Raw genomic sequence first — 54,968 nt, forward strand, 5'->3', positions numbered from 1 at the left:
CCTGTTGATCACTTGATGGGTGCGCCATTATTAGCTGATTACTTCTTGCGTAACCACTACAACGGCGAAGACACTGTTGTCGTATCACCTGACCATGGTGGTGTGACTCGTGCCCGCAAGCTCGCTGAATTCTTGAAGGCGCCGATCGCCATCATCGACAAGCGTCGCCCTCGTCCAAACGTGGCTGAAGTCATGAACATCGTCGGTAAAGTTGAAGGCAAGCGTTGCATCATCATCGATGATATGATCGATACTGCCGGCACCATTACTTTAGCTGCTGCCGCTTTGAAGAATGCAGGTGCCACTGAAGTCTTAGTTGCCGCAACCCACGCCATCTTCTCCGGCCCAGCCGTTGAACGTTTGGAAAACTCTGTGATCGAACAAGTTGTCGTCACTGACTCCATTCAATTAGCCGAAGACAAGAAGCTTTCCAAGCTGGTCACTGTTTCCGTCGGCCCACTTATCGGCCGTGCCATCACCCGCATCCAAGAAAACAAGCCAGTTTACCCATTATTTGAAAACCGGTTTAAAAAATAGAGAGGATGTCGAAAAAAATGAAAATAAAAGAACAAATTAAGCAGTTGGTTCCTGCATCCTTGCTCCATCATGTGCAGATGTTTAAAGCATCCCAAAAGTTTGATCGTGCAAGCAAGATAGATAAGGATCGATATCTAAAAAATGCAGCCGTAATATTTCCTGAGGACGACGAAGAAACAATTAAGGCGGCGCTGCTTTTTCATACGCATGCCATTGAGAAAGGATTAAGTCATCCCAATTTCCGTCCAAATTTTGGACATACGGCACTCGCAAGCCTTGCAAGTTTGTCTTCAAAATATGTTGCTTCAGGATATTCGGTTGATGCTTTTGAATTTCAAAATTATTTATCAGTTTTGAAAGCATATAAGGAACGGCATGAACATTTGAATATTTCAACTCCATATTTTGACAAGCTTTTTCGACATGTGGGTTATCGGAATGCTACTGATATGGCAGGAGTTTCAACTATTTCTCGTGATTCTAGTGAATGTAGAAAGATAAATTATCTCGATCTTATGCAATGCAGGCACAGTGTCCGAGAGTACTCTGATGAAAAGGTTTTAAAATCACAGATTGAGAGTGCAGCATCCTGTCTACCGCTGACTCCGTCTGTTTGCAATCGCCAACCCTGGAAAGTAACAACAATGATGGATTCAGAGAAAATAAGTACCATACTGAAATTGCAGGGAGGGTTTAAAGGTTATAATTTGCCACCCGCATTGAGTATTATATCCACATCTGATGCTTCCTTCAGGGGAATTGATGAGAGAAATGAACCATACGTAGAGGGGGGCTTAGTATTAATGTCATACTTACTTGGCCTAACTGCTGAGAACTTAGCAAGCTGCACGTTGAACATGATGTTAGATCAGGAGCGGATGAACGAAATCCGAAAGGTTTACCAATTACCGGAAAGTGAAACGATGATTGCCTTAGTAGCAATCGGCCATTTTAAAGAATCCTATTATATTGCAAAGTCGAAGCGCCGGGATCCAGCTGACGTATGCAATTTCTTAGAATAGTAAATCGGAAATATTATGAAAAAATATAAAAAGTTACTAGGAAATTCCGTAATATTTGCAATCGGAAATCTTGGAAGTAAGTTTATTTCGTTCTTATTATTACCTCTTTACACATATACAATGTCAACTTCTTCGTTTGGGACAGCTGACTTGGTTCAAACAACTATTAGTTTAGCGCTACCGATAATTTCCCTCAATGTATTTGATGGTGTACTTCGCTTCGCAATGGATAAAGATGAATCGAAATCCGAGGTGTTTACGACTGGCCTGCAATTAACACTTGTAGGTTCCGCTGTTACATTAATTGCAGGCGTGATAGTTCAATTTGTCTGGAACTCGCTAGGATTAATATTTTCTTTGATTTTGATTGCTCAAGCAATACAGTCTCTCTTTTCACAGTATATCAAAGCTATCGGTGAGGTCAGATTATTTGCAATCAATGGCATCTTTCTAACGTTTTGTACGGCCATCTTTGATATTTTATTCTTAGTTGTGTTTCATCAAGGACTTTCGGGATATTTAATTGCGTTATTATTTGCTAATATTTTGTCAGATATATTTCTTTGGCATTTAGCAAATCTCAGGAAAGCTTCGAATATTCGCTTGCATTCTACTACAATGCTGAAACGTCTCATCGCGTATTCAACACCTTTAATTCCCAACTCAATAGCCTGGTGGACGACGAGTGCAATTAGCCGATACTTTATCCTTGCCTTCATTGGAACTGCAGGCAACGGTTTGTTCGCCGTTGCAAATCGAATACCTTCGCTTTTGAATGTTGTAAATACAGTTTTCTTTCAATCATGGCAATTGTCTGCAATCGAAGAATTTGAATCTAAAGACAGTGCCGATTTTTATGCAACAGTGTTCCGCTACTACAGTCAGATAATGTTTTTTGGAACGGCTTGTATTCTTTTTATACTTAAACCGTTGATGACAATCATTGTGAACCATAATTATTTTTCGGCGTGGAAATATATTCCCATCCTACTGATCTCCGTAGTCTTTTCTAGCTTTTCCAGTTTTTTTGGTCAGTTTTATATAGCTGCCAGGCGAACGGGTGGAGTGCTCATTACTACAATATTTGGAGCTCTAATCAATATCGCTCTAAATATTATTCTTGTTCCAAGTTTCGGACTTATGGGCGCGGCAATTAGCTCGGCGGTTAGTTATCTAGTTTTATGGATTATTCGAGTATATGATACTAGGAAAATTCTAAAAATACGCTTGCAATCTAGCGAGATGCTTGCAAATCTGATAGTCATATCCATACAGATTACCGGTCTGTTGATTCAGCATGGAAATGGTCTCTCGTTGATTGTTGGAGCAGCCTTGATGATATCTATTTTGATAAATGCACAATCAGTTATTAAGCTCTATCAGCAACGTCGTACTTAGGTTGAAAGGGAATCAATCATATGTTTAAAATTGAAGTACTTACGTTCACAAATGCGGATAATTATGGTGCTGTGTTGCAAAACATGGGCTTGATCCAGACACTGAAACAAATTCCAGACGTTGAAGTGGAGACGCTGGACTATCATACACAGAACATTGAGAGCCCATACCTATTTCATCCATTCCAAGTGGGAACTAAAAATCCTATAAAGTTTAGTATACGCGTAGCAAAGAATTTCATCTTTGCTCGTAGATTTCGTTCGCGCTCTGAGTCATTTAAAGCTTTTCGTACAGAAAAATTGCAATTAAGCGTGCCATATACAGATTCTAAGTTGAAAAAAGTTCCACCACGCGCTGACCTATTTGTGGTTGGAAGTGATCAAGTGTGGAATTCAGCAATCGTAGGGCACAATTCACAACGAATCTACTCGTTAGGATTTGTAACTAACGCAAAAAAGATTTCGTATGCAGCAAGCTCAGGTGATAGTCGATTTATTTCGCAAGAAACAATCAACGAACTAAGAAAATATGATTTTGTTTCAGTTCGCGAACGAGAGCTTGAACATTATTTAGAACAGAATAATGTAGAAAATATTCGTCGAGATGTGGATCCGGTATTCTTGGTTGATGAGCAAGAATGGAGAAAATTTTCTGACGTTCAAGTAAATATTCCTAATCATTATATATTTGTTTATTCAGTTGGGCCCATGATGAAGAAGATTGCTTCAATAGCTGATGAATTGTCTTTAAGAACCGGCTTTCCAATTATTTATGTAGATTTTCATGAAAAACATCGGGCCCGAGCATTCAATCGCTTCGGTGCATCGCCAGCAGAATTTGTGAATTATATTAGAAATGCAGATTATGTGTTAGCTTCATCTTTTCATGCTGTTGCGTTTTCTGTTATTTTCAGAAAAAAATTTCTTGCAATTCCTCACGTGACTACGGGCGCTCGAATTATTGACATACTAGAAAGTTTGAATCTCAGCAGTCGAATTTACTCTGGAAAAATTGAGCAAATCTTTGAGCCCTTACCAAAACAACTCGATCAAATTCGTAAAGAGTACACCGTTAGATCAAAATCAGCACTAGAATGCTATATTCGCACACTTATAAACGGTAACCCCAAATAGGCTTCATTTGTTCTTTTGAGTAGCTTATTTGGGTTCAACCGAAGATTATTGCGCTAGAACTTACTATTGTGAGTCGCTTGCTGTCGCTCAGTCTTTTTAATTGGAGAGCATTATGAAAATATTAGTCGTTGGATCCGGTTTATTTGGTGCAGTTAGTGCACGTGAACTTGCTTTGAGTGGACATGAAATCAAGGTTATCGATAAGCGTGACCACGTTTCGGGAAATATCTACACGAAACAGGTTGAAGGAATTCAGGTTCACCAATACGGTGCCCACATCTTCCATACCGTTAACAAACGCGTCTGGGATTATGTCCAACAGTTTGCTGAATTTAATCGCTATACTAACGAAGTCGTTGCGAACTATAAGGGTGAGCTTTACAACTTACCGTTCAATATGAATACCTTTAACAAGATGTGGGGTGTGATTACTCCTGACGAAGCTCAGGCTAAAATTTAAGAACAACGCGCTGTTCTTAAAGGTAAGAAGCCTGAAAATCTCGAAGAACAGGCCATTTCTCTAATTGGTACGGATATCTACAATAAATTGGTCAAAGATTATACTGCTAAACAATGGGGACGTGATCCCAAGGAATTGCCTGCATTCATCATTCGTCGGCTTCCAGTTCGGCTTACCTTTGATAACAATTACTTCAACGATCCATACCAAGGCATCCCGATTGGCGGGTACACTCAAATTGTTGAGAAGATGCTGGATCAACCAAATATTTCCGTCCAGTTAAACACAGACTTCTTCGACAACCGCGAAAAGTATCTTCAAGATTACGATAGGGTGATTTTCACGGGCATGATTGACCAATTCTTTGACTACAAGTTCGGCGAACTTGAATACCGTTCGCTTCGTTTTGAAACCGAAATACTGGACAAGGATAACTATCAAGGTAATGCCGTAATCAATTACACGGATGCTGATACCAAATTCACTCGTATTATCGAGCACAAGTTCTTTGAATTTGGTGCGGGTAACAAAGGAAAGACTGTTATCACTCATGAATATCCACAAGACTGGTCCCGTGGAGTAGAGCCTTATTATCCAGTGAATAACCAAGAAAACGACCACTTGTTTAAGAAGTATCGTGAATATGCTAATGCAGAATTTCCAAATGTTGCATTCGGCGGTCGCTTGGGCATGTATCGTTACTACAATATGGATCAAGTTATTGCTGCAGCTCTGCAGTTCGTTGAAACCAATAATATGTTCAAGCAGTGATAAGTTGAGCGGGGAATGCCACTCAGCTTTTTGAAAAAGGAAGAATGTGTAATACATTTTGCGTTGTTTACGTCATATTATGTCCACCCGTTACGTATAATTGTTGCTGAGAGATGGTTTTGACGATTCAATGTTGCATAAAGGCAAAGAAAACGTATTCATTTATTAATAACCTGAACTTCATTGCAACATACTTAAGAATAGCTTAAACTGTATAAGTAACGATTATTGTGGGGGAACAATATTTGGAGAGCATACATACACATAGAGCACGCGCTCGGTCGGCGAACCTGCCCGTCGGCTATCTGATGATTAAGCGTGCCTTCGATTTCGTAATGGCGGCGGCAGGATTGATTGTTTTAGCAATTCCTTTTCTGATCATTGGTTTGATCATCAAATTCGATGATCCAGCTGGTGGAGTTTTTTATTCACAGACACGCGTCGGGCTTAACGGTAAGACGTTTCGGATGTGGAAGTTTCGTTCAATGGTTGCCAACGCTGACAAGATGGTCGATAAGTTAGCGGCACAGAACGAAATTACTGGCGCAATGTTTAAGATCAAAGATGATCCACGCATCACTAAGATCGGTAGTTTCATTCGCAAGTATTCCATCGATGAATTACCACAACTCTATAATGTATTGCGCGGGGATATGTCGATGGTAGGTCCGCGTCCACCGTTGCCACGAGAGGTTGCTGAATACACCGCGTATGATAAGCAACGCCTTACGGTAACACCTGGTGCGACTGGCTTATGGCAAGTTAGTGGTCGTTCTGATGTGAGCTTTGACGATATGGTCCAACTTGATATCAAGTACATCAACGAAGCTTCCGTCAAGACTGATCTGATGATCATCGTGAAGACCTTTGGGGTAATGATCAAGCCGAATGGCGCTTATTGATCACAATGCATCTGAGCAGCACCACATTTTCAGCGTATTTGTACGAATTGCTATCTTTTATGAGAAAATTTTGGTAAAATCTTAATATATTATAGCCTCGCTGACACGGGGGGATTGGGGAACTACATATGGCAGATCAACAACATCATTCAAATCCAAAGAAACCACAACATACGACCCGTAACTGGATCATCGGCATTATCGTTGTGTTGATCGTCGCTTTGGGCGGCTACGGTTATCACTTATACGCGTCCGCACATGACACTGTCAACAAGACGCAAGCACCACTCAAGACTAAGAAGAACAAGGCCGCAACCAAGAAGGCTGATAAAGCCACAAAGTTTGCTAAGCCGATCAGCTTGTTGGTCATGAACTCCGGTACCAAGGATCTTTCCGCCTCTGATATCCACACCGATACCATGATGGTCATGACCTTGAACCCAGAAATGAAGAAGACCACATTGACCACGGTGCCTTACAACACCATGGCAGAATTAGTTGGTTCCTCCGACAAGACGGTTGCTCCTATCAACACTGCCTACACTAAAGGCGGCGCTGACATGTCCGTTTCCTCAGTATCCAGCCTGATCAACGCACCGATCGACTACTACGCTTTAGTTAACGTTAATGGTTTGACGAAGTTAGTTGATACTTTCGGCGGCGTTGACATCACGCCAACTGAAACTTTCTCTCGTGATGGTCACGACTTCAAAGCTGGCGAAAAGATGCACATGGACAGCAAGACAGTTCTCTCATACGCTCGTAAGGACAGCATCACTTCCGCAGCTGACTTGAACACCACTGAACACCAAGATCGTCAACAACAAGTTATCATGGCGATCTTCAAAGAGGCAGCTTCCTTCAAGTCCTTGACTAACTTCAAAGAATTGATGAAGTCCGTTCAAGACAACATGCGTACCAACATGTCCTTCGACCAAATGGTTACTGTCTTCTCCAAGTACCGTGGTGCTATGGATACCCTCAAGAAAGATACCCTTGCCGGTACTCAAACCAAGGTTGGCGACACCACTTACACCGTTGACACAACCGACGAATTACAACGTGTCTCCGATTCCGTTCGTACCAGCCTCGGCTTGAACAAGAAGACCCTCAAGAACGAAGAAACCAAGTTGAACAAAGCCAACAAAGACTTCAACTTCGGTACTGACAACGCCACTGGCTACAAGATCTCCGTTAACTAGTTAGTAGGTATTGCGAAGCGCCTCGATCGTAATGATCGAGGCGCTTCTTTTGGGTCTTCAGGAAAGGGGACGCAAGTTCCTTAGCTACAGCGGACTCAACCGAACGCATGAAGATAAATCAATCTCGAATAGTGCCGTGTTTTTCATAAGTACGCGCAACTAGTATCATATTCGGTACCTGGTGGAAACTTCGTAGGGTAGAAGGTAGTAGTATCCATTTAGCTACCATCTCTGCCCATCATCCATACGAAAGCGACAATCTTGAATGAGTTCTGGATTGTTACATTTTTTGGGTGCAAGTTCCGTACGCATCTATCGAACGTATGAGCGTAAATGAACGAAGCGATGGTATACTTATCTACAGGGCTAGGAAAAACATGAATAGCCATTTTGTTGAGTTCATCAACTTCGATTGTCTGAGTTGTAAGAAAATCTGGGGGGTTACAGGCTTGGTACAAAAGAAATATTTTGACGGTGTTACCTATCGGTCACTTGGACCGTCAACTCTAACTGAAGATGCAGAAATGGAGCACTTGAAGCCGTATTGCGATAATCTGAGGGCCGCATTAGCGGATTCGACAGTATCAAACATTGCTGTATTTGGTAAATTTGGTGCCGGGAAGACGACTGTGATCAACAGTTTTTTACACAAAGAGAAGAACAACCCCGAAATCCGGCCTTTGTCGCTTTCATTGGCAACATTCACTCGCGAAGCGGATGAAAGAAATACCGAGGACAAGGATCAACCTCGAGAAGGTGAATGGATTGCGATCGAACGTAATCTTGTACAGCAGATGCTGTATGGGCCTAGCAACAAAGATTTGCCTCACTCTAAATTTAAGAAGATTGAATCAGAGAATAAAACAGATCACTGGGAAATTTTTAGTCTTCTCTCCGGATTTTTCTTGAGTGCATTTGCCTTGATGGATCCGTGGCACATAGTGAGTTTGATTCCGAGTACAAATTGGCTAATCACGTTTAAGCTCCTCATGACCTCCGTGTTTATACTTACTGCGGCGATTTTACTTAACTCTTTAATTACACATTATCCCCGTTGGTTTGGGTCTGCAAAATTGGGCTTTGGTCAATCTGAGTTATCTATCAACGATAAGCAGTCTGCATTTAATGAGTACTTGGATGAAATTATATATTTCTTTTCTCAGAAGAAGTACAACTTGGTTATTTTAGAAGATATCGATCGGTTTAATAACATAAATATCTTTGAGCATCTCCGCGAATTGAATCAGATTTTAAATAAAAATGAGGTGCTGAGGAAAGCTTATGATGTCCAGGGACAGCAACCGGCAATCAAGTTTCTTTATGCCGTCAAAGAAGATTTATTTGATAATATGAAACTGAAAACAGCATCTGAGGGTGACGCTACAAAGGAAAGAAGAGCCACAGAACATGAAATTGCAGAAGCAACAACAAAGTTCTTTGATTGGACGATGACAGTTCTACCAAAGGTTTCTGCTGGCAATTCAGCTGACTTCTTGATGGAAATGTTCGAAAATCCAACAGATGAATTTCGAGATTATTTGCGTACAGTTTCGATATATTTTAGTGACATTCGAGTTCTAGAAAATACGCTTAATGACTTTAAGCTTCATTCCGAACTTCAAGAAGGTTCTAACTTAGACGGAATTAAGATGTTTACGGTATTACTGTTTAAGAATGGATTTCCAAGACAGTATCAACGATTTGTCAGACAAGAAGGTTCTCTGAGTCAGTTACTACGGACTAGGCATTTTGCGACGCTGGCAATACATCAACAACAGAACAAACTTGAACACCTAAAAGCTGAGCGGCATAAACTTGTCACTTTTACACAGGATCAAGTTATAAACAAATATAAGGCAATGTTGATGGATTTGGATGCCAACGGCGAAACGAAGATGGTCAGCGCAGATGGTAAAGTGGAAATCAACCCCATCAAGCATATGACTATCGAACAACTTGCCGCATTTTACAATCATGTCACCAAGCAGAACACCAAAGTTAGCGTGACTACTCCGGTTCCCGGACAATACTATAATCATACTTCTGAATTTCTCGGCAACAAATTAGTAATTGAGAACAGAGATTTTAGTTCTTCCAAGTATTTTCTCGATGTGAATAAGAATGATGCCGTGGTTGAACTTGATCAGCAGATTGATCAGATTAATAATCAAATCAAGAAGATTTCTGCTCTTTCATTAACCGAACTTGTTTCGCAGAATCTTGTAAGTCTTTCTGATTCACTAGTTGATTTAGGTGATGCACGTGAATTTGTTAGTTATTCAGTTGTAAACGGCTACATGGATGAAAATGTTGATGATTACCTGTCGTATTTCAGTGGTACCAGAATTTCAAAACATGATCGCCAATTGATCAGGAAGTTACGTGCTGGCGAATCACTTTCGTTTATGGAACAAATCGATAACGCTGGAGATTTTTCTGGTGATTTAGTTCAAGGCGACCTTAATAAACCGTCAGTTCAGTTAGGCGAAATAATTACTTATGTTATTCCGCAACTGAAGATTGTTGCTGGCAATACAAAATTGATGAAGGCATATGACGCTGCGCTAAGTGGACTATCAACAGAAGACTCGAAGATATTTTCAGAGCGGCTTGATTGGCTGTTGGATAAAATTGATCCCGCATATTACGTCACTCTCTTTACCGAGTTGTCAGTTAAATTAAAGAATGATTGGTCAAAATACAAGGGTGATAAAATCTCGGTATTTGCAAAATTACTAATCGAGGGCCTGCGCTTGAATCTCCTCGATGACAGTATCTCCACTATGTTATCGTTGAATAATTTCATCAATGAAAACAATTGGCAACTGACAAGCAACTTCGTCCACGCACACCAAGATCGTGCTAACAAGATTGTAAGCAATAAGCAGACGATGTTAAATAAGCTTGATGCAACTTCTCAGGCAGATCTGTCTTTGATTGAATATTTGATTAAGCACCAGGCGCTGACTTGTAACGCTGAGACCATTCCAGTTGTTTTTGAAGCTATCGAAAGTGGCAGTGCTGCGAAGTACTCCTACCAAGCGTTGCAGAACAGTGAGAACGATACGGTCCTTTCGTGGGTTAAACAATGGTTCGTTCAATTTATAAATGCAGAACTTGACTTGGGTTATATTCAAAATGAGACCTCTCCTTCAATTGGAAGTATGCTAACGACTGCAAACATTTCGAATGAATTGGTCACCAAGGTACTCAAGCAATATCCGAAAGATGATCTTGAATTGTCGGATATCCAACTATCCGACACAGCTACTGAACATGAAACATTCGTTGTTTCTCACATCATTGACTCCGGTCATGTAGCAATAACTTGGTCGAATGTACGTTGGCTAATGCAATTTGATTCTAGCGAGTGGCGGCAAAAATTAATTCAATTGTTTATCAAAACCTCGAATCATCTAGCTTTATTAGCAGATTCTCAGGATAAAGTTGATTCTGGAGCATTAAGAAAATTAGTAGATAGCACTCAGATCCAATTGAATGGTGACAATCAATCTGTTCTTAAGTTGGCTAATAACTACGAAGGTTTCAATCAACCGGACAATGTACTTGTCTTCTTCATTGAACAGGATCTTGTAACGCTTAGCCAAAAACTGATTGAACGAGTGGCATCACAATCTGAGCTGCTAGAATTGACGAAGCATTTTATTGGTGGAGCTCAAGAACGATGGGATGAAACGCGATCAAACCTATTGAAGAAACTTGACTCCGCCAGTTTACTTGCCATCGCAAATGGCGAGGTTTCTGATGAAACATCTCTGATAAAATTTGCCATTGATTCGCTAGTAAAGAATGAAATCGAAACAAAGACATTCAGTGATCATCAACGTAATGTTTTATTAGAGTCAATTCTGACGTTCAGCGGATATCCGGAGCCTGAACAAAAGCAAATCTTTGTGAACATCATTGAAAGCTTTCTATCAGCTGATTATCAACTTCAAGTGCTTAATCGTTTGATTGTGAATGAACGTCTAGATGTTGAATTAATTAAAGCTGTGCTCCCATCCGTTAAAGATTCAGAACTTGCTAGGATTTCAAAGACTAGCAAGGGGCTCACAATCCATCTAGAAAACACTGACTCCAGAATGATTTTTGCGCAGTTGCTGGAACAGAGGGCTCTGATTGCAAAGGTACGGACATTGAAGTCAAATGAGATTTCCATTCGAATTTGATTTTCTTACTGAGGCAATATTTTATTGTTTTTCTCAAACCTTTTAGATCCTAATTAAAAAAATGGCCAGTGCATAAAGCGAGAGTGTTGAACGTATGAGTACAATATGTAGGACGTTTTTGAAATATTAGTTCTACATTTTATGCTGACATTGACTGTTGGTACCATCAAAGGATAATGAGTGGATCAAGACTGGGAATTTTCGTGATTTCCGTGTCTTGGTCCATTTTTATTAGGAACTTATTTTAACTCATGTTGTGTTGACACCACGGGTGTAATGACTGATAATCAAATTCTGACGATTTTAAGAAATCGAACGAGTTAAGGAGGCGACGCTGCATGGTGGGGGTAATTTTCATCGAAAGTTGTCATTTGAGAAGGCTGAAACTTTTGCATCCGCTGAAGCATTAGTAAGTGCAGGTTCAGAACATGCCGTTAATAAGCATAAGAGTCAACAAATAAATCATCCAATTACGCAAGCTGGTGCGTTTGAATACATCTGTGATTCGATGCGTTACTGTGTATCGAGTGTCGATTTACGCTTGATAGCAAGAGAATGATGACGGTGAAGGATTTGTTGACCTTTCATTCTGATCGCGGAGTCGACATCTATCGTTTCTACGTTACAGGCCTTCGCGCAGTGCGTGAACTTTTCGGGAAGTCACGTTACCAAGTCGCAGAAGAACTTGACGTGACGGAAGAGGAAGTCCGACAACTTGAAAATGGAACGATGTCACCAGATATTAAGTTCTTGCATCAGATCAGTACAAGCTTCATGATGACCCCACGATTCCTGTTCGCGTCGTTACCAGTGGAGACAGTCGTCGAAGAATCAAAAATCTCATGTCATGAATGCGCTCAAAGTCATTGCAGTTCAGTTTGCTTGGAAGCTCGCTACCTGGACTTTGCAGATGGCTTGATAACTTATTTGAGCGATTCGTGACGAAGCCCGAGACGACGTTTGCGCAACTTCAACACGATTGCTTATTGATGCAAATTAAACCGTTAGATGAAGAACAAATGGAACGAGTCGCAGGCTACGTGCAGCAACGAAACAATCTTCTACACAATCGTAACTTCATGACCACACTTGAGTTGGCAGGCATCTATATCACGGAAAAATCGTTAGGCGCTGACGTTGATGCGTACTCAACGCAAACCACTGATGGTCGGCCATGGATCGTGATGAGTACGGAATAGAAGTCGGTAGTGCGGCACAACTTTGATTTGGCGCATGAGTTGGGGCACTTAGTCTTACACACGCAAGTTGACTTTGAAGCGTTAAGTGCGCCTGATTACAAAATGATCGAGAAACAGGCCCATCAATTTGCCTCAGCATTCTTATTGCCTGAACGAGAATTTCGTGATGATTATGCACTTATCCGTCGACACTCAAATCCAGATAGTTATGTGGCTTTGAAGCAAAAATATCAAGTCTCTATTGTCGCCATGGCGATGCGTGCGTATGCGCTTGGCTTGATGTCCTATCAAGAATATCGCTATTTCTTTGGTCGTTTGAATAAGCTAGGCTACAAAAATCAAGAACCGCTTGACGATGAGTTAGTGCCAGTACGGCCTGGTCGCATCAGATCTTTGATCAAGCTCTTATTTGATCATCACGTGTTGACAGTCGATGATTTAACGCAGCGATTAAATATCTTGCCAGCGTTTGTGGTGAAGTTGTTTGCTTTGGATGAGGATTTCTTTGAACCGTATATGAATACAAAACTTGTCTTCTATCACGCAGATAATGTGATTCCGTTGCATCCGAAATCTTGAATCGTTCTATGTAAGCCTGCCGCCACGCGGTAGGCTTTTTGTCACTTCGCCGACTTCATCTTTTCTTCCCACAACCTCCATTTCGCCTCAAGTGACGCACCGTCTAGCCGGATCACTTGCAGCGGACCATCATCGGCTTCTGCGTCGTCCAGTGTATCGCGCATCTCCACATCTTCAGCTTGCGTGAACCACAACACATGCGGCGCCGAACCGCCTAAGTTGTAGCGCGCCACCAGTAGGAGATGCAGTGTGTGTTGTAACTTATCAAGCGCTGGCGTTTTGCCGGTGGTCGCGCCGTAAACCAAGGTTTTGATTTGTTCGTAGAAGTCTTTGACCGTTATGGTTTCGTTTAACACTTGCGATAACATGGCATTGATCCGCGCCGCATTTTCCCCGAGCTTGTTGCGTTTGAGCCATTGTGCCAGTGCCGTTTTCAAGCGAGTGTTCGCATTTTTAACTTGGATCTGGAGCTGGGCTTGCGCTTCAGGCGGCAAGGCTTGGCGCACTTCCACGGGACCAGAAATGGTGACGCGGGTGCCTAGTTCTAGCGGCAAGTAGAAAATTTCGCTGAAGGCGATCATCGCCACGTCGGGATTGGGTTCTGGCGCTTGGTCCCAGTCGATGTCTTCTGCGTCGATGTGGATCTTCATCACTCGCACCACGGCGGACTTGCTGCCGCGCAAGGTGGTGATGGTGTCAGTGCCTATGATTGGACCATTGATTTCTCCTTGCATATCCTCACTCCTTTAAATGATAGGCGTCGAGTTGTTGCGGGTCCCAAATCGGTTGATCGCGCGCATGTTGCGTCGCCAGCCACTCTGGTTGGTAGAAGGGAATGCCGTCGCGTTTGAATTGCGCCTTTTGCTGGTTGACGCGGGTGAACATCACAGACAATAAGTCGCCAGTTTTGCGTAGGTCTGCGTCAACTTTTTCGGTGTTGAACAACAAGTCGCGGTCGTCGCTATAATTGTAGTGTTCGACGTTTTGGATATTGATGAGCAAAATGGCAACTGGCAACCGTGCGTTAAGGGCTTTGACATAGCGATCATGAATCTCTCGCGCGTATTGAACGCGTTTGTGCAGACGAACTTGCTGGCGGGCGCTGCCTTGATCAAAGCGGCTAATGAATGCTTGCAGCACGTCATCATAAGTCATTTTGTGATTGCTGAAGGCGTTTAGGAGTTGTTCTAATTGACGCACTTGTTGCGGCCAGTCTGCACGTTGCGGGTGGTCGCGAGTCTTGAGCCACCGTCGAAATGAGTTGATCTCTTCGCCGATGAATCGTTGAAGCAAACGTTCGGCAGCGAGGTGATCTTCAGGGGTGTTGATCAAGTTGGCCGACATGATGTGACCTTTGAAACTGACAGGTTTGGCATAACCTAAGCTGCCAGAATGCTTCGTGAAGGCCGGACCATACTCGGCAAAAATCAATCCTGGTGGCCACCCAAGTTGTTCATGGTGGCCGGCGCGAGCAAAGCGATTAGCACCGGCAAATATCGCATCCATCGTAAAAAAATGGCCATCAAGCGTCAAGAAGGTCAACCGCGCAGTGCCTGCAGTGACGGCACGGATCTGAAATTTTCGACTGCTGTGAGTTAACATAGTGTCACCTCCTGACTTAATTGTGGTGGCATTTCCTCAAATTGACAAATTTCAAGCATGAAACACCCTTCAAAATCGTCGTTGCTGTTCAAAATTAAAAGCGTCAAAAATACACAAAAAGTACTCGTCAAAAATACTTGACATCCCGAAATGAAGGCGTTATCATATTTGCGAATTCTATGAGGAGTGGGTGGCTGAGCGCAGGTCACTCGTACGACTTCGCGACGGGTGGAAGTGCCCGCTAAACTTTCGGAGACTATCCCGTAGCATCTGGGCTTAACTGTCGAGCGCTGCTAGATCTCCAGTTTCAACGTGCCGGCAAAGCAGGGTCTCCCTATGGTGGACTCAAATCAGTTACAGCCGGGAGTAATGTCCTCACGGTGACGTGGGAAGCAAGGCGACGTCTGTTTGCGAAAGGCAGTGCAAAGCCGATTAGCGACTAACGTGGTTGAGGCCTAAGAAGCCAAGGCCCGCAGCAACGTCCTTGGTATTGTTTTGAACCGCAAACACGTAATTGAATCGTTATTGAAGCCGCAGATCCACGAAATAGAATACTGTTTCGTGGATTTGGTGTGCCCAGAGGTGATTCGCCTAGGTGAATCACTTTTTTGTCGTCTTTTGAAACCGGTTGCCAAAAATCTAGCCTTTTACAAATAATTGGCTAACACTTTGGTTTACAATAACCGAACGTTCGTGTAAACTGATAATATATTTAATAAATAGTGAAAACGAGTTTTTCTCGCTTGGGAGCGCACTATGACGTTTAGTATGACGCAGTCAGGGCAATATTTGATTCACACCGTGTTGGCGACTTTCTTTGCGGTGGGGTATATGTTCTTCTTTCATCGGCTGCACGCGCAAATGGTCGCGCGCGGTGGGTTTTGGTTGCACTTGCGCATCAATGCGTTAAGCGTGGTGGTGGGACTGGGCATCCACTATCTTGCCAGCATGTATATGTTGAGCCAGACGAGTTAGTTTTATCACAACGTCGCCTTATTTGTGTTGTTGACGCCATTTTTCTTTGATGGCTTCTCAAAGTGGGAGTCAGGCTTTCAATTGGCGTGTTTGGCATTAATGTGGGGCGGACATCATGCTGGCGCTTTGACTACACCGACTGTGTTATTGGCGGCAGCAGTGACGTTGATCATTTTGATCGGCGTGTGCGCCTATCCCAAAAAAATGTTGGCAAATCTTGGTATGGGGGAAGTGTTCTCGATCATCTTGGCAGCGGCGTTTTGGTTCACGATCCCGACGCGTGCGTCCATGTTGACGGTGATGGCCCAAGACCGCTTGTGGGCCACGGTGATGTATGCGGCAATGGCGGCGGTGACGTTAGGGTCATGGTCGCGCGTTTTGCGTGATGACGCTGAACATGCCGAACTTGATCGCATCGCCAATTACAATGGTAAATTGTCGTCTGATGCGGCGCTTCATCAACAAGCCCAAGTCGCTGATTTATTTGCAGCGGCGCAATCGCAACATTCACAATTGACGTTGGCGAGTTTAGATCTGGATCATTTTAAACAAATCAATGCGCGCTATGGCCACTTAGCCGGCAACGCAGTGTTGTTGGCGGTGTCAGATACGATTCAAGCGGCGTTGAAACAAGCGGCAGTCAACGCGCTGACTTTCCGGACCAATGGCGAAGAGTTGAACATTGTCTTTCCAGACGCCGATGTCCATGCGGCGACTGGGGCATTGCGACATGTCGCCCAGGCAGTGCGGACGCATGAATATGTTTATAACCATCGCGCGATGAATGTCACCATGTCCATTGGGGTCACGGCGATGCGATCAACCGATCACACCATCGATGATGTCTATCGTCGCGCCGATGATGCGGTGTATAAATCAAAGCGCAACGGCCGGGACTTGATCACCATCGATTCAGAAGTGATCACCCCGGTGGTGGCGATGCCAAAAGATTATTCCCAATATCGCTACTTTGCCCAAGGGGTCTATTCGCTTGCCGGCGATCATACACGAGTGTTGCATGAGCTGTTGTTGCGGCGTTTTGACACGGGACTTGGTCGCTATGTGTTGCCAGATGAATTTGAATTGCCGCCGGTGGAAATCGCACGATTGTTGCGGCAAGCGATGGCGCAAACTGATTTTCACCGCTTCAATGTGAATTTGACTGCGGCACAGTTCAAAGATGAAGAAATGGCAGCAGCTCTTGGTGCCATCGCGGAAGCCCCTGACGGCCCAGTGGAGTTGAATGTGGAAGTCACTGATGTGGTGTCAGCGCCATTGATGCGGCATATTTCGGCGTTATATCGCGATCGCGGGATCAAAATTTATCTCGATGATGTCGGGTCAGACAACTCTTATGAGCTGGTGCGTACGCGCTTGGCATATGTCGATGGCGTGAAGTTTGCGATCCAAAACTTGCGGCGCAACAATGACGACGGGGAGTTGCTTGAACGCATCAGCTTTTGGCGGCAAGTCGCAGCAGACAATCATTTGCAATTTGTTTTGGAAGGCGTGGAAACTGAGGCTGATGTGGCCATGGCCCAAGAATTTGGGGTGCGGTTTGTCCAAGGGTATTACTTTGGGAAACCAGAGCCGTTGTCGCGGAATGCGCAAGGGGCTGAAAGTTAACGAAGACGGCTGAGAGATCAGGCGTCTTTTTTGCGGTGGCGTCAAAAATGCCCGGCGACCGTTATCGGTTGTCGGGCATTTGCGTCAGCTTTGTTGTTCGCGGTACTTCGCCATTTTCTCATGGAAGGTTTTTTCCGTCATGCCATACGCGGTGTAGGTGATGGCATTCGCGCCTGCGTGGATCGTGTCTAAGATCTGTTCGTCAGTTTTCCCGCCGGAAGCAATGATCGGGAAGTTCGGGTGAGTGTCGTTGAGTTGTTCCCGTGCCCAAGCGACAAGTTTGGCGGTGTCGCGGCCGCCAGCGATGTTCAACGCGTTGACGCCGGCGTCGATGTAAGCTTCTAAGTCCGTCGTTTCATTCACCACCGTGTAAAAAATCGGAATATCCACCATCCGCCGCACAGAATGCAAAGTTTCTAAACTGGTCGGCGCATTCAACACCACGGCAGATCCGCCGTTTTCTTCAGCGAACCGTGCGACAGTCGCCGCGCGTAAGCCTTTGGTCAAGCCGCCGCCGACACCTGCTAAAATCGGGACATTGGCGACTTTGCTGATGGCATCGAGGATGCGGGTGCTGGGCGTCCAAGGATACACTGCTAGGATCGCATCGGCATCGCAGTTGGCGATCACCGCAACGTCAGTGGAATAGACAATGGTTTTGATCCGCTTGCCAAATAGCCGGATGCCGCTAGCTTTGCGAATGACGTCAGGGGATTCAACAATGTTGGACCGCAGCGCTGACGTCAAGTTGGGAATTACTGGTTTATCTGTCATTTCTGGTACCTCCAAAGGAAACTACCTTGACGATACCACGACAATTAAAATTGTGAAAGCGTTTTGTTTAAGCAATTAATTGTACCCTTGTGATAAAATAATTTTGTTTATATCACGAAGGAGACCGCATGTCACAAGACCCAGAATATGATCGCATGTTAGCGGGGCCAATTATATATCACCGAAAAAATTAACGCCGATCACCGCGAGTGGCCAGGGAAATTATTAGTCCAGCAAATCAATGCGCTGCATGCAGATCAGTTGTCTGAGATCACGCGACTGGAAGCCCAAATTTTTGGGGCAAGGGATGTGTATGTGCAACCACCGTTTCAAGTGGATTACGGCACCCACATCAAAGTCGGGCGCAACTTCTATTGTAATGTTGACGCCGTGTTCCTCGACACCAACTGGATCACCATTGGTAACAATGTCAAAATCGGTCCTCGGGTAAACTTGTTGACGGCAGGTCATCCTATCGATGCGGCAGTGCGGGTGTCGATGTTAGAATTTGCGCGACCGATAGTGATCGGTGACAACACTTGGCTCGGCGGCAACGTCACGGTGTTACCTGGGGTGACGATCGGGTCGAACACGGTGGTCGGCGCCGGGTCTGTGGTGACTCATGACTTACCAGACAACGTCGTCGCTGTTGGCAATCCTGCCAGAGTGTTGCGGGTGATTTCTGAAGCTGACCGGCGGTTGTGGACGGAACAAGCAGACGCATACAAAAAGGAGCGTTCAGGCGATGAACCGGAAATTTAAAATTGGGCTGTTTTGGTTATTGATGATCGGCGCCGTCGCTGGTGCGGCTTATGGCTACCACGAAACATACGGGGTGAAAGATACTGCCAGCAAACAGTTGACGCCAGTGATAATTGGTTACCAAAAAGCCGATCCTGTCGATATCTCTCGGCAACATGGCGTTTTGGCCAAAACCTTGAAAAAAGCCGGCTATAAAGTGACCTTCAAAGAATTTCAAAGCGGCGCCGCATTGAATACCGCGTTGAATGCAGGCAACATCGATTACGCCCGCGCCGGGGATGTGCCGCCAGTTGCCGCGCAAGCTAACGGCATGGACTTCGTGTATGTGGCAGCTGGTGCAGATAAAGTTCATGGCTCGGGCATCGAAGTGAAAAAGTCTGGGTCGATCAACAGTTTGGCAGATTTGAAAGGCAAACGCATCGCCTACACCAAAGGCACCAGCTCTCAGTACATGGTGTTAATGGCGTTGCAAAAAGCAGGTTTGTCGACTAAAGACGTGACGCTGGTGGACATGGACCAAAACGCCGCGGCAGTGGCCTTTGCTAAAGGCACCATCGATGCTTGGGCAACTTGGGATCCGTATTCTGCCACTGCAGAAGTCACCGGCGGCGCAAAGTTGCTAGTCGATGACACCGGACTGGCGAAAAATCGCGACTACTTGTTAAGCACCCGCAAGTTTGCGACGAAACACAAAGCGTTGTCGAAGACGTTGACCAAAGCCTTGTCTACGGATATGGATTGGGCGAACACCCATCAAGCAGCCTTGTCGAAAATGTTGGTGACGACGTTAAAGCTTAAAGCCTCAGTCGTCAACAAAATGCTCGACCGCCGCAGCTTTTCCATGGGTGCGGTGACGTCCGCCAACGTCAAAGAACAACAAGCCATCGCCGATGAGTTTTATTCCCAGAAGCTGGTGACGAAACACGTGAATATTTCCGATTATGTGATCGACTAATCAACAGTAAAAGTGAAACAATATTTTGGAGGAATCAACTTTGAAAGTGAAAAAAGCTACCTCTGCATTGCTAAGTTTGCTCAGCTTGAGCGTCATCTTCCTATTAATTGGCTGTACCTCAATTCAGAAACAAACCGACACTGATTCTTCAAGTTCGACGTCGACATCGTCAACCAAAAAAAGTTCGACGAAGCAAACCTCATCGAAAAAAATTTCACCAAAGCAGCAACTGTCAAAACAACTATCTGAAAAGTATACTTTTGCGTATCAGTTTCATACAGTCTACGACGATGACTTCACTTTCAAAGATGCAGTGATGTTGATCAATCCAGAGACACATCAGTTGGGGCTGCTCTTTAAAGCAAAACATCAACTTATCGAAACCAATTATCAAATTAACCAGACACCAACTGATACGCCAGAGCATGATTGGAATCAATTTACCTACAACGGGCTGTTATTCGATTGGAAGAATCAATTTGACGATGATGACAACTCTATTTTTATTGCTCGTGATGCTAATTCCTCAAGTGACTTCGAAACCGCCCGGAAAACTGATATCCAATCTGCAGTTGATTACATTTACTCAGACTAAGACCACTTGAGCATTCAAAGTTCACGCTGCACAGCATTCAGCATACGCAAAAAGGCTCAGCTCTCCAATTCGAGAACTGAGCCTTTCGCCTATCTAATCAAAGAAATGATGCAAGTAATGTGCCACGCCGTCATGGTGAATATCAGTGGTGAAGTGGTGCACCGCCGCTTTGACGCGTTCGTTGGCATTGCCCATTGCCACGCCGTAATGCACCGTCGTCAACATTTGCAAGTCGTTGTCGCCGTCGCCAAAGGCCATGGTGTGCGTCATGGGGATGCCGAGTTTTTCACAAACATGTTTGATCGCCCAAGCTTTGTTGATGCCTTTGGCGGTGATTTCAATATTATCAAAACCGCTGGACGACACATCGATGTCAGCAAGCTTTGCCATTTCCGCTTTGGCTTGCAGGCGGCGTGGTTCGTCAGCAGAAATACTGATGCCGTTAGTGATCTCAGGGGCTAGCGCAACGAGTTCTTCTACCGAATGGACCCGGCGATTTTTGCTTGGGTCTTCGCCGGCGATGCGGTTTTTGGCGTCACGAGAAATCGGTTCACTGGCTTGATCGAGGAAAATCACCGATTCTTTGGTGAAAAAATGGGTCCGGATCTCGTATTTCATTGCGATGTCGTAGATCCCACGCAACGCAGCCGAGGTCAAATGAATGTTGTCGACTTGTTGATCAACTGCGGTGACAGAACCATTCGAGCAGATCACATTGAGGTTGGGGCCGATGCGGTCGGCCATCACCCGTGCTGAAAACAACGGGCGACCAGAAGCAATGAAAAATAAATTCCCAGCTTTGCGGAATTTGGCGATCGCGTCAACAGTGGCTTGAGTCGGAATTTGGGAGTGATCGACTAAAGTGCCGTCGATGTCCATAAAAATAGCATAAGGCGTCATGAGGGTCTTCTTTCTAAACGTGAATACCTTTAGTGTAAACGCAATCATCGCCTTAGACAAGTGTCCAAATTACTCAAATTTTGGATTTTTGAAACCATTTTTTTGAACATATGTTATGCTGGAGGTGAATTTGCGAAAGGAGGGGTGCTGATGGTCGCTTGGGGATTGCGAATCACCACATTTTTGACTAATTTGTTGGTGTTAGTCGGCTTTGCGATTTTATATGAATGGCTGATGCAAGTGAAATTGCAATCCAAACAACATCGGCGCTTCCGCCAAGCCTATTTGGTGACGATGACCATCGCCTTTTTGCTGCTGTTTCACTTCGCGTCGATTTTTGCGATGGCAGCCGCCCATAATGCCATCGGCGTCGGCTGGACTTATTTGAATTTCCAAATCGCCACAGTGATGTATGCGTTGTTGACGGATAAACATCGCTCAGTACTGTTCAGTATGGCCGCCGTTTTGTTGGTATGGTATTGGTGGTTGCCGCACACGGCGCAGTGGCCTTGGTATTACGCGGTGACGTTAGTGCTGATGTATCTGGCGCAACGCTTTGCCACGCCAATCGGTCGGCTTAAAAGGCGCTACTTACCGTTTTCGTTAGTGTTTGCGGCACCTTTTATCATCATGAATTACGTGTCGTTGCGCGGCATCGATGTGGGTTGGGTGTGGGAGATCGCCTCGTGCTTAGTGATCGATTGGCTGCTGTGGCAAGTTCACTATGGCATTAAACGCACCCGGGCGAAAACGAAATTACTTCAAGCTGAAGCCCATATCGATGAATTGACCCAACTCAACAACTTCCGGGTGTTCAACGAAGACTTGTTGACGACTTATCATCAAAGCCAACTCAGCGGCAAACCGTTTGCCTTGTTCACTTTTGATATCGATCACTTCAAGTCGATCAATGACCGCTATGGCCATTTAATGGGCAACCAAGTCCTAGAAGCCGTCGCCACTCGCATGGAAGTGGTCGCCAATCACTTGCCATTTAAACATGCGCGTTGTTATCGCACTGGCGGGGAAGAATTCACCATGATCATTCCTGAAGTGGTCCCGAGTTTCAGCTTGGCGCAAACCATCGCTTGGCGCATCCATGATGAACTTGGGGACTTGCAGTTCACCTCAGATGCGGGGCAACAATTTCAAATCAGCGTCAGTTTAGGCGAAGACCGCTCCCATTCAGATGATCAGAATTATTTGGATGTTTACAACCGTGCCGATCAATATTTATACAATTCCAAACGCGCTGGCCGCAATACCATCACGATCAACGGTCAAACCATGCCGCAACGGTGACTACTATGAGTAGTCGCCGTTTTTTTCTGAGAGGGGTATAATAGGTTTCATGAGATTTTAAAAAATGGGAGGATTCCTAATGGCAAAACTAGTTCACTTATACGAAACATTCCAACCTTCGCATTACAATGTTTATTTAGACATCAACCGTGCCGCTAAAACCATTAACGGCCACACTGAGATCACTGGCCACGCTGCGGCCCAACGCATCGCCATTCACCAGAAATTCTTAGACATTGAAGCCGTTGAAGCTGATGGCAAAGCTGTAGGGTTCACCGTTGACGATGACGCCGAATGCATCCACATCGACTTGCCACAAGCAGGTGATACCACGCTTGCGATCACCTATGCCGCAAAGCTCACAGACACGATGATGGGGATCTATCCTTCCTATTACAATGTTGACGGCGTCCGCAAAGAATTGATCGGCACCCAGTTTGAAACCACCGCGGCTCGCCAAGCGTTCCCTTCGATCGACGAACCAGAAGCCAAAGCCACTTTTGATGTGGCGGTGAAGTTCGACGAACAACCAGGCGAAACCATCATTGCCAACATGCCAGAAGTCAAAGTCGAAAACGGCGTGCATTATTTTGACACCACGGTGAAAATGTCCACCTATTTAGTCGCCTTTGCCTTTGGTGACATGCAAAAGAAGCTCACCCACACCAAGTCTGGCGTTGAGATCGGTGTTTTTGCCACCAAAGCCCATGCCGCTAACGAATTGGATTTTGCCTTGGACATTGCCAAGCGCAGTATCGAATTTTATGAAGACTTTTATCAAACCCCATATCCGCTCCCACATTCTTATCAATTGGCGTTGCCAGACTTCTCCGCTGGCGCCATGGAAAACTGGGGCTTGGTGACGTATCGTGAAGCTTATTTGACCGTTGACCCAGCCAACACTTCTTTGGAAATGAAGCAACGGGTTGCCACTGTCGTTGCGCATGAACTCGCCCATCAATGGTTCGGCGATTTGGTGACAATGAAGTGGTGGGATGATCTGTGGTTAAACGAATCATTTGCCAACATGATGGAATATGTGGCGGTTGACGCTCTTGAGCCAGATTGGCACATTTGGGAAGTCTTCCAAACTGACGAAGCCACTGCCGCCTTGCAACGCGATGCCACTGACGGCGTGCAATCTGTTCACGTTGACGTCAACGACCCAGCTGAGATCATCAGCTTGTTTGACGGTGCGATCGTTTACGCCAAAGGCTCTCGGATGTTAGTCATGGTGCGCGCCTTGATTGGCGACGACGCCTTACGTAAAGGCTTGAAAGCATACTTTGCCGCGCATCAATATGGCAATGCCACTGGCGCTGACTTATGGGCCGCGTTAGGGGAAGCTTCTGGCATCGATGTCGGTGCGGTGATGAATGGTTGGCTGCAACAACCAGGCTATCCTGTGGTTGACGCCTCAGTCGTTGACGGTCACTTGCAACTCAAGCAACAACAATTCTTCATCGGTGAAAATACCCCTCAAGGCCGCGAATGGCAAATTCCATTGAAAGCAAACTTTGATGCCCCTAAGTTAATGACCACCACGACCTTAGATCTTGGGGATTACGCTGCCTTACGCGCCAAAGCTGGGCATGCCTTGCGGTTGAACGACGGCAACGAATCGCATTTTATCGTGAAATATGATAACACCTTGATGGCGGACTTGCTCAAAGACGTCGCAAGCCTTGATCCGATCACTCAAATGCAAACCTTGCAAGACTTACGTTTGTTATCAGAAGGGCAACAATTGACCTATGCTGCTGTCGTGCCATTGCTCAAACAATTTGCCAACAGCCGCTCAAACCTGGTCAACATGGCGCTTTACAGCTTGGCTGGCAACTTAAAGAAGTTCACCACGCCAGATTCTGATTCAGAAAAAGCGTTGCAAACCTTGTATGGTCAATTGTCTGCAGCTAACTTGTCGGCGTTAGGTTGGCTGCCTCGCGACACTGACTCTAACGACGACACGTTAGCTCGTCCATATGTATTGAGTGCGGCATTGTACAGTCAAGATCCTAAGGCCCAACTGGCTGCGCATGAACAATATGAAGCCCATGTTGGTGACTTGATCAACTTACCTGCTGATGTTCGAGTGTTCATTTTAAGTAATGAAATGCAAAACTTCGGGACTGCTACAGTCTTTAACCAATTGCTCAACGACTATCGCACCACTGCTGATGCCTCATATCGCCGCGACTTAGCCCAAGCGTTGACCAAGACGAAGGATGCTGGGCAAATTACGACGATCGTTAAAGCCTTCCAAGATGCTGATACGGTTAAGCCGCAAGACTTGCGCGCTTGGTTTGCAGGCGTCTTAGCCAATCCTGCCGGTCAACAAGCAGCTTGGGATTGGTTCCGCAACAGCTGGGACTGGTTGAATGACACAGTTGGTGGTGATATGGAATTCCCAACTTACATCACCGTGATCTCGCGGGTCTTCCACACCCAAGCGCGGTTAGATGAATTCACTGAATTCTTTGCTCCGAAACGCGCCGACGCCAGCTTAACCCGTGAAATCGACATGGATACTTCAGTGATTGCTGGTCGCGTCGCGTTGATCAACGCTGAAGCTGACAGCGTCAATGCGGCAGTGGCTGAAGCCATTAAATAATTGATGAGACAAGTCGTCTGGTGACGGCTTGTTTTTTTGTGCTGTGTTTCTGTTGTGGGACTGTCGAGTTGGCTGGTGACGATTGTAAAATGTGGTGACGCATGCGATACTAATTAAAAATAAGGAGGCACGCAGATGAAAATTACCTTAACTGATGCATTCGTGCAATTGATCCAAGATAAAGGGTTAGCCGACAAAGATTTGATTTTGATCGCCGATGATGGTGGTGGCAAATATTCGCTGCAAGGTGGCGCTTGTACCATCGGGTCGAAATTCACCTTGATCGAAGTCGACCGACCTGATGCCGATTACCCTGTGGCGTTAGAAAATGCGGCTGGTTTGAAGTTGTGGAGTTCTGATTACGACTTGTTGTTCTTAGAAGATGGCTTGCAATTAGACTTTGTCGACCATCTGATCCGCTTAAAAGACAATGCCCATCGCTTCGATGACGGTTTGCGGATTGCCAATGGCTCAGAGGTATTGGCAGCCTTTCATCAAGGGTTGACGGTGGCGGGCGTTAGCTGCTAAATATCTTGATCAAAACGAATAGCGATATTCGTTTTTTTGTTTGGGCGGGGGATGGGGAGCCAACGCTCGCAAGTCTGTTGTTTCGGCGTATAATGACCTTAATCTAAGAAAGTTGGTCCTGTTCATGCAAATTTTAAATCCTGACGAGTCGGTTACCCAAGGCCCAGATCGCATGTTATCCCAGCGACATTTAAGTATTGTCCGCTTGGTGATCCCTAAAGGCACAGAAATTAAACGCCATCGCTCACTCATGACCGTCACTGTCGTCGCCATTAAAGGCAAGATCACCTTCCACACTGATGACGAGGAAACCACGTTGGTCCCAGGTCAAGCCATTGTCATGAAACCCGCAGAATTTCATTGGCTAGAAGCCCCAGATGAAGATGGGGAAGTGATGGTGGTGCATGGGGTGCTTGCGCAATAGGTACTGTTTTTAATGGCGAAAAAAACTTGCGCCAAACGCTTGACATTTGTGATAGCGCTTGCTAAAATGTCGATGCCATGTTAAGGGTACGGCTTCAAGACATGGTATGGGTCAACCTGGCAAAGTTTCAGACTCATGGTTTCAAAGTGACGTGTGGCGGCTGGAACGCACGCACTGCTCCCCGCGGGCTAGTCTATCGGTATGCCAAAGTTCTGCCGATCAATTTTCTATTGCGGCCAAAGTGAGTCACCGCTGACTCGATCAATTGAAACAATTTCGTTGTGTTGCTCCCCAAATGGATGGTCTTCAACTTTGCAAAGCTCTGTTGGCCTCAGGTTGTGGATGTGCGCTTCGACGTTCGTTTGATCGATCAGATCATGTGCAACGCGGATCCAAAGTGCTACCATTACCCACAGTGAACTTGGTGCTGTGGCGCAGCCCCCGAAGTGCCCGTGGTGACGTTAGTTTTACCCTAGTTTTTTGGGACTAGGCCTTACTTAATGATGACCTTTCACGCCTATCGATGAATCGGTAGGCGTTTTTTAATCTCCCCGACACACAAAAACGCCTCAGAATGCGGATTCTGAGGCGTGTATCGATTTATTTAGGCGCGAGCCGCTTTGATTTCTTCAAAGCGTTCAGGGGAGAGCTTACCCAGTTCGACCAACTTGGATTCGATGGCATCAAGCACCGCATTGCGATCGGCTTTGTCGTTGACGAAATCTAAGTCGTCGCGGTTGATGGTCATCATCGTTGAGCGGGTGTAGCCTTTGGACCAGTCGCGGTAAGCGTGGTTAACGCGGTGGTAGTAGTCGACAAGTTCTGGTTTTTGGCGAATGTCTTCCATTTCACGACCGCGAGATTGGATCTCGTCGATTTCGTGTTCTGGGTCGATTTTTAAGTAAACCGCTAAATCTGGCAAACCGTTGAATGGTGAGCCATTGACGTTGGCTTGCATTTCTTGAGACAAGGTGACGTAAACATTGTAGTCAATGTCATCGATTTCGCCGTTGTCGTGAAGTTGCTTAGCCATGACAAAGTCAGATTCCAAACTCGAATCCATCACAGCGTTGTCTTGAACGAGGGCTTTTTTGAGTTGTTGGTAACGGAACGTCAAAAAGGCGATTTGCAAAATCGTGGCAGTGGTTTTACGACTGTCTGCGCCAGCTGCGTAGAATTTGTTGAGCATGTTGGCGATCATCCCGTTGCCTTCGACGTCTTCATAATAAGCAGGCGCTTGCAGGTCTTTGGACAAGATACGAGTCAGCGAGGTTTTACCAGCGCCGATGGAGCCGAGAATATAAATCATGGATTATACTTCTTTCATCTGTTTGTCTTTTTACAACACAAAAGACGAGCAAAGCTGCTCGCCAAATGTGACGCCAATTTTATATGGTACTATCTTAGCGGATTTCCTTCAACCCTAACTTGCGGCGGCCGGTGTTAAACCAAGGGCTGACCGTGAAGGCTAAAATGTCGTTGATGACATAAATGGAGGAGTTGATCGCCATGGCCAACGATGCATCGCCTTGGGCAAAGGTGATGGCCCATAAAACCAATTGCGCGATCCCAGAGAATAACCACCAGAAGTATTGGTTGTTGTAACGCAAGAAGCACACGATCCCACCAGTTAAGGAAATCGCAAACGCCATCCCATCAAAAATTGGGCGAGGGTCGTTGGTGAACTTGCCGATGAGTACGGCAGATACCGCCCAAACGACTAAGGTGAAGGCAATGGAGATGACCCATTGTTTAGCCGCAAAGCGCTTGAGGTTGTTGGCGGTGTCGTCGTTCCAAGTGCGCACAGAAATTAACACTGGCAGATCCAAAGTGATGACATAGGCAATTTGTTCGAAAATGGATAAGTAGTTCTTAGCCGTAAAGCCCACAAAAATAAAGCAAGCAGCAGAGATCAAGCCTAACCAGCCGTTAACGGCTTTGGTGGCGTTGATCGCTAAGACACATAATACCCCGATCATCGTCCCAAAGAAGGTGATCACAGCCACAGGCGTGATCGGCGCGTTGACTAAGGTCATCAATTGCGCGCCTAAAGCGAAGTAGAACAAGTAATAATTTTGTTGTGGCCAGCCTTTTAATTGGTTGAAAAGCCATGTGAAGTAGTTTTGTGAATCGTTCATCAATGTTGCCCCCTAAATGATAATTGCAAAAACCATTATGCCACAAAATCTTGTAGATGTTAGTCTTGCATCCACAATATTTTGGTGGTATGGATTCGGGGTTGCACAATTAATTAGATAGATGCAAACGATTTACAGAAAAAATAGCAGGTACCTTGGCAAGTGACCTACTATATTTGAGGTTTTAAGCTTTCACGACTGGGATCTGGACGGTAAACATGGCGTCACTTAAAGTTTCCAAGTTGTAGTTACCAGCTGGTCGATACCCAGCAGCGGCAATTTTCCCATAACTTTGGCCGATGAATTGATCTAACGCCAAGCGATTCGCGCGAGTCATTTCAAACGTCGCGTAATCACCTGCTGGTAAGGTGTAAGTAGCATGATCATCGCCAGTTTCCACAAAATAGTGTTGTTGGCCGTCGACGTTGGCATTGATGGCATGATAAGTGAATTCAGCGTTGCGGGCAGCCACGAGTTTGGCCTTGGATAAGGTAGCAAGCGCTTCTGGAAGTGGTAAGCCGACTAAATTGTCGGTGACGGCGAGGGTGACAGTACCAAAATGTTGAATTTGCATGAATTGTTGCCTCCATTTAGATGATATAGCGAGTATACTGATGAAAAGGTGACAACTAGCTGTCATCATTCCAAAAGAAAGTCGAAAAAATATGCAAACTTATCGCCTGATCACCATCGTCATGATGTTACTGGCGCAAGATACCATTTCCGCGCAAACTTTTGCGGAATTATTTCATGTCACCAAACGCACAATCATGCGGGACATGGATCATTTATCCAGTGCCCATATTCCAGTCGTCGCCACCCGTGGCGTCAACGGCGGCTTTCGCTTGCTGGATACATACAAATTCGATAAACGGTTGTTAACGGTTGAAGACTTGCAAAATATTCTCACTGCGGTGCAAGGCCTGGATGCGCTGTTGGTGGATCCTGATGTCGCCGCAACGTTGACTAAAGTCTCTGGTTTATTGCCTAGCGATCAAACTGGGAGTTTGGCCATCGACTTCAATGGCGCCAAGAACTTAGCCCAAGTGGTGCAAACCTTGCAACAAGCGATCCGTGATCATCACCTGGTGGCCTTTGGATATTACGACAGAAACGGTGTCGCCACTAGTCGCTTAGTGGAGCCTTATCAATTGCTGTGGCGTAACACCAGTTGGTATTTGGTGGGGTACGCCACTGAACGACAAGCTTATCGCACCTTTCGCTTGTCGCGGATGACGACGCTTAAACCAGAAGCGAGCTTCACGCCGCGGACTAATGTGCCACTTGGTTGGCAAGGCGGTGGCGGCAACGGCGAGCGGGTAGCGGTTCACGTTACTGGGTTACAAGCATGCCGCAGTTTTGTGGTCGAACATTTTGGCCAACAAGTGATCACAGCCAATCGCGAGGCAGACTTTGATGCCGTGTTGCCAGTTGGTGACAACGCAGATACTTATCGTTTTTTAGCCCAATGTGGCATTAACTTGAAAGTAATCGGGCCAACATCTTTTCGCGAAGGCTACCGTGATTATCTCAAACAAATGTGGGCCCAACAGGATTGACAAAAGAGGTACCTAGCCATAATATTGAGATGTACTTAGCAACACTAAGGAGCAGGAAATGGAAGGCTTAACTGAATTATTAAAAGGCGCTTTAGAAGGCATCGTGTTACAACACATTGCCCAAGGCGAAACTTATGGCTATGAGATCACGAAATATTTGCAAGATCTCGGATTAGAAGACATTGTTGAAGGCACTGTGTACACCGTGTTGTTGCGACTGGAGAAACAAGGGTTGCTTGATGTTGAGCGGCGCAAGTCCAATCTTGGCCCGCAGCGAAAGTTCTACACGTTGAATGCGGCAGGGGAAGATTATTTGACGAACTTTTGGGCGAAGTGGGATTTTCTCTCTGGGAAAATGACCCAATTGAGGAAGGCTTAACATGGTAAGTTTTTGGAATACGATCACTGGCAATGATATGTCAGCAGATCTTAAAGCCTACACCAAACGCGTTGACCAGCTGCCTGCAGGCTACTCTGAAGCTTGGGGGCAAATGTTAACGGCGCTAATGAGTGGCATGAATGTGTCTGCCAGCTTTACCGGCCGCGATTTAATGCCAGTGTTTGCTGGCATCGTCGATTATTTAGAAGAAGCGGCTGGTGACGGGTTGTCGATTGAAGCAGCCCTAGGGACTGATCCGGTCAGCTTTGCCACGCAATCGGCACAAGCCAACGGGATTCCATTGTTGTTAGAGAAAATGGGCGCCCAGCTCAATGCCCGCGTCCATCAAAAACTTGGGAGGTAAGCCATGAGTGTGATTTCCGATAAAAAAGCCTGGTTAGCCTTTCGCCAACAAGTTAAAGCCTTGCCCAAAGATTATGTGATCGTTTTTGACGCGATTCAAAACTATGCGTTCAAAGTGGCACCATATGTCCCACATGATACTGATGCCGTGTTGGATCAATTGTTGGAATTGTTTCAAACTAGTGCCGCAGATGGCCAAGATGTCCTCGCAGTGTGCGGGGATGACATCGGCAAATTTGCCAATGACATGATCTTAAATGCACGAAACTAAAGCAATCACCTCGGCTTATTGTCGGGGTATTTTTTCGGTCTCAAGTCCGAATTGAAAATCCATCGCTTAGCGCAAGACCTCACAAGCAATCCACGGTATGCTGAATACATCAATTGCTTGGAGGCAAAGAATAATGAAGAAGCTTTTAATTGGTTTGGCCACAGTAGCGGTACTGGTGGTTGCAGGATTGTTTGGCGCAAAAGTCGCCACCGCGAATAGTAGCAGCCAAGTCGCAGCAGTGGTGGATTCCCTCAATCCGCTAGTTCAAGAAAAAACAATTTACGTCAAAACCACCAAACCAGATTCTCAAGATAGTTACGGCACCCCAGTTTACAAACAAACTGCCGTTGACGCTGAAGGTCACACGCGACCGATCGAATTTACTGGGATGAAGCAGTTCAAACTTGATCATTACTTAGCCCTGAAAGCCAAAGGGGCTTATGTGACCGGCTATCATGAAGTGCAAGCCAATGACATCAGTCAAGCGGCTTTGTTGAAACTCAAATAATCGTTAAACGTCGGTGAGTGATCACTGGCGTTTTTTAGTGCGTCGTCGATAAAACTTAGTTTACCCCATTTACAAATTTGTCAAAAATCGGTATTATCAGGAAAAATGCAATCAGGAGGCTCTCCATGACAGAAAAAATCGCCGTTTTAGTCGACTCTGGCTGTGATGTCCCACAAACTGTGATCGCAAGCCATTCAAATCTTGCTGTCGTCGCGTTAAACGTCAGACAAAATGGGGTGGATTATTTAGATGGCGTCGACCTCACGCCAGATGAATTTTACGCGCATTTAACGCCTGACAACTTACCGCAAACTGCCAGTCCATCTCCGGCAGTAGTCGCGGCGCACTTACAAGATCTATTCGCCGCAGGTTACACTAAAATATTAGCTTTGGCGATTTCTGGCAGTTTGTCTGCGACTTATCAAGGCATGCGGTTGGCGGCACAAGAATTTAAAGCTGGTGACGTGATGGTGTTAGACACCAAAAGTGCTGGCATCGGCAGTGGGTTGTTGGTGACTTATGCGTCGAATTTGATCACTGCCGGTCGTGAATTTCCTGATGTGATCGGGTCCGTTCAACACGCGATTCAACATTCTGGTGTGTGGCTGTATATTCCCAGTCTCACTTATTTACAAGCAGGCGGCCGCATCGGCAAAGTGGCTGGGACCTTAGGCAGTGTCTTGAACATCAAGCCGCTGTTATCTGTTGACGATAACGGTGAGATCATTGCCGTTGCCAAAGTCCGCTCAGAGAAAAAAGCCGTCCAAAAGCTCATCGATATCGCTTTAGCGACTGCTGGCCCGCAGGCGACGATCGCCGTGGCGCATGGTGCAAACTTTGAGTTATTGCATGCCGTCACCGCCCAAATTGAAGCCACTGGTCGCCGCGTTGAATTTACTGGTTCGGTGTCTCCAGCCATTGGCGTGCACACTGGACCTGGATTGATCGGCATCGCCGTGCAGAATCCTTAGTGCTACAATGTGAAGAGACTATCATAGGAAGTGCTATTGAATGATTCAATTTCGCCAAGCCCAAAGAGACGACCTCGATGCCATTATGGTGATCGAACACGCCGGCTTCACCCTTGATGAGGCGGCCACGCAAGAAGCGATGCAAGCACGGATCGCAAATTATCCGGATACGTTTATCGTTGCTGTCGAAGCCGGGCAGTTGCTTGGCTACATTGTCGGTCCTGCGATCGATCAGCGTTATTTAGCTGATGACTTGTTTGTTGACGCACGACCCAATGCCGCTGACGCTAACTTTCAATCGGTGCTCAGCTTAGCCGTTGCGCCTGTTGCCCAACATCGCGGCTTAGGGTCACAGTTGTTGACCCAACTGCGATCAGTGGCCACTAATCAACGTCGCCAAGCCATCACGTTGACTTGTTTGAAGCGATTGGTACCATTTTACGAAGCCAACGGTTATGTGAATGAAGGGGTTTCTGAGTCCAGTCATGCTGGTGAAGTGTGGTATAACTTGGTGTTGTCGCTATAATTGAAAATGCCGCCATTCCTGAATCAAGGATGGCGGCATTTGCGTTATCGCAGTTGGAAATCGCTGTTGAAAAATTGTGGATAAGCTAAGTAGCCAGCGATCACGCTGCCTAAGCTGGTGGCCCCAAGTAACATGAACGTCACCATAATTTGATACATGATTGCTTTAGTAGGATCGACCCCGGCGAAGATCAACCCACTCATCATCCCAGGCAAGCTGACCAAGCCCACTGTTTTGGCCGAGTCGATGGTCGGCGCCATCCCAGTGCGAATCGCCGAGCGCACAATGGTGATGGCGGCTTGTTTTTGATCAGCGCCTAAAGCTAAACGTTCAAGGATCGCTTGGCGCTGGTCGTGAAAGCCGGCGTTAAGTTGCCGATAACACAAACCGATGGCCACCATGACGTTGCTGGCGATCATCCCAGTGATCGGCACCACTTGACTGGGAATAAAGGCGATGGCATGGGCGATCAACAAAAAGCCTAGCGTGAGCAACGTCGCTGTGGTGATCGCAATCAACGAAATGACGCCTGCGTGGGGGATGCCGTTAGCGCGTCCTCGCGCGTTGACGGCAGCGTTGCCGATAATAATGGCCACCATCAACGCCGTTAACCACAAACGGTCGACGCGAATAATGTAAGTTAAAACGTAACCGACGACGGTGAGTTGAATGACGGCGCGGACAACCCCGATCACTAAGTCACGTTGTAACCCAATTTTTTCTTTGAAGTTGATGGCCAAGGCAATCATCACCAACACCACAGCTAGGGTTAAGGCAGTTGGGGAGACAATTAAGTTATTTTGCATTTGCAGTTTCCTCCAAGCGACCAGCGACCAGCCGCAATAAAGTTGAGGCTTGGGCGACTTCAGTTTCATCGTGGGTGACGGCAATCACCGTGATGCCTTGATGGTGATGACTTTCGATCAATTGGTGAACGATTGCTTTGGTGTCAGGGTCAAGGCCAGTGGTGACTTCATCAAGCAACAAAACTTGCGGTGGGAACAATAAGTTGCGGATCAACGCGACACGTTGTTTTTCCCCACCACTTAAGCTGGTGATCTTGGCATCGAGCATGGTTTCAGGTAAATCAACACTTTGCAATGCGGTGATCGCTTGCGCCGAGTCAAAATCAATTTTGCGAATGTCAAAAGGAAATGCCAAGTTATCACGGACTGTATCACCAAACAAACTTGGCTGTTGAAAACAATAAGATACCAGTTTGCGATAGTCGGTTTTTAAGTAGTCGGCTTGCGGTTTGCCGTTGAAAGCGATGGTGCCACTGGTCGGCGTCATCAACGTCGCCAGCACTCGCAACAGTGTGCTTTTCCCAGAGCCTGAAGGACCGGTGAGGGTGAGGTAGGCGCCAGTTGGGACCGTTAAGTTGATGTCTTGCAATAAAGGTTTATCGTCGATGGTGAGGTTGATCTGATTTAATTCAAAGATGTTTGTCATAAGCATCTACCTTTCGATTTGACAGGTCAAAAATCTGGTTTTAAGCTGAAGAAGAAATTGTTTTGACGCAGGAGGCGCACATGTTCAATTATCAACTCAGCGATGGTCATTCAGTCCCAGCATTAGGCTTTGGGACTTACAAACTCAATGGGATCCAAGGCGTTCGCGCCATCCAAAGCGCCATTGATGCTGGGTATCGTTTGATCGACACCGCTTATAATTATGAAAACGAAGGCGTCGTCGGTGAAGCCATTCGCCGAGCTTCGGTGACGCGCGACGACTTAACCGTGGTGTCCAAGTTGCCAGGGCGTTATTACCACTATCAAGATGCGATCGACCATTTGCAAGAAAGTTTATTTCGCAGTGGCTTAGACCACTTTGATCTTTATTTGCTCCACTGGCCAAATCCCATGCGCGATGAATATGTGGAAGCGTGGCAAGCTTTGATCGCGGCACAGAAATTTGGTTTGGTTCAAAGTATCGGGGTGTGCAACTTTTTGCCGGAACATCTCGATCGCCTTTACCGCGAAACTGGCGTGATGCCGGTGCTCAATCAAATCGAGTTGCATCCTTACTTCAATCAAGCGACTCAACGCGTCGCCGACGCCAAACGCCATGTGTTAACTGCAGCTTGGAGTCCTTTAGGTCGCGCCAATGCCGTGTTGCAAGAGCCGAGTTTGCAAGCCATCGCCCAACACCATGGCAAATCAGTCAGTCAAGTGATCTTACGGTGGGACTTACAACTTGGGGTGATGACGATCCCGAAGTCTGCCCACCTCAGTCGCCAACGTGAAAACCTCGATGTCTTCGACTTTGAGTTAAGTGATGCGGAAATGGCGACGATCGCCACGCTGACCAAACCTGACGGCCGCAACAAAGGCCAAGACCCAGCCACCTGGGAAGAACTCTAAGTCCTTTAAGCATAACACCGCTTACATGATTTGGCACGTTTGCCGTTGCCTTTTAAAAATCGCGCTACCTTTCAGCTGAAGGTGGCGCGATTTTGCGATTAATTGTCAAATTGTGCATTATACAGTTTCGCATAAAAGCCATTTTTCGCTAATAATTCTTGATGCGTCCCGCGTTCCACGACGCGACCTTGATCGATCACTAAAATCAAATCTGCTGCTTGAATCGTCGACAACCGATGCGCAATCACAAAGCTGGTTTTCCCTTGCATCAACTTGCTCATGGCGACATGGATCAACGCTTCAGTGTTGGAGTCGATGGCAGCTGTTGCTTCATCTAACACTAAAATCGGCGCTTGGGTGACGAAGGCGCGTGCAATGCTTAACAATTGACGCTGGCCGATCGATAAAGCACTGGCATTTTCTGATAACATCGTGTCGTACCCATCAGGCAGTTGGGTGATGAAGGTGTGGGCATTGGCTGCAATCGCGGCTTGTTCGACTTCGACATCAGGCGCATCTGGCCGCCCTAAGCGAATATTCTCGCGAATCGATAAGCTAAACAAGTAAGACTCTTGTTGCACCACGGTGATCAAATGCCGCAAGTTGGCGCGTTTAATGGTGGTGACGTCGCGATCATCAAGTAAGACGCGTCCTTGTGCCAAGGGATACAAGTTGGTTAATAAATTCATGATGGTCGTTTTCCCGGCACCAGTTGGGCCAACAAGGGCGACCACTGCACCAGGCGTTGCTTGCAAGTCGATATCATGCAAGATCATTCGTGTATCTTCATAAGCAAAGCTGACGTGATCAAACGCCACAGCGCCTTCAGTATGCGTGACTGCCACCGCATCTGGTAAATCAACTTCCCGCGGCGCATCGATCAATTCAAACACCCGCTGCGCAGATACCAACGATAGCTGTAAGGTGTTGATCAGATCCAATAAGTTATTGATCGGTCCTGTAAAATTCCGTAAATAAATCAAAAAGGTGAAAATCACCCCGACTGTGATACTCCCAACATGGCCAAGGATCGACGCCGCACCAACCGCAGTGATCAACACATAAGCGACATTATTGGTCATGTTGTTGAATGGTCCGATGATACTTGACAGTGCCTGAGCAATAAAGGCGGCATGGGTGTACTGGCGGTTGGTGACGTCAAAATTTTGTTGGGTCGCGTCTAAGTGATTGAACAGTTGCACCACTTGTTTGCCAGACACCGATTCTTCAATTTGGGTATTGAGGCTCCCTAAGGCAGTTTGTTGGGTCATAAACGCACGTTGGGTGAGGCGAGCGACGCCGCGAGAGAATAAATAAGTCGCGACAGTCGCTAACAACGTGATAGCAAACAGCACTGGTGACAACCAAATCATTGCGGCGCCCATGCCAATGATCGAAATGATCCCAGTGAACAGTTGCACGAACGTTTGCATCAAAGCACTGTTGATATTGTCGACATCATTGGTCAACCGACTCATCACATCGCCGTTGTCATGGGTGTCAAAATAGCGCATCGGCTGATGCTGCAAGTTTTCAAACACATCTTGGCGAATGGTGGCGCTAGTGTTTTGGGCGACAGTGATCATTAAGCTATTTTGAAAATACACGGCGACGCTGGCAATTACATACACGCCTGCCATGATCGCGCACACCAGCAACAATGTTTGCAATTGGTGATGGGTGATGTAGCGGTCGATGACGATCCCGTTAATGCGAGTGCCGACGATGGTGACTGCAGTGGTGATCAAGGTGAGGAAAAAGACGATCACTAAATTTTTTCGACTAGCTGCTAAGTATTGCCATAATCGTTTAACAGTAGTTTGCCAATCGCCGACTGCGACTTTTTCTCGGTGGATGTTGCGACGCGGTCTATTCATTTGCATGGCGGCCACCTCCTAGTTGGGTATCGACTAATTGCCGATAAAATGGTGACGTTTGGTAAACAGTATCCGAATCGCCTCGGGCGGTGATTTTCCCTGCTTCTAAAACAATGATCTCATCACAATCGATGACATTGGTCACCCGCTGGGAAATGATCACAGTGGTTTGATGTTGTCGGGCCTGGGCTAATCGTGCTTTGATCTGGGCGTTGGTGTTTTGATCCACGGCACTGGTGGCGTCGTCTAACACCACAATGTCAGGATCATTGGTGAACGCCCGCGCTAAGTTCAACCGTTGACGTTGGCCGCCGGAGAAATTCTTCCCGCGCTGTTCCACAGGCGCCTCGAATTGTTGCGGCAAGGGGTCGATGAATTCAGTGGCAGCCGCCATTTCTGCAGCTGTTTGTAATGCTTGAGGGGATGCGGCGCCCCCAAAGCTCAAGTTTGAAGCAATGGTGCCAGCAAATAAAATCGCATCTTGAAGTGCCACTTTCACCTTGTCATGGACCGCTTCAAGCGGTAACTGTTGAATATCAACACCGCCGATGCGAATCGTGCCATCGTAATCATCAAAACTGCGGGTCAGCAAGTTGATCAACGTTGTTTTCCCAGCCCCAGTTGGCCCGACGATCCCTAAACTGTGGCCATCAGCAACGGTGAATGAAACGTCATTTAAAATTGGGGTGCTTTGATCAAAGCCGAAAGTCACATGATCAAATTGAATCTCGCTAGCTTTAGGGCGAAGCGCTGTAGCCATGGCGTCGCTCGGTTTTTCATCAAGGACTGCTTGCACGCGAGCGGCACTGGTGATCGCTCGGGAGAAAGCGGTGATGATGTTGGCAGTTTGAATCATTGCTGTGGTGATTTGGATCATGTAATTGACAAAAGCGATGATCTGCCCATCAGAAATCGACCCATGGATCGCCAAGCTCCCGCCATAGCTCAACGCGATCACCACCCCGAGGTTTAACAGTAATTGAATCACTGGGGCTAAAGTGACTGTCGCCATCGCGGCCTGGACGCTAGTAGTTTGCAAGTTAAGATTGGCTTGTTTAAATAGTGCGAATTGATGATCTTCCAATACATAGGACTTAATGGTTTTGGCGCCTTGCAAGTTTTCCCGCATTCCGCGGTTGACGCGATCAACGGCTGCTTGCATGTTGGTGTACAACGGCAGCGAACGCCGCATCACGATCAATATAAAAATCACCAAGATCGGCATGATCACAAATAAAATCGGGGCGAGGTTGGGGCAGACGATCGTCGACATCACGATCCCACCAAGCAGTAGCATCGGGGCCCGGACCATGCCGCGTGTCACCATCATCACCAAATTTTGCATTTGGGTGACGTCATTGGTGATGCGGGTGATCAATGTTGCTGGCTTCAACCCAGCAGCATCCCGCGTTGATAAGGCGATTTGCAACATTTCTGAACGCAGTGATTCACCCATTTTCAATGACGCATAACTGCCTAACGTGCCACAAGTGGCGCCGCATGCTAACCCCAGTATGGCAAACATCAACATCAGCAACGCGTGATGTAAGACATATTGCCCGTCGCCGTGCGCCAAGCCAATATCAATGATCTGTGACATTAACGTTGGCTGTTGCAAGTCACAGCTCACTTCGCCGAGCATGATCAGTGGTGCGAGGAAAAAGGCCCACCGTGCGCGTCCATGCGTATGGTGCATGATGATAGCAAACATGATTTCAACTCCATTCCATAAAAAAAACGTTACTGATCCCTTGGCCTAGTAAGGACTAAGGATCCGTAACGCATTTGATAGGGTTATGGTAGAACAAAATTTTAGGGTTGGCAAGTTTGAAGCATGATTTTAACCTGTTGGTGTCCCTGCGGTTCTCAGCGGGTGTAAAAACTTGCCGCAAAATCATGCAAAGGGGTGCTGAGTGGCGCAAATTTCACTGCTTCTTTAAATGGCACTTGCAACATTGCGTCATCAGCACCAGTTGCCAGCTTCACCGCCCAAGTGGGATCGTATAACAATTGTTGACCGACAGCGACGAGTTCAGCATTTTCCAATACAGCGGTGACATCTGCGCGCGTCCGCACACCACCAACGCCGATCAATGGTAATTTACCAGCTAATTGGTTATGCGCATAAGCCAACATTGATTGCTGATTGTGTTGTTCATCGCGTGAAACGCGCGAGTAATCCTTCAGCGAGAGATGAACATAATCGAGATCAGTGACTTTGAGTTGGTCTAACAACCATAAGGTGTCATCAAACCGGATCCCAGGCGTTTCAAATTCTTCAGGGGATACCCGATAACCGACGAGAAACGGCCGCTTGGCATATTGTTTCACCGCAGCAAACACACTTTGAAGCACCTCGTCGACGAAGCGGTAACGCTTTTCTCTGGTGCCACCATATTCGTCAGTGCGACGATTGGAATGCGGGGAGAAGAATTGTTGGAGCAAATAAGTATTGGCGCCATGCAGTTCGACGCCATCAAAACCCGCTTCAATCGCGCGACGAGTTGCTTGACCAAAAGCTTGCACCGTTTCATGGATTTCGGCGATGGTCATCGCCCGCGGCACTTCAGCGTCTGGTCGCAACGCTGCCACCGCACTGGCAGACACTGGCTGAACACCTCCAAGCGTTGCTTCATGCGTCATCCGCCCAGCATGAAATATTTGGACAATGGCTTTGGCCCCTTGCGCCTGGATCGCACTCGCTAAGGCATGTAGCTGCGGCAACATGTCGTCTGAGGCGATGGATAATTCACCAGGCCAGCCTTTGCCTAAAGCTTGGACATTCGCAGCCCCGGTGATCACAGCACCTAAGCCTTTGGCGCGATCGACATAATATTGAATTTCGTCGCGGGTGACGGTGCCATTATAAAAACTTTGTTGGGTGGTCATCGGCGACATGATCAAACGATTGGCGATGGTGATACCTGATTTAAAGGTCAATGGTGTATCATAGTGGCTCATGCTTGCGCCTCTTGCAGCAGATCCGCTGCTTTTTGACCAACGCCACGGGCAGATTGCGGATTTTGACCGGTGATCAAGCGACCATCCACGACCACATGTTCAGTGAAAGGATCAGCTTTAGAATAATCGGCGCCAGCCGCTTTTAGGGCATCTTCAGCTAAAAATGGTACCATTTCGGTGAGTTGGTTAATGTTTTCTTCTTCATTGGTGAAGCCAGTGAGTTTTTTACCATTAATAAAGTCACCCATCCCCAGTAATCCGACGACCCCATGACATACGGCAGAGACGATGCCACCTTGGGCGTAGATCTGATTGGCAATGTCGGCGAGCGCGTGATTTTCTGGGAAGTCCCACATCACCCCGTGTCCTCCAGCAAAATAAATTAAATCATAAAGCGTCGGGTCGACTTGGATCGGAGACAACGAATGCGCAAGATATTTTTGGCGATAACTCAAGTCACCGTAATAGGTCCAATTCAAATCATCCATTTGCGTTAATGATGCCGGATCTAAAGGCACATAGCCACCTTCTGGAGACACGTAGTCGACGGCAATGCCATTTTGACTCATCACATCATGAAAATGAGTCGCTTCAGAAAACCACACGCCAGTCGCACGGTTCGTCCCGTCAAAGCGGGCATGGTTGGTCACCACGATCAAAGCTTTTGTCATCAAAGTCACTCCTTATCAATTGTAAGTTACTTTCAGTATACGAGTTCGACAGGGGATGTCAACGCAAGGGGGATTCTAAATCTGAGTTGTCATATGCTTATTTGGAATCATATCAATAGCTTATTGGTGAAAGTATTACTTGATTGGTTCAGGTCAATTAATGATTCTTTACCCTCTTGTGCGAATATATTAAGGTTGATATTTCCGCCAGAAATCGCTTGCAAAATGATTTTTGGCATGGTATCTTAACACTGGATTCCACGAAATCGCTGGTGCCGTGACTGCAGAGCGGCTGCTTTCCTTTGACTTCGCTGGGACGCTCACTGAAGTTGGTGGTGACACTGACTTCAGACCTAATACCCAGAGTGCAGCACAGAGAAGTCGCGGTGGGTCTGCGACAAACCAGGGTAAAGAGCAAACTCGTCGGACAATCCAACCGATGCCTAAGCGTTTGGGACAACGTGCAGGCGTGTCAAACCAATGACCTTGGCGGAAGGCAACTTCCGTGATTTCACTAACCGCATATGGTGATCACAAGACTGGAGGACACTAGTCTGGATCAAAGGTTGAACGAATCGAGCAAGGCCACGGACCAGTGAATCAAATGCTGGCCCGTGGTTTTCGTGCGTTCAAACAACACAAAACGCGCGCTGTGACTTCAAAATCCAAACTCACAACGCGCGTTTCTACTATATTAATATCAATTACAGCAAGTGGATGTCATGGGCATCGCATTCATCGATCATTTCCTGTGGCCAAACACTAGCTTGCACTTCGCCGACATGGGCTTTGCCAAGCAGCAACATGCATAAACGTGATTGACCGATCCCGCCACCGATGGAGTACGGAAGTTCTTGGTGCATGATCTTTTGGTGGAAAGGTAAGGAAAGGCGATCTTCGGCGCCAGCAATCTTCAATTGCTTAGCCATGGCGTCTTCGTCAACTCGGATCCCCATGGAGGAGACTTCCAACTTGCAATCAAGTGGTTCATACCAGAAGACGATATCGCCGTTTAATGACCAATCATCATAGTCAGGGGCGCGGCCGTCATGACGTTTGCCAGATTTCAACGCACCACCGATTTGCATGATGAAGACGCAACCGAGTTCCTTAGCGATTTTATCTTCGCGAGCCATCGGGTCAAGGTCTGGCCAGCGATCTTCTAATTCTTGAGTCGTGACAAAATGAATTTCGTCTGGTAAATGGTGCACCGCTTCTGGGTACTTATACCAAACTTCATGTTCCATATGCTTGATCACTTTGAAAATCTGACGGACCGTTGCTTTCAACGTTTCAACGGTGCGTTGGTCTTTGGTGATCACTTTTTCCCAGTCCCATTGATCGACATAAATGGAGTGGAAGTTGTCGAGGTCTTCATCTTTGCGAATGGCGTTCATGTTAGTGTACAAGCCTTCGCCTGGTTGGAAGCCAAATTCACCTAAGGCGTTGCGCTTCCACTTAGCCAGTGAATGCACGATTTCCATTTGATGGCCTGGCATATCTTTCATCGTGAAAGATACTGGGCTTTCAGTGCCGTTTAAGTTATCGTTCAAGCCGGTCGCTTTGTCGACCATCATTGGGGCAGACACCCGAGATAAGTTCAATTGTTTCCCGAATTCATCTTGGAAGGTTTCGCGAATGTAGCGAATCGCTTCTTGGGTCTTACGAGGTGACAACTTTGGATCATAACCAGTTGGTGTTAATAAATGCATGAACAAAACTCCCTTGATTTATTTAAGGCAAAATAAAAAAGTCTTTTGCCCCAGCTATCAAGGGACGAAAGACTTCATTTCGCGGTACCACCCAAGTTGTCCGGCATACCCCGGACCACCTCATTAGCGCACGATTTCATGCGCCATCGGATGATAACGTCCCGATCAGACGACCACGCCTACTTTGCGAAGCATTTGGGGTGGCAACTATGAGAGTGTTATTCAAACGATTGGTGTCATCTCGGATTCTCACTAGCTCCGAGTCACTGTGCGGCCTGATCGTCTTACTTGTCTCTCGTCAGTTTTTCGCTTTGTTTTAATGTTGCCTATCATAGCCGGTATTTGACTTTTGCGCAAGTCTTTTTCAAAAAATATTTTCCCGCGTCCAAATCGCTTCAGTAAAATGGCCTTGTGGTGTTTGGACGCGCTGACGTTGCTGACTGTCCACAAACCCAACGCTGGCATACAGTTGCTGAGCTGGGAGGTTATTGACCAGCACCCCTAAATATTGCTGGGGGAAGTGGTCGATCAAATGTAAACCTGCATGTAATAATTGGGTGCCGATCCCGCGATGTTGAAAATTCGGCAACACATAAAGTGAGTAAAGTTCCCCAAAAGTGGCAAAATGCTCATCGCGAGCAGGGCCTGCGGTGACGATCCCAATAATTTGTGCATTTGACCATGCCAAAATCGTGTGTTGCCAGCGTTTTTGTGGTTGCCAAGTGGCCGGGGTCAATTGTTGGAGGAAAGATTGAGGCAGCAGTTCGCGATAGGCGACTTGCCAAGTGTTGAAATAAAGTTGCGCGACTGCATCCCAATTTTCTGTTGCAGTGGCTGGTTTAATCGTTATCATGACTTCAGTTTACCATCATTTGACGGGTAGGAGGGTGACTTTGATGCGGCGCTTTTTTGCGCCTTTGCGATGCCACTCAAAGTTAACAGGTTCTGGGATCTCTGCTGTATTTTCCACATGCGTTCCAGCACATGCTTCTTCGTCAAAACCAGCAATTTGAACCAGCCGCACCGTCGAAACTGTTACTGGAATCAACGATACTAACGTGCGCACATGCTCAGACTCGTCATCAAGCGCTGAACGTTGTACTAGCCGCGCAGACACTGGTGCTTGCGCTTGAATTGCACGGTGAACTGCACTTGCCAATTGTGCTTCGGTAAATGCCTCGGCTTGTTCGCCAGTGTCAAACTGCAATTCGATCCGTGCGTGATCAGCTTCGATTTGGTTGCTTGAAACCCTGGCGCCGGCATTTGACGCAATTGCCGCGATTAAATGTAAAAGGGTGTGATAGCGAGAGTTTTGTTCGCGCTGACGGGCATCAATATGTTGAATGATGGGGATATCTGCGTCGATGATCGCATGGTCTAACTCGTATGTGTTGTCAGCGGTGATCGCTAAAATCTCAAACCGCTGTTTTCCTTGCGTCAACCATGCAAAGTCTTGCGGTTGACCACCACCGCCAGGGTAGATGATGGTATCTGCGAATTGTACTTTGTCGCCTTCAAGGCTCACCACATCAGCTTGAAATTCTGTTTGTTTGGGATCAGTTAAATATTGCATGGTGCTACCTCCATAAATCAATGGCTGAGAAAACTAACAATAAGGCGACAAAGCTGTTCACCACGCGAAAGTGTTTTTGATAAAAGGCATTGATCAATTGCCCACCGCCGGTCCACAAAAAGGTCCCGAGGCTGCCGACGATCACCATCAAGGCCCAGCGAGCAGGAATCGTTGAAAGGATACCTGGCAAACTGAATGCACCTAAGCCAGTGATGAAATATAAATACACTTTGATATTGGTCAGCTGCAACAACAACCCGGTGGTGAATGCACCACTTTCAGCAGTTGCATGGTCCGGTCGACTGACTGCCACATGGTAAGCAAGATACAACAAGTAGGCAGAGCCGATGACTTTCATTGCGCCAATAAACGTTGGTGTGTGTTGGAGCCAATCAGCAAAAAGTCCCGCCACAATGCCAATGGCACCCATGCCGACTGCCATCCCGAGATTTAATTGCCATGATTTGGCAAAGCCACGCGTTTGACCAGATACCATCGCCATGATGGTATTAGGTCCTGGGGTAATGGACATGATCACGATAAAACTAATAAATGCAAGCACAGGCAAGCTCCTTTTTAATTGCAAATGCAATGAGTTAATAAAATCGAGTGTACAAGCAAGTAATTGCAAATGCAATGATTTTTTTGTAAACTTATTGCAGGAGGTGGCTTATGTTAGACATTATTCGCGATATCGGCGCCATCACTCGAACGATCCAGATCCGTAGCAATGCTGAATTTCGCCCGCTTGAACTGGATAACAATCGCTTTATTTATTTGATCCGGGTGTGTGAACAACCAGGAATGTTTTTGGGTGCGCTTGCTGATTCCATGCAAATCGATCGCACCACAGCGTTTCGCACGGTGAAAAAACTCGTGGCTGACGGGTGGTTGCGTTTGGAAGCCGATCCAGCAGACAAACGCCTACGTTGTGTATTTCCAACTGAGCGGGCCTTAACCCTTTATCCGCGACTACACGCCTTTGAACAAGCACAATCTGATCATTTGTTGGCGCAGTTAAGTGACTCTGAGCTCAAACGGTTGCGTGCTTTAATGGGCAAGCTGCAAGCATAAGAAAAAGCCTTCAGTTGAAGGCTTTTACGCAAACCATTTGTGCATCCGCCCAGCGAAGCGTTTGATCCATAAAAATTGTTGACGTGTTCGATGGATGCGGGCGTAGCGCTTCGGATGTTTGAGATAAAATTGTTGATGGTAGTTTTCTGCCGGCCAAAATTGAGTCGCAAGACGTATTTCAGTCACGATCGGTTCATGATACAACCGACTGTCGCGCAACGCTTGTTTAGAAGCCTGTGCGATTTTCATTTGTTCTGGAGAGTTGGTGAAGATGATCGGTCGATAAGCCGGTCCGCGGTCATTGATTTGACCTAAAGCATCAGTGGGGTCGCTGAGTTGCCAATACAAATCAAGTAATTGCGTGTAGCTGATCACGTCAGGGTCATAGACCACTTGCACGGCTTCAACATAACCAGTGTCTGTCCCATGGACTTGCGCGTAGGTGGGATGTGGTTGCGTCCCGCCGATATACCCAGATTCAACGGAAATGATCCCAGGGAGCGTTTCAAAAGGTTGCACCAAACACCAAAAACAACCGCCAGCAAAAATTGCATTAGGATAACGCGTTAACGCCTCATCGTGTTTGGCAAAGTTAAAGTAAGAGACAGGAAGATGGCGCAACGTCGCGTAAAAATCGGCAACGTCTGGCGTCAAGTTTTCTCGGCTAGCCAAGGGACGTAGCCCGGCTTCAAGCGTTGACCATGCATGTCGGTCATCTGCTTCTGCTTGGTGCTTTGCCGTTTGTAACAATTGACGTTCAAAGTCAGTCGTCGCTGGATTTAATAACAGTTGATACACCTGATCAAGTGGGGACATGGTGGCCTCCTTTTTAAACTAAAGCGTTTACAATCTAATTGTAATCGATTAAGTTGACAGATGCAACTGGACAGGCAGTCGGCAAACTTGTAAACTAAAACATACGTTCGTATTTTTGGAGGATCGTATGGTCGCACTTAATTTTGAAACGCTACATGCTCAAAATCCTAAATTAACTCACAACTTGTTTACTGCAGGCACTGCACCACATACCACCAAGTTAAAAGCCCGCCGCGATACTTGGATCCAACGTGGCAACGCGGTGCTTGAATTAGCAAAGTTCTGGTACGGCGCGGAAGTTCGTCAAACATTGTGGCAAGCCTTGCGTCCACGGGTTGTCGATTCACGCTTAGCCGCTAAAAAAGACGATTGGTTAGCGCAAGTGGTGGGGATGTGTGATGAATTTGAAGTCAGCGCCGACTTTGCCGAAGGGTTTCAACAACAATGGCCGACGCAAGCAGGTGAATTGACTGATGCCCAACGGCAAATTGCGTTGCAACATGGGTGGCCAAAGAAAGTTGCAGTATGGGTGTTTGATGGCCAAGTCAAACCTCATGCTGCGTTTGATTTGCTACAAGCGCGCGGGTTTCAGCAAAATTTAACAACAATCAGTGAGGCGTTAGGGTTACAAACTGAAGATGAAGGCACGATCTTACGCGCCTTAATGCTTTGTGTGTCACCATTTGTCCCTACGCCTACACCGCTACGTCAATCAGTGGTAGCGCAGGTTCCTCAAGTTAAAAAACCAGTGGCTGAATCTTCATCGACACCAAAAAATCCGCAAACACCGACGTTGCCGCCAGTGTTTATCAAGCAAGTGTTAACGGACCTGCACCAGGTTCAACAACATGGTGGCACGAAGCAAATGATCCTGCCATTGGCGCTAAATCTTGCGTCATTAGTCAATCGGTTGCGGCAAGTTGATCGTTTGCAAGCTGTGGAATTGATTGCGACAACTGTTACCAGCGGCGGCTTGCATGAATTAGCACCGCTGTTAGATCAAGCGTTGCTGATTGATCAAGCGCAGGTGACCATTTTAACGCAAAGTAAGCCGATGAATGCTGCCACGCAAGCAGATCTCAATGAATTATCGCTTGCTGGGGCGCAGCTGTTGACGCCTAAACGTCGCAGCTTAGGAGCAAATGTGATCAAATTGGTGTTTGATCAAGTGACGGTGATGATCATGGGGTCTAGCGATATTACCGCTAGCGATTATCACACCAGTTTACAATTAGACAGTTTGTGGCTCACCAAAGGAGACTTATTAGCAAATTGGTGGGGCGATTTGTGGCCTCATGTCACGCCGTTCATTCCTAAGGTGACCACTGTGACCACCAGAAAAGCAATTTTATCCCGACCAGTCGATGCTTTAGCGAATTTTAAAGCGACCATTGCCCAACTCAAAGATCGCGATACCCATGCGCGAATGACGGCTTGGCTAGCTTATCAACCAAAGCCGCCAGTGGCGATGACTTTAGATGGTCAAGCGTATTTTGCTTTAAGTTTTCCGCAATATGATGTCGTCGTGGTGGATACTTTGGTGCCTAACAATGCGTTGTTTTTCCAAGGGCATGGGCAACTTTCAGTGATTGCCCAAGCGCAAAGTAAACAAGCATTGATCAAACTTGGGGCAAAGCGTGCTTATCACACTGAAGTCCCAATCGGCGTTCGGGTCAGACGGATCTTGCAATCAGGTCAACCGAAATAAAACAATCGCGCAATTGACAAGGTTCACCGTCAATTGCGCGATTTTTAGTTAGATGAATGGCATGATCACTAATACCACGATCATGATCCCTAAGATGACCGCCGAAACGATCGGTGTGAAAAATATGCTGATCAATAATAATAATCCGAAAGCGACCATGACATAGCCGTAACGCCGTAACACTTTTTTAGCATCAGGACGGTTAGCCATGTGGCGCATCGACCATTTGTAGCCGTTATATTCTGCAGGCACCGTCGGCAAGTAGTTTCCCATTGCGATCATGATCGCTGCGACTAATACCACAGCAATGCGGCGAATATCGACATTGTGGCCGAGGTTGATTTGAATGGTCATCAGGTAAGCGACGATGGTGATCACTGGCATGATCCAAATCACCATCCGTTCAAAACGTGGGGCAGTGGTTTTTTTACGTGGGACTAAAATCACGACAGCTTGAAAAATCGCCATCAATACTGGGAGGCCGAAGACCATGAAGGCTTTAGGCATGGTGCCATTGACTTGATTGTTGATCCCCCAGTGGGTCGCCATCGTCTGCGGCAAGCGAGAATACATCGCAAGGCCATAAAGGATCGGCGCCAAAATGATCGGTAAGGTCAACGCTAAGCTAGTTTTTGTTTTCATGAGAATCGCCTCCTAATTGGTAGATCCAAGTCAATAATTCTTCAAATACTGACGCATTTAAAGAATAAATGACAAAGTTTTTGTCTTTGGTTTGGCTGATCAAACCCGCTTCACGCAATAATTTCAAATGATAAGATACGGTAGCTGGCGTCAAGTCGAATTGTTCGGAAATCGCGCCTGCTGTCATGTCTTGTTGACGCAAACATTCTAGAATTGCACGGCGGATAGGGTCAGAAATAGCTTTGAGCGTTTGATTCAGTGCCATGATGCGCCTCCTATTTAGATGTCTCTTTAAATAGATCATAACATCTATTTAGACAAAAGTCTAATTAGCGTCAAAATCACGGCACCATAAATTCTTGAATGACAACCGCGTGAAAGGCTTGTGACGGTAAGATTAAAAAACTTTGGCTCTCCTAAAAAATTGCTTGTATTCACAAGCGTTGAAAGTTATTATATTCTTTGGAAATTGAACGGGCGCTCGACCAAGCGCCTACGCGGAAACCAACAGGTCACCGAATTTCTAACTCAATAGAAAAGAGGTTCATTCTATGAACAAGCATGTCGATGTCGAACGCATTAAAGCTGAAGATGCGATGGCGGATAAGTCATTAGACGAAATCAATGGCTCCGTCGAGGTCCCGAAGAATGCGGGCTTTTTCAAAACCTTAATGGCGTATACAGGACCTGGGATCCTGATCGCTGTGGGGTATATGGATCCAGGTAACTGGATCACCTCAATTGCTGGGGGCGCGCAGTACAAGTACCGGTTACTGGCTGTCGTCTTACTTTCAAGTTTAATTGCGATGCTCTTGCAAGCAATGGCGGCTAAATTAGGGATCGTCACTGGTAAAGATTTAGCCCAGCTCACGCGAGAACATACCAATAAGTTCTGGGGGATCGTATTATGGGTCGTCGCTGAACTTGCCATTATGGCCACTGATATCGCAGAAATTATCGGTTCTGCCATTGCGTTACAGCTCTTATTTAAGATCCCACTTGTCATTGGGATCGTGATCACTGCTTTAGATGTGTTGCTGTTACTGTTATTGATGCGTTTAGGCTTCCGGAAGATCGAAGCAGTCGTGGCCACGTTAGTCGTTGTCATTTTAATGGTGTTTGCTTATGAAGTGTTCTTAGCAAAGCCAAGCATCACTGGTATTTTAAATGGTTATGTCCCAACGAAAGCCATTTTACAAAACCGCGGGATGTTGTATCTGACCTTAGGGATCGTTGGGGCGACGGTCATGCCGCATGATCTGTACTTAGGCAGTTCGATTTCACAAACCCGTAAAGTTGATCGCAGCGATCGCAAAGAACTGGCACAAGCTGTCCGCTTCTCCACGATCGATTCCAACATTCAATTGTTCATGGCCTTCATCGTCAACTCCTTACTGTTGATCTTAGGGGCAGCGTTGTTCTATGGCACCCATTCTAGCCTTGGCCGTTTTGGTGAATTGTTCAATGCGTTGCAAGATTCTTCGATCGTCGGGGCCATCGCCAGTCCAATGTTATCAATGCTTTTCGCAGTTGCATTGCTGGCATCTGGGCAGTCGTCAACCATCACTGGGACGCTTTCTGGTCAGATCATCATGGAAGGCTTTGTCCGTTTAAAGGTGCCGCTGTGGGTTCAACGGGTGGTCACGCGTGGCTTATCCGTGACGCCAGTGTTGATTTTCGCCTTCATTTATCATGGTAATGAAGCTAAAATCGAAGGCCTGCTGACTTTCTCACAAGTGTTCTTAAGTGTCGCTTTACCATTTGCAGTGATCCCGCTGGTACTTTTCACCTCCAACAAGAAATTGATGGGTGAATTTGCCAATCGCACTTGGATCAAGGTGTGTGCTTGGACGGCGACGATCGTGTTGATCGCGTTAAACGTGTACTTGATTTTACAAACTATCGGCATTATGTAATCACATGAAAAGGCGCAGAAGCGTCTTTTTTTGTTGTGCCTCGAAATCGTTTAGGGCCTAAAACTTGACACTGTAACGATACCCGTATACAATCACCTTAAATCGTTCACAGGAGGGTATCATGACAAAAATGAAAATTGGGGTCGCAATTAGCCTACTAGCCGCAGGGGTGTTGGCGATCAGTGGGTGTTCAAGTACTAGTGCCGCCAAGAAAACGGCGACCAAGCCAGTAACGATTACATACTGGCACCGCATGACCGGCAGTTGGAATACCGCTCAACAAAAAATGATCAAAGATTTCAATGCCTCACAATCAAAATATAAAGTGGTGGCCCAATCAATGGGAAGTTACGACGCACTTCAACAAAAGATAATGGCTGCGGCCAAGTCCAAGACGTTGCCGACAATGGCGCAAGCACCAAATACCAATATCGGTGATTACGCCAAAACCGGGTTGATCCAACCATTTGCGTTATCGCAAAAGACCTTGGCAAAAGTTTATCCGAGTTTCTTAGCTGGTGGACAATATCAAGATAAGCAATACGGCGTGCCTTACTCAGTGTCCACTCAGGTGATGTTTGTCAACACTGATCTGGTCAAACAATATCATTTGACGATCCCGAAGACTTGGGATGAGGTTGAGCAAATGGGTCCAACGTTGGCGAAGTCAGGGGTCGCGACGATCGCTTTAGATGCTTCTTATGATGTGGCGCTTGAATCTATGGCGCATGAAGCTGGCAGTCCATTGATCACAGCCACGCGCAAAGCCAACCTCGACAGCGCCAAGACTTTAGCTCAAGTGGATCGGTTGTTATCGTTGCGAAAAGCGGGAATTTTGTCCACGGCAGGTAGCGATGGCTACTTCTCCACCGCTTTCTTCAATAAGAAGGCGGTATTTGGGATCGCCAGTTCTGCCTCGATCCCAGTTATCCAACAACAAGCTCCGAAATCTTTACATTGGACCACAACGCAGATCCCAAGTGTCAACGGTTCGCATCAAGGGGTGTTAAACGGCAACTACAATGTGGTGTTCAAGTCTGCTTCTAAAGCTCAATTGGCAGGGGCGGCAGCCTTCCAGAAATTCTTGTTACAACCCAAGCAAGCAGCATATTGGGCTGAAAAGTCCGGTTATGTTCCAGTGACCCCTGCAGCAGTTCAAAGCAGCGACTACCAGAACTTCTTGGCAGACAACGCCGGCTTTAAGGCTGCGGTGAAAGCCAGCGATGATAGCTTTGCATCTACGGTGTTTGCTGGGTATGGTGATTATCGCAACGCGTTGCTTGATACTGTTGACGCAACGTTAACGAAAAACACTGACGGCGAAACCGCTTTTAAAGCTTTGCAATCAAAAACAGAAAATATTTTATCTGATAATTAATTAAAAAGTACAACAAAATAAGCCGTGCAGTTAGATACTGTACGGCTTGTTTGTATGCAATTTAGTCGAATCATCGTCGTATATTTGTTCACATGAGGGACCAATTAGACGATTCAAACCCACTAAACACAAGCTTTTCCCTTGTTAGAAAATTTTCAACAAAAAATTTGTTCCCACAATTGACAGGCTTATTAATAAATGATTTAATGTAGGCGTAAGTTAATGTATAGACATTTTTAATTGAATAATTTGTTTGTTTCGTCGATGACGTGATCTTGGGAGATCTGTCACTGCTTGGGGGTTTGAAAATGAGACAACATATGACTGACGAGAAAGTCCACTACAAGTTATATAAAGATGGAAAGAATTGGGTCCCAGCAAGTATGGCAACTGGCATTGCCATTCCAGTCGCGCTGTTTTCTGCGGCCTTTTTGAGTCCAAATCAAGGGGTGCAAGCGACTAGTGATGACAAAGGATACAGTTATCCGGAAGTTGCTGTGGAAGCAAATTGGGCACCTGATGTTGCAAAAATCTTACCAGATGCCTTTAAAGATGGCGAGTTATACGATGCCACAGTAAATGGCCACAGTTCTGTTACGGTCAATGGTGACCAAATGAAGATCATTGAAGCGGCAGGGATGAAACTGACTTTAAAAGACGATCGCTGGGAACTAGCCCCTGCGTCAGATCGCAATAAAGTTGATTTCAATACCGTGTTGCAAGGTATCGGTTTCCCCACTGCAGCCATTGCGGCAGTTAATGGCGGTGCAACCGATGGTCAAGATATTCAAACCATTATCAGTTTTGTTCAAAGTCATGGGATCCAAACCATGAATGGTGGCGTCACCTCATCTACTAACGGCGGGGTGCAAAATACCTTGTTGTCTGGAAGCGGCCTTGATATGGGCGGTAGTCGCAATGTCAGCGCGACTACCAAGCCGATCGGGAGTACCAAGTACAGTTCAATTGTCAGTGGTCCTTTGAATAAATTAGGTCCTGATAACGGTTCACCGGCTGGGAATACCTTGATTGCCGACGGTGGGACTCTTCAAGGCACAACCAGTTTACCTAATTCATTAGTGGATGTTTGCAACCGCTTTGATTTTACTGATGGCTCTTTTGCTCAAGCAATGGGGTCACTGCGCAATGCCGTAGAAAAGATCAACAGTTATTTGACGACAGTTTCGTCACCAGATTCCGTGCAAGTAAAAGATCAGTATGACCAAGGCTTAGGGCATTTTGATTTTTCAAAAGCGACGCAAGACAGTAACGGCGATTACATTTTTGTATTAAATTCAGATGCATTTACCCCTGCTGGCATGTTGCGAGTCGATTTTAGTCATCAAGAAGCCTATAAAGGCGGCAACGTGATTCTATTGGTCACCGGGACCTCAAGCTTGAACTTTAGTGGTCAAGCTGACACCTTCTCCACCAACAGTTCTTTCATCAAAAATGGTCATTTATTCGTTGCCATTCCCAATGGCAACGAAATTAACTTTGGAAACTCTGGTACTGACAAAACCAATGAAGTTAATTTGCTGGCACCAACTTCAACGATCAACTCTGAAGAAGTCGGCGCTAATGGCTTGGTCGGTGTCATCAATGGGAAAGCCAATCCTTCGTCGCCCATTGATGGTGGTGGGAATGGTTATGTCAATCCCGGTGACGGCACAGATACACTGACGCCAACTGATGACCACACACAAACGCCGCCTGCAGGTGACCCTAAACAAACGACTCCGCCTACTGATACGAATACGACGCCAGAGGGTGGCGGTAATACAACCACGCCTGAGACGTCAAAATCCAAAACCATTACCGTCAATCAGAAAATTACCACATCAGTATCCAATTCTGGGAAAATCAAACCAAGCGATATTCCAGTAGGCGACCTCCCAACTAATACCCAAACCAAATCAACAAGTTTTACCGCGACCGTTAAAGACGATGGCACTGTTTCGTATACCAACGCAGACGGTAGTATTCCTGAAGATGCGCTTTTTGACGATGTGCCTGTTGACACAACTACAAAAATCGGCGACACCACCTATACTGTCCAAGTGACTGGTACGCTGACTGACAACTCTGGCCTTGAGGAAGATACGTTAGATGCTAAAGCGGTCACTGATCAAATCGGACAAGCCACTGATGGCACCACGCTGAACTGGAACATTGCGGTGGTTTACTTCCCATCCAGTACCAGCAAGTCTGGTACTTTGACCGTTACCGATCACGTTGACTATCAATTTGATCTTGATGATGACGATAGTGATGAAAAGCTGTTGCCAGACGACTTTGATCGCACTGCAACGCTAACGTATACGCAAAAGACTGATTCGCAAGGCAATAAATCCTACAGTGACTGGGCTGTTACATCTGGGCTCAAGCTTTTTGAGGTGCCAATTCTTAAAGGGTATCAAGTTGAACTCGAAGACGGTGCAACAAATAATGCACCATTAACTGATGCTGCTTTATTAAACATGGTTGAAAATGCACCAGATCCTCTTGCGATGACTGATACTTACACCGACATTGTCTACACGCCAATTCCACAAATTGATCAAAATAAACCTGATAATCATAAACAAGACGATGGTCCGCGAGTGAAGACCCAAGTACCAACGGACAAAACGCCATTTACGACTGGCGAAAATTTGCAAAAGCAATCTGACTTGCATCAGTTAGATGATGGTGTGCAAGTAAAGACCCAGGTGCCAACAGGCAACACGCCGCATACGTATGGCGATAATTTGCATAAACTTGATACGGGTGTGCAAGTGAAGACGCAGGTACCTACAGACAAAACGCCATTTACGACTGGTGAAAACTTGCAAAAGCAATCTGACTTGCATCAGTTAGATGATGGTGTGCAAGTAAAGACCCAGGTGCCAACAGGCAACACGCCGCATACGTATGGCGATAATTTGCATAAACTTGATACGGGTGTGCAAGTGAAGACGCAGGTACCAACAGACAACACGCCATTTACGACTGGTGAAAACTTGCAAAAGCAATCTGACTTGCATCAGTTAGATGATGGTGTGCAAGTAAAGACCCAGGTGCCAACAGGCAACACGCCGCATACGTATGGCGATAATTTGCATAAACTTGATAC

General features: G+C 46.3%; 52 protein-coding genes and 1 pseudogene. 33 read left to right on the plus strand and 20 right to left on the minus strand.

Annotated features, from left to right (window positions below; translation table 11 throughout):
• From EKM92_RS11525 to EKM92_RS11575, 11 genes and pseudogenes are all read left to right on the plus strand, one after another.
• A partial coding sequence (locus EKM92_RS11525; RefSeq protein ID WP_125710941.1) for a ribose-phosphate diphosphokinase occupies positions 1 to 537 on the plus strand: 537 nt, incomplete at its 5' end.
• A 17-nt stretch (positions 538 to 554) separates the two neighbouring features.
• Positions 555 to 1,559, plus strand: a complete 1,005-nt coding sequence (locus tag EKM92_RS11530) for a nitroreductase family protein (RefSeq protein ID WP_164509985.1) — start codon at positions 555 to 557, stop codon at positions 1,557 to 1,559.
• A 15-nt stretch (positions 1,560 to 1,574) separates the two neighbouring features.
• The gene (locus EKM92_RS11535) at positions 1,575 to 2,957 is read left to right on the plus strand and encodes an MATE family efflux transporter (protein ID WP_125710945.1); all 1,383 of its coding nucleotides are present in this window, start codon (positions 1,575 to 1,577) and stop codon (positions 2,955 to 2,957) included.
• 20 nt (positions 2,958 to 2,977) lie between these two features.
• Entirely contained in the window at positions 2,978 to 4,090 is a 1,113-nt protein-coding gene (locus EKM92_RS11540) for a polysaccharide pyruvyl transferase family protein (protein ID WP_125710947.1), read from the plus strand.
• Between the two features lie 112 nt (positions 4,091 to 4,202).
• A pseudogene (gene glf / locus EKM92_RS11545) lies at positions 4,203 to 5,321 on the plus strand (UDP-galactopyranose mutase).
• 245 nt (positions 5,322 to 5,566) lie between these two features.
• The gene (locus EKM92_RS11550; RefSeq protein ID WP_225420800.1) at positions 5,567 to 6,223 is read left to right on the plus strand and encodes a sugar transferase; all 657 of its coding nucleotides are present in this window, start codon (positions 5,567 to 5,569) and stop codon (positions 6,221 to 6,223) included.
• A 128-nt stretch (positions 6,224 to 6,351) separates the two neighbouring features.
• Positions 6,352 to 7,425 (plus strand): LCP family glycopolymer transferase, encoded by a 1,074-nt coding sequence (locus EKM92_RS11555; RefSeq protein ID WP_125710951.1) that lies wholly within the window; start codon positions 6,352 to 6,354, stop codon positions 7,423 to 7,425.
• Between the two features lie 449 nt (positions 7,426 to 7,874).
• Complete coding sequence (locus EKM92_RS13630) at positions 7,875 to 11,615, plus strand: YobI family P-loop NTPase (protein ID WP_164509986.1); 3,741 nt, start codon at positions 7,875 to 7,877, stop codon at positions 11,613 to 11,615.
• A gap of 558 nt (positions 11,616 to 12,173) precedes the next feature.
• Positions 12,174 to 12,557: a helix-turn-helix domain-containing protein gene (locus tag EKM92_RS13895; RefSeq protein ID WP_225420801.1), complete on the plus strand. Its 384-nt coding sequence runs from the start codon at positions 12,174 to 12,176 to the stop codon at positions 12,555 to 12,557.
• Between the two features lie 47 nt (positions 12,558 to 12,604).
• Complete coding sequence (locus tag EKM92_RS11570) at positions 12,605 to 12,814, plus strand: hypothetical protein (RefSeq protein WP_164509988.1); 210 nt, start codon at positions 12,605 to 12,607, stop codon at positions 12,812 to 12,814.
• Between the two features lie 9 nt (positions 12,815 to 12,823).
• Positions 12,824 to 13,393, plus strand: a complete 570-nt coding sequence (locus EKM92_RS11575; protein WP_125710957.1) for an ImmA/IrrE family metallo-endopeptidase — start codon at positions 12,824 to 12,826, stop codon at positions 13,391 to 13,393.
• Positions 13,394 to 13,434: 41 nt separating this feature from the next.
• Here EKM92_RS11575 and EKM92_RS11580 read toward each other — a convergent pair whose 3' ends face one another.
• Together EKM92_RS11580 and EKM92_RS11585 are read right to left on the minus strand one after the other, a co-directional pair.
• Complete coding sequence (locus tag EKM92_RS11580) at positions 13,435 to 14,127, minus strand: hypothetical protein (RefSeq protein ID WP_125710959.1); 693 nt, start codon at positions 14,125 to 14,127, stop codon at positions 13,435 to 13,437.
• A 4-nt stretch (positions 14,128 to 14,131) separates the two neighbouring features.
• Positions 14,132 to 14,995 carry a hypothetical protein gene (locus EKM92_RS11585; RefSeq protein ID WP_125710961.1) on the minus strand — a complete coding sequence of 288 codons (864 nt, stop codon included), beginning with the start codon at positions 14,993 to 14,995 and terminating at the stop codon, positions 14,132 to 14,134.
• Positions 14,996 to 15,751: 756 nt separating this feature from the next.
• Between EKM92_RS11585 and EKM92_RS11590 the strand changes: the two genes are divergently transcribed.
• Positions 15,752 to 15,970, plus strand: a complete 219-nt coding sequence (locus tag EKM92_RS11590) for a hypothetical protein (RefSeq protein ID WP_125710963.1) — start codon at positions 15,752 to 15,754, stop codon at positions 15,968 to 15,970.
• 81 nt (positions 15,971 to 16,051) lie between these two features.
• The gene (locus tag EKM92_RS11595; RefSeq protein WP_125710965.1) at positions 16,052 to 17,596 is read left to right on the plus strand and encodes a GGDEF domain-containing protein; all 1,545 of its coding nucleotides are present in this window, start codon (positions 16,052 to 16,054) and stop codon (positions 17,594 to 17,596) included.
• 84 nt (positions 17,597 to 17,680) lie between these two features.
• Here the strand turns inward: EKM92_RS11595 and EKM92_RS11600 are convergent, their stop codons facing one another.
• Positions 17,681 to 18,370: a beta/alpha barrel domain-containing protein gene (locus EKM92_RS11600; protein WP_125710967.1), complete on the minus strand. Its 690-nt coding sequence runs from the start codon at positions 18,368 to 18,370 to the stop codon at positions 17,681 to 17,683.
• Positions 18,371 to 18,631: 261 nt separating this feature from the next.
• On the opposite strand from EKM92_RS11600, the gene EKM92_RS13850 reads away from it, so the two are divergent.
• Genes EKM92_RS13850 through EKM92_RS11615 form a run of 3 tightly spaced genes read left to right on the plus strand, consistent with a single transcriptional unit; the run spans position 18,632 to position 20,682 of the window.
• On the plus strand, positions 18,632 to 19,132 hold the full coding sequence (locus EKM92_RS13850) for a sugar O-acetyltransferase (protein WP_275937827.1): 501 nt from the start codon (positions 18,632 to 18,634) through the stop codon (positions 19,130 to 19,132).
• Positions 19,116 to 20,087 (plus strand): aliphatic sulfonate ABC transporter substrate-binding protein, encoded by a 972-nt coding sequence (locus EKM92_RS11610; RefSeq protein ID WP_125710969.1) that lies wholly within the window; start codon positions 19,116 to 19,118, stop codon positions 20,085 to 20,087. The genes EKM92_RS13850 and EKM92_RS11610 overlap by 17 nt, the downstream gene beginning before the upstream one ends.
• 40 nt (positions 20,088 to 20,127) lie before the next feature.
• Positions 20,128 to 20,682 (plus strand): hypothetical protein, encoded by a 555-nt coding sequence (locus tag EKM92_RS11615; RefSeq protein WP_125710971.1) that lies wholly within the window; start codon positions 20,128 to 20,130, stop codon positions 20,680 to 20,682.
• A gap of 93 nt (positions 20,683 to 20,775) precedes the next feature.
• On the opposite strand, the gene EKM92_RS11620 is transcribed toward EKM92_RS11615, so the two are convergent.
• On the minus strand, positions 20,776 to 21,582 hold the full coding sequence (locus EKM92_RS11620; protein WP_164509989.1) for an HAD family hydrolase: 807 nt from the start codon (positions 21,580 to 21,582) through the stop codon (positions 20,776 to 20,778).
• Between the two features lie 150 nt (positions 21,583 to 21,732).
• Here EKM92_RS11620 and EKM92_RS11625 point away from each other — a divergent pair, with 150 nt between their 5' ends.
• From EKM92_RS11625 to EKM92_RS11640, 4 genes are all read left to right on the plus strand, one after another.
• Complete coding sequence (locus EKM92_RS11625) at positions 21,733 to 22,884, plus strand: GGDEF domain-containing protein (RefSeq protein ID WP_125710975.1); 1,152 nt, start codon at positions 21,733 to 21,735, stop codon at positions 22,882 to 22,884.
• Between the two features lie 79 nt (positions 22,885 to 22,963).
• On the plus strand, positions 22,964 to 25,495 hold the full coding sequence (locus EKM92_RS11630) for a M1 family metallopeptidase (protein WP_125710977.1): 2,532 nt from the start codon (positions 22,964 to 22,966) through the stop codon (positions 25,493 to 25,495).
• 135 nt (positions 25,496 to 25,630) lie between these two features.
• A complete protein-coding gene (locus tag EKM92_RS11635; protein ID WP_125710979.1) occupies positions 25,631 to 26,023 on the plus strand; it encodes an iron-sulfur cluster biosynthesis family protein in 393 nt (130 codons plus the stop codon).
• 124 nt (positions 26,024 to 26,147) lie between these two features.
• Positions 26,148 to 26,447 carry a cupin domain-containing protein gene (locus EKM92_RS11640; RefSeq protein WP_125710981.1) on the plus strand — a complete coding sequence of 100 codons (300 nt, stop codon included), beginning with the start codon at positions 26,148 to 26,150 and terminating at the stop codon, positions 26,445 to 26,447.
• Positions 26,448 to 27,051: 604 nt separating this feature from the next.
• On the opposite strand, the gene EKM92_RS11645 is transcribed toward EKM92_RS11640, so the two are convergent.
• From EKM92_RS11645 to EKM92_RS11655, 3 genes are all read right to left on the minus strand, one after another.
• Complete coding sequence (locus EKM92_RS11645; RefSeq protein ID WP_125710983.1) at positions 27,052 to 27,756, minus strand: deoxynucleoside kinase; 705 nt, start codon at positions 27,754 to 27,756, stop codon at positions 27,052 to 27,054.
• A gap of 94 nt (positions 27,757 to 27,850) precedes the next feature.
• Positions 27,851 to 28,585 carry a nicotinamide riboside transporter PnuC gene (gene pnuC / locus EKM92_RS11650; protein WP_125710985.1) on the minus strand — a complete coding sequence of 245 codons (735 nt, stop codon included), beginning with the start codon at positions 28,583 to 28,585 and terminating at the stop codon, positions 27,851 to 27,853.
• Positions 28,586 to 28,769: 184 nt separating this feature from the next.
• Positions 28,770 to 29,159: a hypothetical protein gene (locus EKM92_RS11655; RefSeq protein WP_125710987.1), complete on the minus strand. Its 390-nt coding sequence runs from the start codon at positions 29,157 to 29,159 to the stop codon at positions 28,770 to 28,772.
• Between the two features lie 91 nt (positions 29,160 to 29,250).
• Here EKM92_RS11655 and EKM92_RS11660 point away from each other — a divergent pair, with 91 nt between their 5' ends.
• From EKM92_RS11660 to EKM92_RS11690, 7 genes are all read left to right on the plus strand, one after another.
• Complete coding sequence (locus EKM92_RS11660; RefSeq protein ID WP_125710990.1) at positions 29,251 to 30,144, plus strand: helix-turn-helix transcriptional regulator; 894 nt, start codon at positions 29,251 to 29,253, stop codon at positions 30,142 to 30,144.
• Positions 30,145 to 30,202: 58 nt separating this feature from the next.
• Positions 30,203 to 30,523, plus strand: coding sequence for a PadR family transcriptional regulator (locus EKM92_RS11665; protein WP_125710992.1), 321 nt, complete (start codon positions 30,203 to 30,205; stop codon positions 30,521 to 30,523).
• A gap of 1 nt (position 30,524) precedes the next feature.
• Positions 30,525 to 30,887, plus strand: coding sequence for a DUF1048 domain-containing protein (locus EKM92_RS11670; RefSeq protein WP_125710993.1), 363 nt, complete (start codon positions 30,525 to 30,527; stop codon positions 30,885 to 30,887).
• 3 nt (positions 30,888 to 30,890) lie between these two features.
• Positions 30,891 to 31,157 (plus strand): DUF1048 domain-containing protein, encoded by a 267-nt coding sequence (locus tag EKM92_RS11675; RefSeq protein WP_125710995.1) that lies wholly within the window; start codon positions 30,891 to 30,893, stop codon positions 31,155 to 31,157.
• 133 nt (positions 31,158 to 31,290) lie between these two features.
• Positions 31,291 to 31,665, plus strand: coding sequence for a YxeA family protein (locus tag EKM92_RS11680; protein ID WP_164509990.1), 375 nt, complete (start codon positions 31,291 to 31,293; stop codon positions 31,663 to 31,665).
• 125 nt (positions 31,666 to 31,790) lie between these two features.
• A complete protein-coding gene (locus tag EKM92_RS11685; RefSeq protein WP_125710999.1) occupies positions 31,791 to 32,636 on the plus strand; it encodes a DegV family protein in 846 nt (281 codons plus the stop codon).
• Between the two features lie 40 nt (positions 32,637 to 32,676).
• Positions 32,677 to 33,162, plus strand: a complete 486-nt coding sequence (locus EKM92_RS11690; protein ID WP_125711001.1) for a GNAT family N-acetyltransferase — start codon at positions 32,677 to 32,679, stop codon at positions 33,160 to 33,162.
• 44 nt (positions 33,163 to 33,206) lie between these two features.
• Here EKM92_RS11690 and EKM92_RS11695 read toward each other — a convergent pair whose 3' ends face one another.
• On the minus strand, positions 33,207 to 33,968 hold the full coding sequence (locus EKM92_RS11695; RefSeq protein WP_125711003.1) for an ABC transporter permease: 762 nt from the start codon (positions 33,966 to 33,968) through the stop codon (positions 33,207 to 33,209).
• The gene (locus tag EKM92_RS11700; protein ID WP_125711005.1) at positions 33,958 to 34,614 is read right to left on the minus strand and encodes an ABC transporter ATP-binding protein; all 657 of its coding nucleotides are present in this window, start codon (positions 34,612 to 34,614) and stop codon (positions 33,958 to 33,960) included. Before EKM92_RS11700 ends, EKM92_RS11695 begins: the two co-directional genes overlap by 11 nt.
• Positions 34,615 to 34,694: 80 nt before the next feature.
• Here EKM92_RS11700 and EKM92_RS11705 point away from each other — a divergent pair, with 80 nt between their 5' ends.
• Positions 34,695 to 35,525, plus strand: coding sequence for an aldo/keto reductase (locus EKM92_RS11705; RefSeq protein ID WP_125711008.1), 831 nt, complete (start codon positions 34,695 to 34,697; stop codon positions 35,523 to 35,525).
• 98 nt (positions 35,526 to 35,623) lie between these two features.
• Here the strand turns inward: EKM92_RS11705 and EKM92_RS11710 are convergent, their stop codons facing one another.
• The 8 genes from EKM92_RS11710 to EKM92_RS11745 form a co-directional block, all read right to left on the minus strand.
• On the minus strand, positions 35,624 to 37,417 hold the full coding sequence (locus tag EKM92_RS11710; protein WP_420812592.1) for an ABC transporter ATP-binding protein: 1,794 nt from the start codon (positions 37,415 to 37,417) through the stop codon (positions 35,624 to 35,626).
• Entirely contained in the window at positions 37,395 to 39,113 is a 1,719-nt protein-coding gene (locus EKM92_RS11715) for an ABC transporter ATP-binding protein (protein ID WP_125711011.1), read from the minus strand. The genes EKM92_RS11710 and EKM92_RS11715 overlap by 23 nt, the downstream gene beginning before the upstream one ends.
• Before the next feature lie 155 nt (positions 39,114 to 39,268).
• Positions 39,269 to 40,363 (minus strand): NADH-dependent flavin oxidoreductase, encoded by a 1,095-nt coding sequence (locus tag EKM92_RS11720; RefSeq protein ID WP_125711013.1) that lies wholly within the window; start codon positions 40,361 to 40,363, stop codon positions 39,269 to 39,271.
• Positions 40,360 to 41,034 carry a type 1 glutamine amidotransferase domain-containing protein gene (locus EKM92_RS11725; protein ID WP_125711014.1) on the minus strand — a complete coding sequence of 225 codons (675 nt, stop codon included), beginning with the start codon at positions 41,032 to 41,034 and terminating at the stop codon, positions 40,360 to 40,362. The genes EKM92_RS11720 and EKM92_RS11725 overlap by 4 nt, the downstream gene beginning before the upstream one ends.
• Before the next feature lie 704 nt (positions 41,035 to 41,738).
• Positions 41,739 to 42,746: an aspartate--ammonia ligase gene (gene asnA / locus EKM92_RS11730; RefSeq protein ID WP_125711016.1), complete on the minus strand. Its 1,008-nt coding sequence runs from the start codon at positions 42,744 to 42,746 to the stop codon at positions 41,739 to 41,741.
• Positions 42,747 to 43,110: 364 nt separating this feature from the next.
• A complete protein-coding gene (locus EKM92_RS11735) occupies positions 43,111 to 43,599 on the minus strand; it encodes a GNAT family N-acetyltransferase (protein WP_125711018.1) in 489 nt (162 codons plus the stop codon).
• A 15-nt stretch (positions 43,600 to 43,614) separates the two neighbouring features.
• Complete coding sequence (locus tag EKM92_RS11740; RefSeq protein WP_125711020.1) at positions 43,615 to 44,319, minus strand: alanyl-tRNA editing protein; 705 nt, start codon at positions 44,317 to 44,319, stop codon at positions 43,615 to 43,617.
• Positions 44,320 to 44,323: 4 nt separating this feature from the next.
• Positions 44,324 to 44,881, minus strand: a complete 558-nt coding sequence (locus tag EKM92_RS11745) for a LysE family transporter (RefSeq protein WP_125711022.1) — start codon at positions 44,879 to 44,881, stop codon at positions 44,324 to 44,326.
• A 110-nt stretch (positions 44,882 to 44,991) separates the two neighbouring features.
• On the opposite strand from EKM92_RS11745, the gene EKM92_RS11750 reads away from it, so the two are divergent.
• A complete protein-coding gene (locus tag EKM92_RS11750; protein WP_125711025.1) occupies positions 44,992 to 45,393 on the plus strand; it encodes a MarR family winged helix-turn-helix transcriptional regulator in 402 nt (133 codons plus the stop codon).
• 24 nt (positions 45,394 to 45,417) lie between these two features.
• Here EKM92_RS11750 and msrA read toward each other — a convergent pair whose 3' ends face one another.
• On the minus strand, positions 45,418 to 46,209 hold the full coding sequence (msrA, locus tag EKM92_RS11755; RefSeq protein WP_125711027.1) for a peptide-methionine (S)-S-oxide reductase MsrA: 792 nt from the start codon (positions 46,207 to 46,209) through the stop codon (positions 45,418 to 45,420).
• A 127-nt stretch (positions 46,210 to 46,336) separates the two neighbouring features.
• On the opposite strand from msrA, the gene EKM92_RS11760 reads away from it, so the two are divergent.
• Entirely contained in the window at positions 46,337 to 47,917 is a 1,581-nt protein-coding gene (locus tag EKM92_RS11760) for a hypothetical protein (RefSeq protein ID WP_125711029.1), read from the plus strand.
• 48 nt (positions 47,918 to 47,965) lie between these two features.
• Here EKM92_RS11760 and EKM92_RS11765 read toward each other — a convergent pair whose 3' ends face one another.
• Positions 47,966 to 48,559, minus strand: a complete 594-nt coding sequence (locus EKM92_RS11765) for a DUF1648 domain-containing protein (RefSeq protein WP_125711031.1) — start codon at positions 48,557 to 48,559, stop codon at positions 47,966 to 47,968.
• Complete coding sequence (locus tag EKM92_RS11770; RefSeq protein WP_125711033.1) at positions 48,543 to 48,824, minus strand: autorepressor SdpR family transcription factor; 282 nt, start codon at positions 48,822 to 48,824, stop codon at positions 48,543 to 48,545. Before EKM92_RS11770 ends, EKM92_RS11765 begins: the two co-directional genes overlap by 17 nt.
• A gap of 286 nt (positions 48,825 to 49,110) precedes the next feature.
• On the opposite strand from EKM92_RS11770, the gene EKM92_RS11775 reads away from it, so the two are divergent.
• The 3 genes from EKM92_RS11775 to EKM92_RS11785 all read left to right on the plus strand — a co-directional run.
• Entirely contained in the window at positions 49,111 to 50,475 is a 1,365-nt protein-coding gene (locus EKM92_RS11775; RefSeq protein ID WP_225420803.1) for an Nramp family divalent metal transporter, read from the plus strand.
• Between the two features lie 121 nt (positions 50,476 to 50,596).
• Positions 50,597 to 51,853 carry an extracellular solute-binding protein gene (locus EKM92_RS11780; protein ID WP_125711035.1) on the plus strand — a complete coding sequence of 419 codons (1,257 nt, stop codon included), beginning with the start codon at positions 50,597 to 50,599 and terminating at the stop codon, positions 51,851 to 51,853.
• Positions 51,854 to 52,161: 308 nt separating this feature from the next.
• Positions 52,162 to 54,968 (plus strand): KxYKxGKxW signal peptide domain-containing protein (locus tag EKM92_RS11785; RefSeq protein WP_164509991.1); only part of this gene is annotated, 2,807 nt, incomplete at its 3' end.

This window comes from Lacticaseibacillus porcinae, assembly GCF_003946305.1.
Classification (GTDB): domain Bacteria; phylum Bacillota; class Bacilli; order Lactobacillales; family Lactobacillaceae; genus Lacticaseibacillus; species Lacticaseibacillus porcinae.

Coding starts and splice junctions, on each gene's coding strand:
- EKM92_RS11530 (WP_164509985.1), top strand. CDS start 555: ATGAAAATAAAAGAACAAATTAAGCAGTTGGTTCCTGCATCCTTGCTC.
- EKM92_RS11535 (WP_125710945.1), top strand. CDS start 1,575: ATGAAAAAATATAAAAAGTTACTAGGAAATTCCGTAATATTTGCAATC.
- EKM92_RS11540 (WP_125710947.1), top strand. CDS start 2,978: ATGTTTAAAATTGAAGTACTTACGTTCACAAATGCGGATAATTATGGT.
- EKM92_RS11555 (WP_125710951.1), top strand. CDS start 6,352: ATGGCAGATCAACAACATCATTCAAATCCAAAGAAACCACAACATACG.
- EKM92_RS13895 (WP_225420801.1), top strand. CDS start 12,174: ATGACGGTGAAGGATTTGTTGACCTTTCATTCTGATCGCGGAGTCGAC.
- EKM92_RS11570 (WP_164509988.1), top strand. CDS start 12,605: ATGCAAATTAAACCGTTAGATGAAGAACAAATGGAACGAGTCGCAGGC.
- EKM92_RS11580 (WP_125710959.1), bottom strand. CDS start 14,127: ATGCAAGGAGAAATCAATGGTCCAATCATAGGCACTGACACCATCACC.
- EKM92_RS11585 (WP_125710961.1), bottom strand. CDS start 14,995: ATGTTAACTCACAGCAGTCGAAAATTTCAGATCCGTGCCGTCACTGCA.
- EKM92_RS11590 (WP_125710963.1), top strand. CDS start 15,752: ATGACGTTTAGTATGACGCAGTCAGGGCAATATTTGATTCACACCGTG.
- EKM92_RS11600 (WP_125710967.1), bottom strand. CDS start 18,370: ATGACAGATAAACCAGTAATTCCCAACTTGACGTCAGCGCTGCGGTCC.
- EKM92_RS11610 (WP_125710969.1), top strand. CDS start 19,116: ATGAACCGGAAATTTAAAATTGGGCTGTTTTGGTTATTGATGATCGGC.
- EKM92_RS11620 (WP_164509989.1), bottom strand. CDS start 21,582: ATGACGCCTTATGCTATTTTTATGGACATCGACGGCACTTTAGTCGAT.
- EKM92_RS11625 (WP_125710975.1), top strand. CDS start 21,733: ATGGTCGCTTGGGGATTGCGAATCACCACATTTTTGACTAATTTGTTG.
- EKM92_RS11630 (WP_125710977.1), top strand. CDS start 22,964: ATGGCAAAACTAGTTCACTTATACGAAACATTCCAACCTTCGCATTAC.
- EKM92_RS11635 (WP_125710979.1), top strand. CDS start 25,631: ATGAAAATTACCTTAACTGATGCATTCGTGCAATTGATCCAAGATAAA.
- EKM92_RS11640 (WP_125710981.1), top strand. CDS start 26,148: ATGCAAATTTTAAATCCTGACGAGTCGGTTACCCAAGGCCCAGATCGC.
- EKM92_RS11645 (WP_125710983.1), bottom strand. CDS start 27,756: ATGATTTATATTCTCGGCTCCATCGGCGCTGGTAAAACCTCGCTGACT.
- pnuC (WP_125710985.1), bottom strand. CDS start 28,585: ATGAACGATTCACAAAACTACTTCACATGGCTTTTCAACCAATTAAAA.
- EKM92_RS11655 (WP_125710987.1), bottom strand. CDS start 29,159: ATGCAAATTCAACATTTTGGTACTGTCACCCTCGCCGTCACCGACAAT.
- EKM92_RS11660 (WP_125710990.1), top strand. CDS start 29,251: ATGCAAACTTATCGCCTGATCACCATCGTCATGATGTTACTGGCGCAA.
- EKM92_RS11665 (WP_125710992.1), top strand. CDS start 30,203: ATGGAAGGCTTAACTGAATTATTAAAAGGCGCTTTAGAAGGCATCGTG.
- EKM92_RS11670 (WP_125710993.1), top strand. CDS start 30,525: ATGGTAAGTTTTTGGAATACGATCACTGGCAATGATATGTCAGCAGAT.
- EKM92_RS11675 (WP_125710995.1), top strand. CDS start 30,891: ATGAGTGTGATTTCCGATAAAAAAGCCTGGTTAGCCTTTCGCCAACAA.
- EKM92_RS11680 (WP_164509990.1), top strand. CDS start 31,291: ATGAAGAAGCTTTTAATTGGTTTGGCCACAGTAGCGGTACTGGTGGTT.
- EKM92_RS11685 (WP_125710999.1), top strand. CDS start 31,791: ATGACAGAAAAAATCGCCGTTTTAGTCGACTCTGGCTGTGATGTCCCA.
- EKM92_RS11690 (WP_125711001.1), top strand. CDS start 32,677: ATGATTCAATTTCGCCAAGCCCAAAGAGACGACCTCGATGCCATTATG.
- EKM92_RS11695 (WP_125711003.1), bottom strand. CDS start 33,968: ATGCAAAATAACTTAATTGTCTCCCCAACTGCCTTAACCCTAGCTGTG.
- EKM92_RS11700 (WP_125711005.1), bottom strand. CDS start 34,614: ATGACAAACATCTTTGAATTAAATCAGATCAACCTCACCATCGACGAT.
- EKM92_RS11705 (WP_125711008.1), top strand. CDS start 34,695: ATGTTCAATTATCAACTCAGCGATGGTCATTCAGTCCCAGCATTAGGC.
- EKM92_RS11715 (WP_125711011.1), bottom strand. CDS start 39,113: ATGTTTGCTATCATCATGCACCATACGCATGGACGCGCACGGTGGGCC.
- EKM92_RS11720 (WP_125711013.1), bottom strand. CDS start 40,363: ATGAGCCACTATGATACACCATTGACCTTTAAATCAGGTATCACCATC.
- EKM92_RS11725 (WP_125711014.1), bottom strand. CDS start 41,034: ATGACAAAAGCTTTGATCGTGGTGACCAACCATGCCCGCTTTGACGGG.
- asnA (WP_125711016.1), bottom strand. CDS start 42,746: ATGCATTTATTAACACCAACTGGTTATGATCCAAAGTTGTCACCTCGT.
- EKM92_RS11735 (WP_125711018.1), bottom strand. CDS start 43,599: ATGATAACGATTAAACCAGCCACTGCAACAGAAAATTGGGATGCAGTC.
- EKM92_RS11740 (WP_125711020.1), bottom strand. CDS start 44,319: ATGCAATATTTAACTGATCCCAAACAAACAGAATTTCAAGCTGATGTG.
- EKM92_RS11750 (WP_125711025.1), top strand. CDS start 44,992: ATGTTAGACATTATTCGCGATATCGGCGCCATCACTCGAACGATCCAG.
- msrA (WP_125711027.1), bottom strand. CDS start 46,209: ATGTCCCCACTTGATCAGGTGTATCAACTGTTATTAAATCCAGCGACG.
- EKM92_RS11760 (WP_125711029.1), top strand. CDS start 46,337: ATGGTCGCACTTAATTTTGAAACGCTACATGCTCAAAATCCTAAATTA.
- EKM92_RS11765 (WP_125711031.1), bottom strand. CDS start 48,559: ATGAAAACAAAAACTAGCTTAGCGTTGACCTTACCGATCATTTTGGCG.
- EKM92_RS11770 (WP_125711033.1), bottom strand. CDS start 48,824: ATGGCACTGAATCAAACGCTCAAAGCTATTTCTGACCCTATCCGCCGT.
- EKM92_RS11775 (WP_225420803.1), top strand. CDS start 49,111: ATGAACAAGCATGTCGATGTCGAACGCATTAAAGCTGAAGATGCGATG.
- EKM92_RS11780 (WP_125711035.1), top strand. CDS start 50,597: ATGACAAAAATGAAAATTGGGGTCGCAATTAGCCTACTAGCCGCAGGG.